At 53.9% G+C, this 57,671-nt stretch carries 47 protein-coding genes, 1 tRNA gene and 1 riboswitch (2 of these 49 cut by a window edge); of the genes, 32 read left to right on the top strand and 16 right to left on the bottom strand.

Annotated features, from left to right (window positions below):
• Positions 1-1,863, top strand: the 3' portion of a protein-coding gene (locus tag MHI42_RS18240) for a methyl-accepting chemotaxis protein (RefSeq protein WP_342420264.1). 30 nt of this gene lie to the left of the window's left edge; the window shows 1,863 of its 1,893 coding nt (coding positions 31-1,893); its start codon lies beyond the left edge, outside the window; its stop codon occupies positions 1,861-1,863.
• A gap of 106 nt (positions 1,864-1,969) precedes the next feature.
• On the opposite strand, the gene MHI42_RS18235 is transcribed toward MHI42_RS18240, so the two are convergent.
• From MHI42_RS18235 to MHI42_RS18225, 3 genes are all read right to left on the bottom strand, one after another.
• A complete protein-coding gene (locus MHI42_RS18235) occupies positions 1,970-2,932 on the bottom strand; it encodes an L-lactate dehydrogenase (RefSeq protein WP_042133078.1) in 963 nt (320 codons plus the stop codon).
• A gap of 409 nt (positions 2,933-3,341) precedes the next feature.
• Entirely contained in the window at positions 3,342-3,848 is a 507-nt protein-coding gene (locus MHI42_RS18230) for a cytochrome c biogenesis protein CcdC (protein ID WP_171720285.1), read from the bottom strand.
• A gap of 198 nt (positions 3,849-4,046) precedes the next feature.
• Complete coding sequence (locus MHI42_RS18225; RefSeq protein WP_036732764.1) at positions 4,047-4,307, bottom strand: GlsB/YeaQ/YmgE family stress response membrane protein; 261 nt, start codon at positions 4,305-4,307, stop codon at positions 4,047-4,049.
• Between the two features lie 254 nt (positions 4,308-4,561).
• Here MHI42_RS18225 and MHI42_RS18220 point away from each other — a divergent pair, with 254 nt between their 5' ends.
• Positions 4,562-5,611, top strand: coding sequence for a lactonase family protein (locus MHI42_RS18220; RefSeq protein WP_342420263.1), 1,050 nt, complete (start codon positions 4,562-4,564; stop codon positions 5,609-5,611).
• 265 nt (positions 5,612-5,876) lie between these two features.
• Here the strand turns inward: MHI42_RS18220 and MHI42_RS18215 are convergent, their stop codons facing one another.
• The gene (locus MHI42_RS18215) at positions 5,877-8,156 is read right to left on the bottom strand and encodes an alpha/beta hydrolase (protein WP_342420262.1); all 2,280 of its coding nucleotides are present in this window, start codon (positions 8,154-8,156) and stop codon (positions 5,877-5,879) included.
• A gap of 530 nt (positions 8,157-8,686) precedes the next feature.
• On the opposite strand from MHI42_RS18215, the gene MHI42_RS18210 reads away from it, so the two are divergent.
• From MHI42_RS18210 to MHI42_RS18195, 4 genes are all read left to right on the top strand, one after another.
• The gene (locus MHI42_RS18210) at positions 8,687-9,808 is read left to right on the top strand and encodes a sulfate ABC transporter substrate-binding protein (protein ID WP_340990323.1); all 1,122 of its coding nucleotides are present in this window, start codon (positions 8,687-8,689) and stop codon (positions 9,806-9,808) included.
• A gap of 114 nt (positions 9,809-9,922) precedes the next feature.
• Positions 9,923-10,774: a sulfate ABC transporter permease subunit CysT gene (gene cysT, locus MHI42_RS18205; protein ID WP_171720282.1), complete on the top strand. Its 852-nt coding sequence runs from the start codon at positions 9,923-9,925 to the stop codon at positions 10,772-10,774.
• 203 nt (positions 10,775-10,977) lie between these two features.
• Positions 10,978-11,841 carry a sulfate ABC transporter permease subunit CysW gene (cysW, locus tag MHI42_RS18200; RefSeq protein ID WP_342420261.1) on the top strand — a complete coding sequence of 288 codons (864 nt, stop codon included), beginning with the start codon at positions 10,978-10,980 and terminating at the stop codon, positions 11,839-11,841.
• 110 nt (positions 11,842-11,951) lie between these two features.
• Positions 11,952-12,173, top strand: coding sequence for a YezD family protein (locus MHI42_RS18195; RefSeq protein WP_039299580.1), 222 nt, complete (start codon positions 11,952-11,954; stop codon positions 12,171-12,173).
• Between the two features lie 128 nt (positions 12,174-12,301).
• On the opposite strand, the gene MHI42_RS18190 is transcribed toward MHI42_RS18195, so the two are convergent.
• A complete protein-coding gene (locus tag MHI42_RS18190; protein WP_042232103.1) occupies positions 12,302-12,610 on the bottom strand; it encodes a hypothetical protein in 309 nt (102 codons plus the stop codon).
• Positions 12,611-12,881: 271 nt separating this feature from the next.
• On the opposite strand from MHI42_RS18190, the gene MHI42_RS18185 reads away from it, so the two are divergent.
• From MHI42_RS18185 to MHI42_RS18175, 3 genes are all read left to right on the top strand, one after another.
• Positions 12,882-13,295: a GNAT family N-acetyltransferase gene (locus MHI42_RS18185; protein WP_171720280.1), complete on the top strand. Its 414-nt coding sequence runs from the start codon at positions 12,882-12,884 to the stop codon at positions 13,293-13,295.
• A gap of 54 nt (positions 13,296-13,349) precedes the next feature.
• Positions 13,350-13,982 (top strand): NAD(P)H-binding protein, encoded by a 633-nt coding sequence (locus MHI42_RS18180; RefSeq protein WP_342420260.1) that lies wholly within the window; start codon positions 13,350-13,352, stop codon positions 13,980-13,982.
• Positions 13,983-14,184: 202 nt separating this feature from the next.
• Complete coding sequence (locus MHI42_RS18175; protein ID WP_342420259.1) at positions 14,185-16,137, top strand: NAD(P)H-hydrate dehydratase; 1,953 nt, start codon at positions 14,185-14,187, stop codon at positions 16,135-16,137.
• Positions 16,138-16,283: 146 nt separating this feature from the next.
• Here the strand turns inward: MHI42_RS18175 and MHI42_RS18170 are convergent, their stop codons facing one another.
• Entirely contained in the window at positions 16,284-16,739 is a 456-nt protein-coding gene (locus tag MHI42_RS18170) for a hypothetical protein (protein WP_039310540.1), read from the bottom strand.
• Positions 16,740-16,806: 67 nt separating this feature from the next.
• On the bottom strand, positions 16,807-17,703 hold the full coding sequence (locus MHI42_RS18165; RefSeq protein ID WP_342420258.1) for an SDR family oxidoreductase: 897 nt from the start codon (positions 17,701-17,703) through the stop codon (positions 16,807-16,809).
• 145 nt (positions 17,704-17,848) lie between these two features.
• Between MHI42_RS18165 and MHI42_RS18160 the strand changes: the two genes are divergently transcribed.
• The 3 genes from MHI42_RS18160 to sdaAA all read left to right on the top strand — a co-directional run bounded on the left by MHI42_RS18160 (position 17,849) and on the right by sdaAA (position 19,974).
• Entirely contained in the window at positions 17,849-18,265 is a 417-nt protein-coding gene (locus MHI42_RS18160) for a GNAT family N-acetyltransferase (protein WP_342420257.1), read from the top strand.
• A 123-nt stretch (positions 18,266-18,388) separates the two neighbouring features.
• Positions 18,389-19,099, top strand: coding sequence for an L-serine ammonia-lyase, iron-sulfur-dependent subunit beta (gene sdaAB, locus MHI42_RS18155; protein ID WP_342420256.1), 711 nt, complete (start codon positions 18,389-18,391; stop codon positions 19,097-19,099).
• Positions 19,096-19,974: an L-serine ammonia-lyase, iron-sulfur-dependent, subunit alpha gene (gene sdaAA / locus MHI42_RS18150; protein ID WP_171720274.1), complete on the top strand. Its 879-nt coding sequence runs from the start codon at positions 19,096-19,098 to the stop codon at positions 19,972-19,974. Before sdaAB ends, sdaAA begins: the two co-directional genes overlap by 4 nt.
• Before the next feature lie 35 nt (positions 19,975-20,009).
• On the opposite strand, the gene MHI42_RS18145 is transcribed toward sdaAA, so the two are convergent.
• Positions 20,010-20,312 (bottom strand): hypothetical protein, encoded by a 303-nt coding sequence (locus MHI42_RS18145; RefSeq protein WP_039310552.1) that lies wholly within the window; start codon positions 20,310-20,312, stop codon positions 20,010-20,012.
• Positions 20,313-20,391: 79 nt separating this feature from the next.
• Between MHI42_RS18145 and MHI42_RS18140 the strand changes: the two genes are divergently transcribed.
• The gene (locus MHI42_RS18140; protein WP_042133109.1) at positions 20,392-20,586 is read left to right on the top strand and encodes a YwbE family protein; all 195 of its coding nucleotides are present in this window, start codon (positions 20,392-20,394) and stop codon (positions 20,584-20,586) included.
• Positions 20,587-20,696: 110 nt separating this feature from the next.
• On the opposite strand, the gene MHI42_RS18135 is transcribed toward MHI42_RS18140, so the two are convergent.
• The gene (locus MHI42_RS18135; RefSeq protein WP_342420255.1) at positions 20,697-21,500 is read right to left on the bottom strand and encodes an HNH endonuclease; all 804 of its coding nucleotides are present in this window, start codon (positions 21,498-21,500) and stop codon (positions 20,697-20,699) included.
• Between the two features lie 291 nt (positions 21,501-21,791).
• Between MHI42_RS18135 and MHI42_RS18130 the strand changes: the two genes are divergently transcribed.
• The 12 genes from MHI42_RS18130 to MHI42_RS18075 all read left to right on the top strand — a co-directional run bounded on the left by MHI42_RS18130 (position 21,792) and on the right by MHI42_RS18075 (position 40,209).
• Positions 21,792-22,274, top strand: coding sequence for a hypothetical protein (locus MHI42_RS18130; RefSeq protein ID WP_342420254.1), 483 nt, complete (start codon positions 21,792-21,794; stop codon positions 22,272-22,274).
• A gap of 53 nt (positions 22,275-22,327) precedes the next feature.
• On the top strand, positions 22,328-23,344 hold the full coding sequence (locus MHI42_RS18125; protein ID WP_342420253.1) for a LacI family DNA-binding transcriptional regulator: 1,017 nt from the start codon (positions 22,328-22,330) through the stop codon (positions 23,342-23,344).
• Between the two features lie 102 nt (positions 23,345-23,446).
• On the top strand, positions 23,447-24,790 hold the full coding sequence (locus MHI42_RS18120; protein ID WP_342420252.1) for a glycoside hydrolase family 30 protein: 1,344 nt from the start codon (positions 23,447-23,449) through the stop codon (positions 24,788-24,790).
• Positions 24,791-25,286: 496 nt separating this feature from the next.
• Entirely contained in the window at positions 25,287-28,514 is a 3,228-nt protein-coding gene (locus MHI42_RS18115) for a cellobiose phosphorylase (RefSeq protein WP_342420251.1), read from the top strand.
• A 1,456-nt stretch (positions 28,515-29,970) separates the two neighbouring features.
• On the top strand, positions 29,971-30,960 hold the full coding sequence (locus MHI42_RS18110) for an ABC transporter permease subunit (protein ID WP_039309713.1): 990 nt from the start codon (positions 29,971-29,973) through the stop codon (positions 30,958-30,960).
• A gap of 18 nt (positions 30,961-30,978) precedes the next feature.
• Positions 30,979-31,869 (top strand): carbohydrate ABC transporter permease, encoded by an 891-nt coding sequence (locus MHI42_RS18105; RefSeq protein WP_039309712.1) that lies wholly within the window; start codon positions 30,979-30,981, stop codon positions 31,867-31,869.
• Positions 31,870-31,969: 100 nt separating this feature from the next.
• Positions 31,970-33,667 carry an extracellular solute-binding protein gene (locus MHI42_RS18100; RefSeq protein WP_342424663.1) on the top strand — a complete coding sequence of 566 codons (1,698 nt, stop codon included), beginning with the start codon at positions 31,970-31,972 and terminating at the stop codon, positions 33,665-33,667.
• Positions 33,668-33,766: 99 nt separating this feature from the next.
• On the top strand, positions 33,767-35,659 hold the full coding sequence (locus MHI42_RS18095; RefSeq protein WP_042133126.1) for a sensor histidine kinase: 1,893 nt from the start codon (positions 33,767-33,769) through the stop codon (positions 35,657-35,659).
• A gap of 2 nt (positions 35,660-35,661) precedes the next feature.
• Positions 35,662-37,245 carry a response regulator gene (locus tag MHI42_RS18090; protein ID WP_342424662.1) on the top strand — a complete coding sequence of 528 codons (1,584 nt, stop codon included), beginning with the start codon at positions 35,662-35,664 and terminating at the stop codon, positions 37,243-37,245.
• A 39-nt stretch (positions 37,246-37,284) separates the two neighbouring features.
• The gene (locus MHI42_RS18085; protein ID WP_342424661.1) at positions 37,285-38,088 is read left to right on the top strand and encodes an AAC(3) family N-acetyltransferase; all 804 of its coding nucleotides are present in this window, start codon (positions 37,285-37,287) and stop codon (positions 38,086-38,088) included.
• 68 nt (positions 38,089-38,156) lie between these two features.
• On the top strand, positions 38,157-38,795 hold the full coding sequence (locus MHI42_RS18080) for a histidine phosphatase family protein (RefSeq protein ID WP_342424660.1): 639 nt from the start codon (positions 38,157-38,159) through the stop codon (positions 38,793-38,795).
• A 271-nt stretch (positions 38,796-39,066) separates the two neighbouring features.
• The gene (locus MHI42_RS18075; RefSeq protein ID WP_342423522.1) at positions 39,067-40,209 is read left to right on the top strand and encodes an IS4 family transposase; all 1,143 of its coding nucleotides are present in this window, start codon (positions 39,067-39,069) and stop codon (positions 40,207-40,209) included.
• Positions 40,210-40,499: 290 nt separating this feature from the next.
• On the opposite strand, the gene MHI42_RS18070 is transcribed toward MHI42_RS18075, so the two are convergent.
• Both MHI42_RS18070 and MHI42_RS18065 read right to left on the bottom strand, forming a co-directional pair.
• Complete coding sequence (locus tag MHI42_RS18070; protein WP_342424659.1) at positions 40,500-41,771, bottom strand: MFS transporter; 1,272 nt, start codon at positions 41,769-41,771, stop codon at positions 40,500-40,502.
• 5 nt (positions 41,772-41,776) lie between these two features.
• Positions 41,777-42,682, bottom strand: a complete 906-nt coding sequence (locus MHI42_RS18065) for a winged helix-turn-helix domain-containing protein (protein ID WP_342424658.1) — start codon at positions 42,680-42,682, stop codon at positions 41,777-41,779.
• 293 nt (positions 42,683-42,975) lie between these two features.
• Here MHI42_RS18065 and MHI42_RS18060 point away from each other — a divergent pair, with 293 nt between their 5' ends.
• Both MHI42_RS18060 and MHI42_RS18055 read left to right on the top strand, forming a co-directional pair.
• On the top strand, positions 42,976-43,512 hold the full coding sequence (locus tag MHI42_RS18060) for a sigma-70 family RNA polymerase sigma factor (RefSeq protein ID WP_171720411.1): 537 nt from the start codon (positions 42,976-42,978) through the stop codon (positions 43,510-43,512).
• Positions 43,499-44,656: a DUF4179 domain-containing protein gene (locus tag MHI42_RS18055; protein ID WP_342424657.1), complete on the top strand. Its 1,158-nt coding sequence runs from the start codon at positions 43,499-43,501 to the stop codon at positions 44,654-44,656. Before MHI42_RS18060 ends, MHI42_RS18055 begins: the two co-directional genes overlap by 14 nt.
• An 83-nt stretch (positions 44,657-44,739) precedes the next feature.
• Here MHI42_RS18055 and MHI42_RS18050 read toward each other — a convergent pair whose 3' ends face one another.
• Together MHI42_RS18050 and serS are read right to left on the bottom strand one after the other, a co-directional pair.
• Positions 44,740-49,839, bottom strand: a complete 5,100-nt coding sequence (locus tag MHI42_RS18050) for an S-layer homology domain-containing protein (RefSeq protein ID WP_342424656.1) — start codon at positions 49,837-49,839, stop codon at positions 44,740-44,742.
• Positions 49,840-50,146: 307 nt separating this feature from the next.
• A complete protein-coding gene (gene serS, locus MHI42_RS18045; RefSeq protein WP_342424655.1) occupies positions 50,147-51,424 on the bottom strand; it encodes a serine--tRNA ligase in 1,278 nt (425 codons plus the stop codon).
• A 407-nt stretch (positions 51,425-51,831) separates the two neighbouring features.
• On the opposite strand from serS, the gene ssuE reads away from it, so the two are divergent.
• A complete protein-coding gene (gene ssuE / locus MHI42_RS18040) occupies positions 51,832-52,386 on the top strand; it encodes an NADPH-dependent FMN reductase (RefSeq protein WP_076248839.1) in 555 nt (184 codons plus the stop codon).
• A gap of 95 nt (positions 52,387-52,481) precedes the next feature.
• Here ssuE and nrdG read toward each other — a convergent pair whose 3' ends face one another.
• Entirely contained in the window at positions 52,482-53,018 is a 537-nt protein-coding gene (nrdG, locus tag MHI42_RS18035; protein ID WP_342424654.1) for an anaerobic ribonucleoside-triphosphate reductase activating protein, read from the bottom strand.
• Complete coding sequence (locus MHI42_RS18030) at positions 53,015-55,000, bottom strand: anaerobic ribonucleoside triphosphate reductase (RefSeq protein ID WP_042133144.1); 1,986 nt, start codon at positions 54,998-55,000, stop codon at positions 53,015-53,017. Before MHI42_RS18030 ends, nrdG begins: the two co-directional genes overlap by 4 nt.
• A gap of 96 nt (positions 55,001-55,096) precedes the next feature.
• On the opposite strand from MHI42_RS18030, the gene MHI42_RS18025 reads away from it, so the two are divergent.
• The 4 genes from MHI42_RS18025 (at position 55,097) to MHI42_RS18010 (ending at position 57,203) form a co-directional block, all read left to right on the top strand.
• A complete protein-coding gene (locus MHI42_RS18025; protein WP_256704072.1) occupies positions 55,097-55,222 on the top strand; it encodes a hypothetical protein in 126 nt (41 codons plus the stop codon).
• A gap of 114 nt (positions 55,223-55,336) precedes the next feature.
• Positions 55,337-55,568, bottom strand: a riboswitch (cobalamin riboswitch).
• 341 nt (positions 55,569-55,909) lie between these two features.
• Positions 55,910-56,218, top strand: coding sequence for an MTH1187 family thiamine-binding protein (locus MHI42_RS18020; protein WP_042133148.1), 309 nt, complete (start codon positions 55,910-55,912; stop codon positions 56,216-56,218).
• A 50-nt stretch (positions 56,219-56,268) separates the two neighbouring features.
• The gene (locus MHI42_RS18015; RefSeq protein ID WP_342424653.1) at positions 56,269-57,048 is read left to right on the top strand and encodes a sugar phosphate isomerase/epimerase; all 780 of its coding nucleotides are present in this window, start codon (positions 56,269-56,271) and stop codon (positions 57,046-57,048) included.
• Positions 57,049-57,131: 83 nt separating this feature from the next.
• Positions 57,132-57,203 (top strand) — tRNA-Thr (locus MHI42_RS18010).
• Positions 57,204-57,363: 160 nt separating this feature from the next.
• Here MHI42_RS18010 and MHI42_RS18005 read toward each other — a convergent pair.
• Positions 57,364-57,671, bottom strand: partial view of an SDR family oxidoreductase gene (locus MHI42_RS18005; protein WP_342424652.1) — the end only. Its footprint extends 430 nt past the window's final position; the window shows 308 of its 738 coding nt (coding positions 431-738); the start codon falls outside the window, past its right edge — the gene reads right to left on this strand; the stop codon is at positions 57,364-57,366.

Genomic DNA, 57,671 nt, shown 5'->3' with positions numbered 1-57,671 from the left:
GACAGTGAGGAGCTGGCAGAGAGTATCCTGGAGATGAATACTACACGGATCGATGAATGGATAAACTCCAAAACGTCTGCGGTACAGGAACTGATGGCCATGCATCCTGAATTCGACACCGCGCAGCCGGGCACTATATTTCCGGTAGTCAAGGTGCTGGAAGACAGCGATAGACAGTCCGAAGGCTACAGTGTCATTAATAAGGAAGGGATATTGTCGAATTCCCTTAATCTTACCGCCGATGTCAGCGGAGAGGCGTATTTCCAGGAAGCCAAGACGAGCCATGCACCGGCTGTAGCCGATATGTCTTTTTTGGAGCAGCTGAATAAAAATATTATTCCGGTCTTCGTTCCGGCAGTGGACAAAAACAATCAATTCGCCGGAGGCATCGCCTTCTCGGTAACACCTGATATTCTGACGGAGATGAGCAAGAACATCCATGTAGCCGAAACCGGTTATGGATATGTGATCTCAGGACAAGGTAATTATTATACCTCTTCGGATCCGGAGCGGATCGGGAAGAACATTGCGGACTATGCCGGAACGCCGGAAATGAAGGAAGCCTACAAGAATATACTGGCAAACGACAAGGGTTCGGAGACCTACAAGGGCGAAGACGGGAAGCAGGTCATCACCTATTTCCGTACGATCCCCAGTACAGACTGGAAGCTGCTGATCAGCGTTCCAAAGAGTGAGATTACAGCCAAAGTAACTTCGGCACAGACCATCTCCCTGATATTCGTTGTTATAGTTATGCTGGTTGTTATCGGAATCTCGCTTTATCTTACCCGCTTGATTGTGAAGCCGATAGTAGCGATCTCCGGTGTAATGAGACGGGTGGCAGAGGGTCATCTGAGTGATCGGGTGGCAGTGCGTTCCGGAGATGAGATTGGCCAGATGAGCCAGAGCATCAATGATATGATTGCAAGCCTGGCCGGAATTGTCGGCAAAATCGATGCCACAGTCGCTCAGGTAGCGGTCTCTGCAGAGGGTGTGCTGAACTATGCCAGTCAGACCTCCAATACTTCGGCGGAGATCGAGACCGTGGTCCAGGAAGTGGCGCGGGGGATGGAAGAGCAGTTCAGAGGTTCGGAGCAGTCGGCCAGAGCCACGGAGGAGATGGCCATCGGGCTGCAAAGAATTGCCGAATCCTCGGTCAGTGTATCAGATCAGGCGGAAACGGTCAGTACCGAGGTAGAGAACGGTTATCTGGAGATCCAGGCTACACTTGAGCAGATGACAGTAATTAGCACTACTGCGGGGAAGACTTCAGAGCTAATCAACAACCTGACCGGTCAATCAGAGCAGATTGGACAGATCGTGGATGTGATCTCGGAAATCTCCAATCAGACGGGGCTGTTATCACTTAATGCTTCTATTGAAGCGGCCAGAGCAGGCGAGCACGGGCGCGGCTTCGGGGTTGTAGCGAACGAAGTGAAGAAGCTGGCTGAGCGCACCAATGGAGCCATCGTGAACATTGTTGAACTGATCCGCCAGATTCAAGAATCCACCAAGAATGCTGCGGTCTCTATGGAGAAGAGCGTAGTTGAAATCGGTGATGGTATGGGAAAAATGAAAAATGTGGGCGAGTCGTTCAACCATATCCGTTCTTCGATCCGCGAGGTTTCCTTGCAGATTCAGGATGTATCTGCCATCAACGAGCAAATGTCGGCCGGGACGGAAGAGATTACGGCTTCCATCTCTGATATGCTGATCATTGCAAGGGATTCTGCGGAAAGTGCCGAGATGGTTGCAGAGGCTTCAACTGAACAGCGGAATCTGATGGGTAAGGTTGTAACCTCGGCTGAATCCCTAAATGGGCTGATGTCCGAATTGCGGAACGAGATTGAGAAGTTCCATTAAGGGCTGGTTGCAATAAAAAAACACCCCTCTGCCGCACGGGTTACCGTGTTTGAAGCAGAGGGGTGTTTGCTGTTTAATGAATCAATCCGCAGATGCAAGGTCAGGCTTACAGCTTTTCTTCCAGCTGCAGACTCTCAATTCCGCCGCGGATAATGCTGCATGAGGCTGCGAATTTCGCCATTTCAGCATCGCTGAGGTTCAGCTCCAGCAGTTCCTGGATACCGCCGCTGCCAATAATGGCCGGTGCACCTGCGCAGACGCCGCTTTGCCCGTACTCGCCGTCCAGAATCGCCGAAACGGCGATGATTTTGTGCTCATCATTCAGAATGGAGCGCGTGATGTAGGCCAGTGCACTGCCGATCCCGAAATGCGTGGAGCCTTTGCGGGTGAAGATCTCCCAGCCGGCATCCTTCGTCTTGCGGGCGATATCCTCAAGGTCCAGGCTGCTGAAACGCTCGCGGTGCTGTTCCATGATCTGCAGAAGCGGCTTGCCGCCGATCGTTACATGGGACCAGGCCACGAACTGGGATTCCCCGTGCTCGCCGAGTGCGTAACCGTTGACGCTACGCGGATCGATGGTGAATACCTCGGACAGCAGCGTCTTCAGGCGGGAAGAATCAATCGAGGTGCCGGTGCCGATGATCCGGTGCCGCGGCAGGCCGGATATTTTCCATACCATATAGGTGACAATATCAACGGGGTTCGCGGCTACGACAAAGATACCGTCGAAACCTCCGGCCATAATTTCGGTAACAATCTCCCTGGTAATGACAGCGGCGGCATCCAGCACATCCAGCCGGGTCTGCCCTGGTTTGGGATTGGCGCCTGCCGTCAGAATGACGACATCCATCCCGGCGCAATCGCTGGAGGTGCCTGCGTACACCTTAGTGCGTGTTCCGGTGAAATCCATGCAGTGCGAGAGGTCAAGCGCTTGTGCCATGGCACGGTCGTAGGTGCGGTCGATCATCATGATCTCATCGCAGATGGCCTGATTAACCATGGAGTAGGCGCAGCTGGAACCTACCATACCAGAGCCGACGATTGCCACTTTTCTCGATTTACTTTTCAATTGCCTTGTCCCCACTCTCTAGAAGTATGCTTTTATTCTAACTGATCTTATCGGAAGTTACCTGACATGAAGTTGAAAAAGCCACGCGTCGCCTGCCCGTTTTTCGACACAATTGACATCAGAGGTTAGAAATATGGCGGTCCAGCCTTATACTGCTTCACTGCTATAATTATTATGTGATCCGGGCTGTTAAGAACCATACAGAAAGCCCGCCGCCTATTAAATATGAAAGGGGATGTCCCAAGCAGTCATGATCATGGCTGTTTGAGACACCCCCTGTTTGTGGATATAAGGATGCATAAGTGTCATTCCGCGAATCATCCTTATACTTCCCGCTGAAACGTGACCGCTCTTTGAACAAGGCGGCAAAGCCGTTTCCACCCTGCTGTCCAGGATGTATGTATCCTGCTTACCCTCTGGTCTGTGGTATTGGGGCCTCGGCAGGCAGCATCCGGGTGTAGTGCTTATACATGAACACTCTCCAGTGGAGAATCATGCCAAAGGCCAGAATAAAGAATAATCCGCCGGATTGCGGGACGGATACATATTGATTGATAAACTCATGGAGAAGGGTGCGGATCAGCAGCAGTCCAAGCAGAATGAAGGCGAAGCTCTTGGAGCGCTGGGCATAAATCTGTCCTTCCCGTTCCTCGAACCGGGTGCTGCGCATTAGCGGATAGGCGAAGATAAACCAGCCGACCAGGAAAGCTGCAACAGCCCACCACCAGGGAAATCTGACTTCCGGGACTACAAACATGGCGAATCCGGTGGACATGCCAAGCGGCGGAATCCATATTTTGCGGACGGTTACCGGACGGGCACTAGCCTTCAGGCGGATAAAAATAACCATCAGCGCCATGAACACGGCTCCCAGCGTGGAGCCCACATGCAGAAGTGAGGGGTTGATATTGCCCATGATTCACTTTCCTCTCTGTGATTTGGGTCACTTATTTCTTCATTATAGCAGAAAAAAGATCCAATTCAGAATGGATCACCGGCCGTGGTGAAGGCGGCCCCTGGATGGTCCACACAGCAAACCCGCCAGGGTTAACCCTGGCGGGTTTGCTTGATAAGTGTATTTCAGCAGCTTCAGCTAGGAATGCTGCCATAGGGCTTAAGAACGGCTACGTCCGCCAACCGAACGCAGGATCAGGCTGACGATGAAGATCAGAACTACGGCACCAATCAATGAAGGGAAGACATAGTAGTCGCTGATCTTAGGTCCCCAGCTTCCCAGCAGCATGCCGCCGAGCCATGAACCCAGAATACCGGCGATAATGTTGCCGATAATGCCACCCGGAATATCTCTGCCCATAATCAGGCCAGCCAGCCAACCAATCACGCCACCAACAATCAACATCCATAATAAACTCATTATTCTTCAGCTCCTTTGTGTTTGTTATCTTCGATGGTTACTATTAACCTTCTGCAAGACGTTTAAACCAAGTGTCAAATATTGCTTGCACACTTAGAATTAGTATTCTATTGTATCCATATTTATGCTGTTTAAGCCTGGTAATGTCTTGGGTACATAAACATGTTATAGTAAATTTTGCGGAGATCAGCTGAGTGAAAACACCGCTGTGCAGGTTATATATTTGTACACTATACAATAAAGGAGCCGTTGCCATGCACCAGCCTAATGAAGTGTTGTTCTATATCGGAACCTATAGTAGTGAGAAGGAAGAAGCCATCCTGTTGGGGGCGCTGGATAAGGAAACGGGCGAAATGAGAGTTATGGGCGGCACCCGCGGAATTGAGAATCCCTCCTATCTGGCTGTAAATGCAGCGGGAACCGTATTATATGCGGTAAGTGAACAGGATGAAGGCCAGGTGCACGCCTACGCCATTGAATCCGGCAGCAAAGCGCTGCGCCCGCTGGGCAGCAGAGCTACCGGAGGCGGTGCGCCGTGTTATGTTTCCGTGGCTCCGCAAGGAGATTACATATTCGTATCTAATTATACGGGAGGGAATGTAAATGTATTCCCGCTGAACAGTGACGGCTCGCTGCAGGACATGTCCTCCCAGGTTAAGCATGACGGTTCAGGAATCCGTGCAGACCGTCAGGATGCGCCTCATCCGCATTCCGTTATTCCCGATAAAACCGGGGATCATGTGCTGGTCTGCGATCTCGGACTGGATCAGATTGTGTTCTACCGCGTGGAGGAGGGCAAGCTGGTCACCCACCGCGAAGTGGATCTGCCGCCGGGCTCCGGGCCGCGCCATCTGGCTGTACATCCTTCACGGCAATGGATCTATCTGGTGAATGAATTGAATAATACGGTTACCGTTTTTGCGGATGACGAGCAGCAGGGCAACCTCAAGATCCTGCAGAATGTCAGCTCGCTTCCTGAGCATTACACGGCCGGAAGTGATGATACAGCGGCGGATATTCACGTCTCCCCATGCGGAAGATACCTGTACGTATCGAACCGGGGACATGACAGCATCGCCCTGTTCCATATTGATAATGCGACAGGTCTGCTGGAAGCGGAAGATTGGGTTATCTCCGGCGGCCGGACACCGCGGAATTTCGCCATTATCAGCGGCATGCTGCTCGCCGCTAACCAGAACAGCGGCAACATCGTATCCTTCAGGATCGACAGCGAGAGCGGCCGGCTGATTCCTACGGGTAATGAACTGGAGGTTCCGTCTCCGGTCTGTGTAGTGGCTGTTTGATAGAGCGGATTACGCCGCCATCTGTGGATCTAAGTTGTAATTCATACAACATTTAAGCCAATGGACTTATCTATAGAAAGTGGGCTTAAGAATAAGCATAAGCATAAGCATAAGCATAAGCATAAGGATTTCCCTTTTCCGGGTTCACGCCAAAAGAACGTCCCTCTGCCCGCTGGCAGTCTGGGACGTTCTTCGTTTGGGCTCATTATATACCCTTGTGGCACAAGGGACACGGAACAGTAATTTTATCGTCTGAGTAGGCTCTTTACTGCATCCCCTGCAGCTGGTCATCCCGCTCATAGAAGCCGATGTCATCCAGCATAATCTTGTCATCTTCCCCTTGCAGGTAGAAGGTGATTTCGGTCAGCTTGTCCGGATCAAGCGCTGGCTCCTCTTCAAGGAACAGCTCAAAGGGCAGCTCGTAGGTCTGGAAGACGGCTTCCGAGCGGTCGCCGAACTTGCCGTCGCTGATCCGCTCCTCCAGCCATGGGCTGATCGTGAATTCGGTCTGGGGCAATGGCAGAATCTCCATTACCTCATCCAGGGGCAGCCGTGCCGTGACCTCATTGCTGTCGGTCAGCTCCACCTCCACATCGGGGGAGAGAGCGGCCGCAGAGGGTGCAGCCGCATCCTCTGCATCATCAGCGTCGGAATTACGGTTAGCCAAGGAGAAGGCTAAGCCCTCTGCGGCGGAAGCGGCAAGATTACGGGTGAATGATTCACTAAGCTTAATCTTGTAGGAGGCATCAACCGCATCCGCATCCGCACCAGCATCCGCATCACCAGCTCCAGCCTGGTTCTGAGCGGTGCTGCCGCGCTCCAGCAGAATACCGTATGAAGGTTTGTTCTTGGACTCGCGGTCCTTGGCCGCTTCTTCGCTCCAGGTGAGGCCTTCAGCTGTGGCAGTGCCGCCCTTCACCGTATTTCTTTTGCGGTCTTCCTCGTAGTTCGCTACCGTAAGGTAAGTCCCGCTCTGGAACCGGTTATAATAGGCGGTATCCGGCAGCCACTGCGCACCGCTGCGGTAATCACGGAACAATTGCTGATATTCCGTCTTCCCGTGCAGCGTAGTCTCCAGAAAGGCGGAGACATAGACCTTGGCAATCTGCCGCTGCTCATCACCATCCATTATATCTGTACGTTTCAGGAACAGCCCCGTCGGCAGCGCCTGGTCAAACAGCCCCCAGTCTGTATTGAACTGGCTGTGATTGGCATCGGCAATGTAGAGCGAGCTTTTGAAAGCCGGAGTGCTGCCGGTGTAGGAAGTACGCATATACTGCCGGTCCCCGTAGAAGTCATGCACATCGCCGTCACGGGCGCCCTGCAGCGTCAGATAGTTCACATCCACCAGACTGGCCTGTTTGCTGTCAATGGCTTTATCCGTAGGAGCCAGCGCAATAACGGAAGTGATGTTGAACTGCTTCGTTGCCGCCAGTGCCGGATCACCGGTGAACCAGCGCGAGGCATCCGCAGCCATGGCTACAGCCTGACCGCCGCGGCTATGGCCCAGCAATGCAGTCTGGTCATAATCGACCTTCTGATAGAAGGGTGTACCGGATTGCTCCGCGAAGCTTGCGATCTGCTGCAGATGCTTCAGAATCATCCAGGTCCGCACCTGGAAGTCATTATCCGGAATGCCGGACCACGCAGAATAATTCAGGAAGTTCTCATCCAGCGAGACGGCGATAAATCCCCGGCTGGCCAGCAGTTCCCCGAGATAAGCGTATCCGCCCTCGGAATAATCCTCCATCATATGGTTGCCATGCACCATAAGCACGAGCGGATAAGGCCCGTCCCCGTCAGGCATCCAGACCCGGGCATTTAGAGGAAGCGCTCCGGGATCGAATCCCCAGAATAAGGTACGCAGCGCAGGCCATGATTTGATGTATTCCGTAGCATCCACAGAAGCAGAGAGGAGCGCGGCATCCGCGCCATACTCTGTACGGTGCAGGTCCTGGCCGCTCCCATAGGTGAAGCTGTGGAACGTATAGTCCCCCGGCTGTCCGGGATCAGCCGCCGCCGCAGGAAGAACCTCTCCATCCGCAGCCAATGTCTTAACCGATGGGGAGGGGGCAGGGCTGCTTCCCGTCCCATAGGCCAGTGCCAAGGGGGTCAGGACAAGAACCGCTGCCAGAAGCCCGCCGGTGAGGGTTCTCCGCGTCCGCAGCAGACCGGCTGCAAGACCTCCCAGTCCCCCGGCCAAAGCTGTGATACCAGCGATGGCTGCTGCAGCCTCAAGCTCCAGATCGGCGTAATACAGAATAAGCAGCACGGCGCTCAGTGCACTGAGCCAAGAGCCCGTGAACAGCCGCGGAATGCGCAGTCCGGTTAAGGAGAGCAGTACAGCCAGCAGGTTGCCGGCCAGCGCCATTACAAGGGTTCCCGCGCCGGCAGCCAGTATAATATCCGCTGCGCTCCCAAGCCCTGTAGGGATGCCCATAACGGCTATAGTAAAAGCCAGAATACATAGAATCCAAGGACCGCAGAGCGCAATCCTCCATAATGCTGTATCGTACCGGTACGTTTCTAAGATGCGTCTTCCCATTTCTCTGAGTATGCGCCTATGCAGGCGTGGTCCCTGCGGTGCGGGTACATACTCCAAATCCATTCCCATGATAGTTTCCCCCGACAATTTGTGGCAAATAGAGGCTGCAGAAATCCGGCAGAACTCATCTCTAGTAATTCAACTTATATCTAGTAATTTGACCTATAAGATGTAGCAATAATATTACTTTAAGACATCAATAACAAGTGGGTCTTACAGGAACGGCCGCCACTTGCTGCCGCCGGGCGGAATAGAGCTATCTTTCATCCAAATTGAAAAAAAGGTTTGACAGCGCGCAGGGCTTTCAGTATTATGTCTGTATAACCTACTAAATGGGTAGGAATAATCAAATAAGTTCTTACCGTACAGACGGAGGAACGCCTGCTTCAGGCTCGCAGATACGCGTCCATAGGACCGGTTTGACCAGCCACAAGTGGGCTTTCCTGCGTCTTTTTTTGACGGAAATCCGACCAACAAGAAATTCACAATGATAATGCAATTACAAGAACATTATGGGGGAGTGGTTTGTGATGAAGAAAGGGATCAAGAAGGGGCTTATCGCCGGGTTCACACTATTATTGACGGCAGGGCTTACTGCTTGCGGCAACAACAATGGAGGGAACAGTGCAGGCGCGGCAACAGAAGCTCCGGCAGCAACAGAGGCGGCTGCGAATACGGCGGCTACACCGGAGGCAACAAAGGCTCCAGCCAAAGATCCGGTCGAGCTGCTGAATGTGTCCTACGACCCTACACGTGAACTATATGAGAATTATAACAAGGCATTCGCCGCTTACTGGGAGCAGGAGACAGGCCAGAAGGTTACGATCAAGCAATCGCATGGCGGATCAGGCAAGCAGAGCCGGGCTGTACTCGACGGTCTGGAAGCAGATGTAGTTACGCTGGCGCTCGGATATGACATTGATGCACTGCAGGAAACAGGTCTTATCGGCGCGGACTGGCAGAGTAAATATGAGCATAACAGCTCCCCGTATACTTCCACCATCGTATTCCTTGTGCGTAAAGGCAACCCGAAAGGCATCAAGGACTGGCCGGATCTGCTCAAGGACGATGTAGAAGTGATCACTCCGAACCCTAAGACTTCCGGCGGTGCACGCTGGAACTACCTGGCAGCCTGGGGATATGCGCTTGACCAGAATAATAACGATGAAGCCAAGGCTCAGGAGTTCGTACAGAAGCTGTTCAAAAATGTACCCGTACTGGACACCGGGGCGCGCGGCTCCACAACTACCTTCGTTGAACGCGGAATCGGTGACGTGCTGATCGCCTGGGAGAATGAAGCCTACCTGTCGATCAAGGAGCTGGGTCCGGATAAATTCGAGATTGTAAATCCGTCGGAGAGCATTCTGGCCGAGCCGCCGGTAGCCGTGGTGGATAAAGTTGTCGACAAGAGAGGCACCCGCGAGGTCGCAGATGCTTATCTGAAATACCTGTACACCGAGGAAGGCCAGAAAATCGCCGCCGAGAACTATTACCGCCCGACTCTGGAAAGTGTGAAGGAACAGTACAAGGACCAATTCCCTGAGATCAAGCTGTTCACACTGGCGGACAAATTCGGAACCTGGAAGGAAACCCAGGAGAAGCACTTTAATGATGGAGGAATCTTCGACAAAATCTACGTGCCGGGCAGCTGATAGCAAGTTCCGGGATGGAGCTGAGCAGAACAGGTAAGGCGAATTTTGCAGGCGGGGTCCCGCCCGGTTGCTGATCGGCCAACGAGCCGAAGGCAGGAAAGGATGAATGGGCAAATGAATGTCACCACTAAAGCTGCTGCGGGGGCTGTGTCACGGCGCAGGCTTCTGCCGGGTTTCGGAATTACGATGGGGTTCAGCGTATTGTATCTGAGTCTTGTCGTTCTGCTGCCGCTGTCAGCGCTGCTCTTCAATTCGACGGGACTCAGCTGGGCTAAGTTCTGGGATGTGGCTACGGATGCCCGTGTCCTGGCCTCCTATCGGGTCAGTCTGAGTACAGCGGCAGCAGCAGCCCTGATCGATGCTGTTCTGGGGCTGCTGCTGGCCTGGGTGCTGGTACGCTATGAATTTCCGGGCAAAAGGCTATTCGACGCCCTGATCGATCTGCCGTTCGCACTCCCTACAGCTGTGGCGGGTGTGTCACTGACCGCACTTTATTCCCAGAACGGCTGGATCGGCTCCCTGCTGGAGCCGCTGGGCCTCCGGGTAGCCTTCACGCCGCTTGGCATTACGCTGGCGCTGATGTTTATCGGCATTCCCTTTGTGGTCCGCACGGTTCAGCCCGTGCTGGAGGATCTGGACAGGGATATGGAAGAGGCAGCGGCCACGCTGGGAGCGGGACGCTGGCGGACCTTCGTGCGGATTGTTATGCCGGAGCTGTTCCCGCCGCTGCTTACGGGCTTTGCATTGGCCTTTGCCCGGGGCATCGGCGAATACGGCTCCGTTGTGTTTATCTCCGGCAATATGCCGATGCGTACGGAGATTGCTCCGCTGCTCATCATGTCCAAGCTGGAGCAGTTCGATTATGCCGGAGCAACGGCGGTGGCGCTGCTGTTGCTGCTGATCTCCTTCCTGATGCTGCTGGTCATCAACAGCCTCCAGCACTGGGCGCGGAAGAGCTCGCGTTAAGGATTCAGGAGATCCGGACAACGGCGGCCATTCAAGATGGCCTATGATCCATAAAACTTAAGTGAGTGCTTCCGAAGCGAGTTTTATTGCGATGTTAATCGAGGAGCGGAGCTTCATAAAACCTAAGCGAATGCTTCCGAAGTTAGTTTTGTACGAAGCAGATTCAGGATGCCTAAGCTAACAAAACTTTAGGAGGAATAAAAATGGCCGGTACAGTTCCCTTACATGTCCCCGCGCCGCGAAAAAGCGTGTCGTCCCCCCGGACGACTGAATCCAAAGCGGTGAAATGGGGGCTCATTTCCCTTGCCGGACTTGTATTGCTCTGGCTGATTGCCCTGCCGCTGATTATTGTGCTGGTGGAGTCACTGAAGCGGGGGCTGGATGTCTACTGGGCCGCGCTGACCGATCCGGATGCGGCCTCGGCGCTGAAGCTGACCTTGCTGGTCGCTGCGATTACCGTCCCGCTGAATACGATCTTCGGCGTAACGGCGGCGTGGGCAGTGACCAAGTTCCGTTTTCGCGGCAAGGGCTTTCTGATTACACTGATCGATCTGCCATTTGCCGTATCGCCGGTAATTGGCGGGTTGATCTTTATTCTGGTATTCGGCTCGCATGGCTGGTTCGGTCCTTGGCTGAGCAATCACGATATCAAGATTGTTTTCGCTTTGCCGGGTATTGTGCTGGCTACGCTGTTTATCACCTTCCCTTTTGTGGCGCGCGAGCTGATTCCGCTGATGGAGGAGCAGGGCACACAGGAGGAGGAAGCGGCCATTACGCTCGGTGCGCACGGCTGGCAGATCTTCTGGCGCGTGACGCTGCCCAATATCAAGTGGGGTCTGCTGTACGGCATTATTCTCTGTAATGCACGGGCGATGGGGGAGTTCGGCGCGGTATCCGTGGTATCCGGGCATATCCGGGGAGAGACGAATACCCTGCCGCTTCATGTCGAGATTCTGTATAACGAATATCAATTTTCGGCATCCTTCGCCGTTGCTTCCCTGTTGCTCCTGCTGGCCCTGGTGACGATGATCGTCAAGAGCCTGCTTTTACGTAAAAATGCTCATTGACAGTCCTTGGGGTCCGTGCTAAGTTAATTCATAGTATACAAGGTGGTAATTACGGAATAACGGGATTTAGGCGGAGATACTCCCCTGTCCGGGGAAAGGGAGGCTGGAGAATGGCTAAACCACTGAAAGTGGATGAGGTATGGCTTGCGCGGATAACGGAACTTCTCGACGATATGGAGTTCGGCTCATTGCATATTGTGGTGCATGAAGGTCAAATCGTACAGATGGAGCGCACAGAGCGCAAACGTTTCGAGAACAGCACAGCAAATGCACGTTATAGTGGAGAAACCGGAAGCCGGCGGACCGATTCCCGTTCTGCGGGACGAGGATAGCAATCTGTAGTGCACTGATAAATGATCATACATCTCCGTGAACAGAAAAAAGGGGGATCTCACAAGCCTGGAAAAGGCTGAATGAGGTACCCCTTTTGTATGCCGGGACAATTAGTGTAATCCTTACTTTAGTAGCGTGTGTTGCGCCGTGATCCGCTGATTCCCTCCACCAGGAGTATGAGGGCAGTGATGGCATGCATAATCCAGCCGACAAAAGGTATTAAACCGACCACTGAAGTGACGATACCAACTGCGTTACCGATGATAGAACCGCGTTCTCTCAGCAGAATAATTACAGCTACGGCATGGAGCAGAAAAGCAACCCCCAGCGGTACCCAGGCATTGGCTACGACAAATGCTCCGCCGATGAACGGCAGTGCCAGAAAAGCCTCATAAGCGAAAGTTCCCCATTTGAATAATTTCCCTATCGGAGACATAATAACTCCACCAGCCTTCCAAGTAGTCTTATAAAGATCCTATTCCACAGTTTACCCAAGGATACGGGCTAAGAATAACCCTGTGCCGGCAACAGATGCAGAACCGTTTGTATTTCTGAGTAATTGTACGCCGGGGGGAGGCAGGACGTTTCATTTTTTCGGATAAGATAGGCGCTGCCTTGCCTCGAAACCTTGCAGTCATATATATTGGTAACAGGTTAACAGGAGTGTCCGCGTGCAGGCGGATAATCATGACAAGAGGGGATAATGTATGGACAAGACATTGCAGCCGGATATCCGGCATGAGCTGCCCACAGTGGAGCAATACCTGGCCCTGCGGCTGGAAGCCGGGCTTAGTCCCATGAGTGTGGAGGGAGCCGGAATCGGGCTGCCCCGCTCCGCGTTTGCTGTAACCTTGTATGAAGGAGATATATTGGTTGGAATGGGACGGGTTATCGGGGACGGGGGCTGTTTTTTTCAGGTGACCGATATTGCCGTGAAGCCTTCCTTTCAGGGGCAGGGTCTGGGGAAAATCATTATGCGGGAAATCCGCAGGTTTCTGGATACCGTGCCGGACAAGGCGTATATTAGTCTCATTGCTGACGGGGAAGCCTCCAGGCTGTATGCCCAATATGGATTCGCACCGGTCCTGCCGGATTCTCAGGGGATGTTCCTGCGGCGTTAATGATGAATAGAGGATCAGAGCTGCAAACAAATACGAAAGTGAGGCAACAAGAGAATGGATATCGTAGTATTTGGTGCATCGGGTAAGATCGGAAGTGCGATTGTAGAAGAAGCGTTAAAAAGAAAACATGAGGTTACCGCTGCCGTCCGCAAACCGGAAGCCTTCAGTATTCAGCATGACCGGCTTAAGGTTGTTGCAGCCGACCTGCTGGACCCGGCCACGGTAACGGCAGCTCTGCACGGACATGAAGAGGTTATCAGCGCATTCAGACCGGCGCCGGGGCATGAGAATGATCTGCTGCAGGCGGCGGATTCCCTGCTGACAGGGATGCGTGTTGCCGGGCTGCAGCGCCTGATCGTTATTGGCGGGGCAGGCAGCCTGAAGACAGAATCCGGAGAGTGGCTTATGGACACTGCTGACTTCCCGGAGGACTACCGTCCACTTGCAACGGCACACGCTAATGCCTATGAAATTTACAGAGGTTCAGAGCTGGATTACACGTATCTGAGCCCGCCTGCCGCTATTATTGCCGGACGCCGGACCGGACAGTTCCGGATTGGTCTGGACCGGCTGATTGTGGACGAGAACGGGCGGAGCAGCATCAGTATCCAGGATTTCGCAGTAGCGGTGATCGATGAGCTGGAGGAAGGGAATTTCAGCAAGACCCGTTTTACTGTGGGGTATTAATAGCTACAGTTTAAGCTTGTCAGGAAATAAAGCGGCCTAGAATACAGGCTTCGTAAGCTTAAAGCCCGTCCTCTTGAACGCTCAGGAGGGCTTTTTGCTGTCATTCCGGGCACCTTAGCCGGATGGGGATGCGTCAAAGCCTGCAATTTGCCTGATTCTATAGTACTGGGTACAATCGAAGCAACTAAAGGAGGGCTTGGCTATGGATGTGGTAACTGCGGAGGAGATGCGGGCATTCGACCGCGAGACGATTGAGCGGCTGGGAATTCCGGCAATTGCGCTGATGGAGAACGCCGGGCGGGCGATTGCCGAGGAGGTCATCGCATTGTGCCGGCGGCGCGGGGCAGGCGCGGGCGGAGGAACGCAGAGCTTTGGAGCGGGCGCGGTGGGCGGCATAGGGAGCACGGATGCAGAGGGGCGAGGCTTCGGGGCAGGAGCCGTGGGCGGCGTGGGCGGAGGAACGCAGAGCTATGGGGCGGGCGCGGTGGGCGGCATAGGGAGCACGGATGCAGAGGAGCGAAGCTTCGGGGCAGGAGCCATGGGCGGCGCGGGCGGAGGAACTCAGAGCTATGGGGCGGGCGCGGTGGGCGGCATAGGGAGCACGGATGCAGAGGAGCGAAGCTTCGGGGCAGGAGCCATGGGCGGAGGAATGCAGAGCTACGGGGCAGGAGCCATGGGCGGAGGAATGCAGAGCTATGCGGCCGGCGGGCCGGCGATCCAGCCGCCGGGCTTCTCGGTCAGCGCCGACCCGGCGCTGACGCTTACCGCTGCCGGCGGCGAGCACTGGCTCGTCCTCGCCGGCAAAGGCAACAACGGCGGCGACGGGCTCGCCGCCGCCAGGCACCTGCGTGAGGCCGGCATCGCCGTCACGCTGGTGTACGCGGCCGCGCCGGAGTCGCTGGCCGGCGAAGCCGCGCTGCAGCGGGATTCCGCTGCAGCCATGGGCATCCCTGCCGTAGTCTACGGCAGGGATGCTGTGGACCTTGCCGCATGCAGCGGCATCATAGATGCGCTGCTCGGCACAGGCAGCGCGGGAGCCCCGCGCGGTGCCTATGCCGAGCTGATTGCCGCTGCGAACGCCAGCGGCAGGCTTATTGTGTCCGCGGACATCCCCAGCGGGCTGGACGCGGACACGGGCGAGACGCATGAGCCCTGCATTCATGCGGCGGTGACCGTCTGCCTCGCGTTCCTCAAACGCGGGCTGCTGCAGTATCCCGGCGCTGGAGCAGCCGGGCAGGTGGTGGTCCGCTCCATCGGCATCCCCGCTGCCCTGGCGCGTGAGAGCGGCGTCCGGGTCAGCCTGCTGACGCCGGAAGTGCTGCGGACACGTCTGCAGGTCGACGTGTCGCGCCGCCGTTCGCCCGAAGGCCACAAGGGCACTTACGGGCATGTCCTGCTGGCAGCAGGAAGCCTGCGCATGAGCGGCGCCGGCCTGCTGTGCGCCCGCGCTGCGCTGCGCGCCGGCTGCGGGCTGGTGACGTGGGCGCTGCCGGATAAGCTGCTGCCCTATGTGATCGGCTGCGCACCTGAGCTGATGCTGGCCCCGGTATCCGGCGGCGAAGGGGAATGGAATGCCGGTACGGCGGCTGAAGTGCTGCAGCTAAGCGGAAGCCGCGATTGTATAGCTGTCGGACCCGGTCTTGGCCGGTTCGATGGAGATACGGACTGGCTCCGCAGACTTTGGGAGGAGACGGATTCTCCCCTGATTCTCGATGCGGATGCGCTGAATATACTGGCGGATGCCGATTACGGGTCCTGGACCCGCCGCCATCCGGTAATTCTGACCCCGCATCCCGGGGAGATGGCCCGGCTGGCAGGGACGTCTACAGCCCAGGTGCAGCGTGACCGGATCGGACTGGCGCTGTCTTATGCCGCAGCGCACGGCGTGATCCTGGTGCTTAAGGGAGCCCATACAGTCATAGCAACGCCCGAAGGACAGGCTTATGTTAACATCACGGGTCATCCGGGTATGGGAACCGGCGGCGCGGGGGATGTGCTGACAGGAATCATCTCCGGCCTGCTGGCCCAGGGCCTGGATGCTGCACAAGCGGCAGCCTTTGGGGTCTATCTCCACGGGCTGGCGGGAGAACGTGCCGCCCGGAAACGGGATAACCCGGCGGCTTTGATCGCCGGGGATATTATTGAGGCGCTGTGAATCGTAACTCCGGAGCTGCTGGGGCTCATTATCTATACACCATACCCGTGATCCTGCCGCTTCTGCTGCACCCGTGCGAGTCTAACGGTAGCACTGCTCTGCCCTGAATGGATTAATATTACGGCTCTGCCAGCGGCGGCACTGTATCAGAACAAGACCAGGCAGAGCAGCGGAATAAACAAGGCGAAGAAGGGAAGCAGGAGCGGGTAGCGTTCACCGGCAATCTGGGCGAACCGGAACAACAGTAGCACTACAAGTCCGGCAAGACCGCTGGTCATTGCGTCGCCGCCCTGCTCAGAGGCCAGCCACAGGCCGGCTCCAAAGCCGGCTACGGCGTATAACACCAGGGCCGGACTGAGCGAAGTGGACCGGAACATGCGCAGCAGGGCATCGGCAAGTATCGCTGCCGGTAAGCCGTAAGCGTAAATGGCATACGGCACCGATACCGGCCAGCCATCCGGCACTCCGCCTTCGTATCCATGGCCAAGCATAAACAGGGAAACGAGAATAAAGGTCAGTCCGGCGGCCGACAGCTTGGTCAGTGCGTACATGCCCGCAGTCAGGCGGACAGAAGGCAGATCATAATCCTTATGTGTGGTCATCGCTTAACATCCTTTCGGGGTGGGTGAAGAGCACGGCCGGAATGACCGGACGAATCCGGCGCATGAATCAGCTTGTAACCATGTCCCCTCCGTTAACATGAATACAGGTGCCTGTTACATAGGAAGCATCAGGGCTGGCAAGATAGACATAGGCTCCTGCCAGCTCATAGGGCTGTGCCGCCCGCTTGAATGGGGTGTCTGTGCCGAATACACTGACCTCTTCAGCGGAATAGCTGGAAGGAATCAGCGGTGTCCATACCGGACCGGGAGCCACACTGTTGACCCGGATGCCGCTGTCCGCCAGTGAAAGAGCCAGGGAGCGGGTGAAGGAGACAACGGCGCCTTTGGTGGATGAGTAGTCAATGAGCTCCTTGTTGCCCTGGTAAGCGGTAATGGAGGCGGTGTTAATAATGCAGCTTCCTTTGTGCAGATGCGGGAGTGCGGCCTGGGTCAGGAAGAAGAAAGGGAAGATATTGGTGCGGTAGGTCTGGTATAGCTGCTCCTCCGTGATATCCAGAATGCTCTTCTGCGGATATTGGACGCCGTGGTTATTCACCAGAATGTCCAGCTTGCCGAAGGTCCGCACGGTGTGCTCCACCGCTTCGAAGCAGCACTCTTTATAGCGCAGATCCGTCTCAATCCGCAGGCAGCGGCGTCCAAGCTCTTCTATCCGGTGCTGCGTGGCTGCGGCATCAGAAGCTTCGTCCAAGTAAGCGATGGCAATATCTGCTCCTTCTTTGGCAAAAGCGATGGCGGTTGCTCTTCCAATGCCGCTGTCTCCGCCGGTAATCAGGGCAACCTTTCCTCTGAGCCTGCCGCTGCTGCTCTCGGGGTTCTCGCTGATCGGACGCGGATTCATCAGACTCTCCAGACCCGGCTGGCGGTCCTGATGCTGTGGGGGGAAGGCGATAGGCTGCACGCGGCATACCGTCTTTTCTCCGTAATAGGGGTAAACGGGAATCATCGGGTGATACTCCTCCTTGCCTGTTGGCTCTCCGTATATTGGTATGCATGCGCCCAGAAAAGCGTGCGCCGCAGTCCTCTACTGGGCGATCTTTAAGCGGTCTTATCTTTACATACTAAAAACTTAGAAATGGAGAGAATAACTAATGCAATACAGACCAATGACAGCCGATGATTACGAGGCAGCTTATCAATTATGGAAGAATACGGACGGGATGGGTCTTAGTGAAGCGGACTCGCGCGGGGAAATTATCCGTTATCTGGAGCGTAATCCGGGAATCAGCCAGGTGTGTGTGGATGCGGACGGTACACTTGCGGGTACAGCGGTGTGCGGACATGACGGGCGCAGAGGATATATGTATCATGTGGCTGTCAGCAGCAGCAGCCGGGGTAAGGGTGCCGGGCGTGAGATGGTCACACGCTGCCTGGAGAGACTGCGGGAGGAAGGCATCAGTAAATGCCATCTGATGGTCATCGGGCATAACGCTCTGGGCCGCAGCTTCTGGTCAGGCACCGGCTGGCAGGAGCGGGATGGCCTTGTACTGTTCTCGCGGAACAGCTGATAGGTCACAAACAATGTAATAGTGTAGCTTTTGTCCGGACGCAGTATAATATATAGGAGCTTTACAAATGACTTGCACTATTCTATGTGCAATGTCGAATTTTGATAGCGGGAGACCTGAGCGATGCGGTTTAAAGATGTATTCTCAATTATCGGTCCGGCGATGGTCGGACCTTCCAGTTCGCATACAGCGGGGGCGGCGCGGATCGGCAGAGCGGCACGCCAGGTGCTCGGTGAATTGCCGCGTACGGCAGAAGTCACGTTCTTCGGTTCCTTTGCGGCCACGTATCAGGGACATGGAACAGACCGGGCTATTGCCGGAGGTCTGCTGGACTTTACCACCGATGACCACCGGCTGCCGGATTCCATAGAGCTTGCTGCCGAAGCCGGAATGGAGATCTCCTTCGGTCAGGGGACGGGCTTGTTCCCCCATCCCAATACGGTCCGCCTGCGGCTTACCGGCAGCGAGAGCGGCACAGAGCTGGTGCTTACCGGGATCTCGATCGGCGGCGGCAATATCGAAATTGTTGATATTGACGGGTTCGGCGTGAAGCTTACCGGCATGTATCCAACCGTGCTGATTAATCATATGGACTATCTGGGCGTACTGGCCAGCGTTACGGATGTAATGCGGCAGGGCCAGTGCAATATTGGACATATGTCGCTGGACCGCAAGAACCGCAGCGGAGCAGCCTTGACGGTGCTGGAGCTGGATGAAGCCGCTACACCGGAGCTGCTGCGGAATCTGCGGGCGCTGCCGGCTGTGAAGTCCGTGAAAGTCGTCGATTTGAATGAACAGGCACATGAGCAGAAAGGAAAGGACATTACATCATGAATTTTCAAACACTCAGCCAGCTGGCTGTATTATGTGAAGAGCGGGGTCTGGGAATCGGCGCTCTGATGCTTGAGGAGCAGAGCGCGGAGTCGGGGCGTTCCAAGGAGCAGGAGTTCGCTACCATGAGCCAGTATTACGGCGTTATGAAGGAAGCGGTGCACCGCGGCATGCATGAAGACACCACCTCACGCAGCGGTCTGACAGGACTTGACGCCCAGCGTGTGGCTGCTTACAATGCAGCGGATGAACCTTGCCTTGGCGGTCCTGCCGGCCAGGCCATGGCGTATGCTCTTGCGGTTTCGGAAGTGAATGCTTCCATGGGACGGATTATCGCTACGCCGACCGCAGGCTCCTGCGGAATCATTCCCGGGGTGTTCCTGAGCTGTCAGGAGCGCTTCGGCTGGGATGATGACTATATGGTTACCGGCCTGTTCGCGGCTGGAGCCATCGGCTATGTTATTGCCAACAATTCCTTTGTATCGGGAGCGGAAGGCGGCTGTCAGGCCGAGGTCGGCTCAGCCATCGGGATGGCGGCAGGGGCCTTGACTGAAATGCGCGGCGGCACACCGGCGCAAGCCGTGCATGCCGTAGGACTGGCACTCAAGAATACGCTGGGGCTGATCTGTGATCCCGTAGGCGGACTTGTGGAGATTCCATGTATTGTCCGTAACGGCTTCGGTGCCGTAACGGCGCTTGCTGCGGCAGACATGGCGCTGGCCGGTGTCCGCAGTGTGATTCCGTCCGATGAAGTAATTAAGGTCATGCTGGAGGTAGGCTCCGCTATGCCCGAGAAGCACCGCGAGACGGCAGGGGGCGGACTGGCCCAGACACCAACCGGCCGTAAGATTATGAAAGATTTACGGAACAAGAAATAATCTGCGGGTGCTTTCGGGCGGGGCCATTTGCGGGGCTATAGCATACGGAACCGTTCAAGCTGATCCCACAGCCCCTCACGCCGGAGGATTTCCTCCTGCTTCGGTCCCATCAGGTCGAAGTGGGGAAACGGCTGGCGGTTATGAATATATTGCGGCGGAAGACCGTTCTTCCTGCACCACTCCCTCAGGCGGGGGAGATCACTGCACCCGACCTTGGTCACTGTGGTGATGTCAGGAAACCGCTTGTCCAGCCAGTAATGCGTAAGGAACGCGATTTCACCAGCGGAGACCGCTTGTTTCCAGCGGGCTAGTTCTGCTCTGTTAATGCCAAAGGCCATAGCTGTCATCATCCTTATTGATCATAGTAAATTGATTATATACAAGAATATAAGATATTTCCGGAAAGGGGAGAAGAACATGAACGGGCAAGTTAGAGCGGATATCCGCCCCGGACTTCAGGTTGATATTGTACTGAAGCAGGATCAGGCGACCGGCAAACTCACACATGGCGCGGTTAAAGACATCCTGACCAATTCGCCCCGCCATCCGCACGGAATCAAAGTGCGGCTGACTGACGGACAGGTAGGACGGGTCAAGAACATTACAGGCTAAGCAATATACAGAAGAATGAAGAAGCGCCGCGAGCCGGGGCGGCTGTGTCCCTTGGGCAGCCGCCGGGGTAAGAGGCGCTTTTTGATTTGCATACAGGATCATGAGCCTGCTTAACGGCCCATGAATTCCTCTACATACTGGTCGGCCTTGGTCTGATTACATAAATTGCAGGCGCAGACACAGTTGTCCGGCGTAGTGTGCCCGCCCTTGGCACGGGGCAGCAGATGGTCAATGGTATCCCCGTATAAGCCGCAGAAATAGCAGATATACTGGTCCCGGGTCAGAATATAGGCGCGGAAATCCTTATTGCTGTATAAGCGGCGGATTGTACGGCGGTTCACGACAACTGCGGCATGCTCCCGGACAAGCGTTACCGCAAGCGCAAGATCGATCTCCTGATGCCAGCGCCGGCCTTTGTCGCTGTGGCCGCGCATCAGAATCATACCCTTGCCTGAAGGGATGAGCGCAGAGGCATCCTGGGGATCGGGCTTCGGTCCGCGCTGCTGGGGGATCGTGCGTCCCGTTTCAGCACTGCGCGGACGGGCCTTGCCCTTGAGGCCGGAGGTACCCGCGCTGCCGCGGCCTTCCTTGGCACGTTCGGGCAAGGAAGGCTGACGGCCCAAGGCAGCAGGCGGTTTGGCAGCTCCGGAGCCCGCTGCAGAGATCGAGACCAGTGTCTTATCCCGCTTGGCAGTCCCCGTGCCGGGCGGACGCTCCGGCAGTGCGGGTGCCGCGCTTGCACGCGGCGGCGCAGCCGCAGCCCCTGCTTCGCGTAGCTTGCGGCATTCCCGGCAGGCTCCGCGCCGGGAGATTCCCTTGGAGCGCTTGCCTGTCCGTCTGCGGAATTCGGAGAGCGGCTTAAGCTGATGGCAATAGGCACATTGTTTGGATGGAGGAAGAATAGTTTCAGTCATAAGTATACTTGGCAGGACGGCCCTCAGCCGCAACTGTCCAATCCCTTCTGTATTTTGAAATAGAAACTTATTTACGGTATACCGCCATGTGATTTCATTGATTTGATATTAGTATAGCGTAAAGCACAGGTATTCACACAGCATGCGCCAAAAGCCGCAAATCTCCAGGGCTGAGACATCCTTCTTCGCAGTCTTGAGGAAAAACCCGTAAACTCGCAAAGTAAGGCCGTAAAGCGATGATGAGGCTTGTATAGGAATACAATAATTATGAACCAGAGAGGGGGAAGCTGAATGACCGTTAGTGAAAAAAAGCCCGGGGCCGTAAGGCTGCTGTTTGTGCTTCAGGCATTCTTAGGCCTTGGAGCTGTCGCCGGAGGGCTGGTCCTGCTCGCCGATCCCAGTGGTGAAATGATTGGAATGCCGGCGTCCATACTGGAGAGATCGCCGTTTGACAGTTATGCAATTCCCGGCATTCTGCTGCTGGTCATTTTTGGGCTGTTGCCGCTAATGGTGCTCTATGGTCTTTTTAATCAGCCTCAGTGGTCTTGGGCCTATGCGCTGACCCCGTTTAAGGCGCTGCATGCAGCATGGAGCTTCTCGCTTTATATCGGCTTTGGGCAGATTATCTGGATTATGGTGCAGACGTATATGATGGATACAGTCAGTATTGTTCATGTTTTCTACATGTCTCTGGGCATGCTGGTTCAGATCGTTACGCTGCTGCCTGCGGTACAGAGATATTTTATGCTGGACGGCCGTTCTGAAAGAAGTTAGAATGACAGTGAACATAAAAGGGCTTTCATTTGGGCCGCGGGAGTGAACCGGAAGTGACTACCATATACGATATTGCCAAAAGAACCGGCTATTCACCAACCACGGTATCCAAGGCGTTCAATAACTACTCTGACGTGCGGGAGAAGACGCGGCAGGAAATACTGCGTACCGCCCAGGAAATGGGATATCTTCCTAATGCGCATGCGCGTACACTGACGACCAAGAAATCCTGGACGATCGGTGTGCTGTTTGTGGAGAATACGGGAGCGGGTATCCGCCATCCTTTCTTCAGTGCGGTTATTGAGAGCTTCAAGCAGGTTGCCGTAGCCAAGGGTTACGCCCTCATGTTTATCTCGAAGGATGTCGGTGGCAAGCAGAGCGGATATCTGGAGAACTGCCGGATTCGCGGAGTCGACGGGGTTGTGGTGTTCCTTTCCGATTATGAGGATCCTTATTTCCGGGAGCTTCTGGAGAGTGATATCCCTACAGTGGTTCTCGATTTCGAAACGGCGTTGTCACATACGGTCTGCTCGGATAATATGACCGGTGCGCTGCAGGCAGTGGAATATCTGGTATCGCTCGGACACAGCAGAATTGCCCATATTTCCGGCGGAGAGAACACCTATCCGGGGAAACAGCGGGAGCTGGGGTACAGAGCGGCGATGGAGCAGCAGGGTCTTGAGGTGCCGGACGAATATGTTGCCGAGGGAGCATTCTACTCTCTGGAGAACGGTTACGGCGCAATGAAGTCTTTGCTGGAGCTGCCGGAACGGCCAACTGCCGTGTTTGCTTCAGGTGACTTGCTTGCACTGGGTGCCGTGATGGCTGCCAAGGATCAGGGCCTGTCTGTACCGGAGGATATTTCAGTCATGGGTTATGATGATATTGAGCTTGCGGGATATGTTACCCCTGCGCTGACCACCGTACGCCAGAACACGGAGCTGCTGGGTACCCGGGCGGCGGAGCTTTTGCTGGCTTCGATGAACGGCCCGCGTACAAATCAGGAGGCGCTGGTTCTGCCTGTAGAGATCATCGTCAGGGATTCCTGTGCACCGCCGGGCAAGAGATAAAAGTGCGTTCAACCGGAATGCATTTTTTTTCAGCAAAATCGAAACCGGTTTCGATTTCTTTCGTTTTTATTTCGAGTTCAAATGATGAAGGAGTGAATCAACATGACAACCGTTCAAACCGTAGTAACCGCCAAAGATACAGAGGATCGTCTGAGTTCCAAAGAAGGCATTCAATTCAAAGCAGCAACCCCTGGTACAACAGCAGATATACAGCTGCATCCGGAGCAGGAGTTTCAAACAATCATTGGTTTTGGCGGCGCTTTCACTGAAGCGGCTGCCTATACGCTGTCACGGATGAGCCCCGGGAAACGGGCAGAGGTCATCCGGCGTTATTTTCACCCGGTGGACGGGCTGAATTACAGTATGGGCCGCGTGCATATCCACAGCTGCGACTTCGCGCTCGGGAACTATACCTATGTGCAGGATAATGATACAGAGCTGGCAACCTTCGATATATCACATGATCACCAGTGGGTCCTGCCGCTCATTAAGGATGCTATGGAGGTCAAAGGCGGGCCCTTTACGATGCTGGCTTCGCCATGGAGCCCGCCGGCCTGGATGAAAACGAACGGGGAGATGAATAACGGCGGTTCGCTCAAGCCGGAATATGCTGCAGTCTGGGCGCGCTATTATACCAAATTCATCGAGGCTTACCGCAAGGAGGGAATTCCGGTCTGGGCAGTATCCGTGCAGAACGAGCCGGCAGCAGTGCAAGTATGGGACTCTTGTGTATATAGTGCCGAGGAAGAGCGCGATTTCGTCAAAAACCACCTCGGCCCGGTAATGCGCGAAGCCGGAATGGACGATGTGAATATCGTCATCTGGGACCATAACCGCGATATTATGATCGAGCGTGTGACTCCGATTCTGTCCGATCCGGAAGCAGCGCAGTACGTATGGGGAACCGGAATCCACTGGTACGGCGGCGAGGAGTTCGACAAGGTGGAGAAGGTGCATGAGCTTTTCCCGGATAAGCATGTGCTCTTCACCGAAGGCTGCCAGGAAGGCGGCGTGCGTCTGGGGGAATGGTTCACGGGTGAGCGCTACGGCCGGAATATGATCGGCGATCTGAATGCCTGGACAGAGGGGTATCTGGACTGGAATCTGGTGCTGGATGAGACGGGCGGACCGAACCACGTGGGGAATCTCTGCGATGCTCCGGTAATTGCGGATACGACTACGGACGAGGTTCACTATAACAGCTCGTATTATTACATCGGGCATTTCAGCAAATTCATTGCACCGGGTGCTGTACGGATCGGGCTGCAGTCGGCTGCCGAAGGCGTGCTGTCAGCGGCGTTCCGCAATCCGGACGGCAGCATCGCTGTTGTATTGATGAACGAAGGCGAAGCAGAACGCTCCCTGACGCTTGGCCTCGGCGGTGAAATCGCTGAGTGCACATTGCCTGCACATTCCATTGCCACACATCTGATTTCGCAAGGTTAAGCTTGCGACGGGGAAGAAAGGAAGCGCAGAGCGGGCAGAGTTGACTCCTGCGGGAAGCTTGGAGTATGGAGGTGGAGGGTGGGGTTTTGCAGGTAAGTAGGCTAGATGCGTGGAAGCTGGGAGTTAAGTAGTTAGAAATAGGCGTTAGAAGCTGTAAGCTAAAGTTTGATTCGGAGTGAGTTCAAGCCCCTCCCTAGCCGTCTGTTGCACTTTGTACACTAGATTGCTCCTATCTCCGCCGAAACTAGCGATCATTTGCACTATGTGCATTAGAATCCTGCGGAAGAGGCATTTTTAGGCGAAAATCCTGAAATCTAATGTATGAAATACAACAGAAGGCTGCTCGGGGGTGCAATAACACAAATTCTAATGCATAAGGTACAATCACCCAGGATTTGCAATCATACAGAGAGTTCAGCCTAATGCCGAAGCTTACAGCTCAATAGCTGAAGCGAAGCCGCGTAAGCGTATACTGATATTTTTAGGAGGAGTAACTATGAGTAATTATTATTTCGATTCAGGTAAATTTGTCATAGAGCAGTTCCACGAAGGCAAACCGTTCGCCAGCTTCCTGCCCGGACTGGCAGGATTGAAGGGGATCCCGATGTGGACGTTCTACGTGAACCGGGGGCAAGGAATCAGCAGCTTCGGAATACGGGACAAAAATTCGCCGATTATGGAGTTCTCTCCGGCCAATATTTCGTATAAGAATGTAGCTTCCACCGGATTCCGCACCTTCATCAAGCTGAAGGGTACAGCAGAAGTCTATGAGCCGTTCCAGTCGGCACGCCCTGATCCTGCGGCCAAGCGGATCATGACGATCCTGCCGAACGGACTGACCATTGAGGAGTCACATGCAGGACATGGGCTGAAGACGACAGTCCACTACTTCAACCTGCCGGGTGACGATTATGCAGCGCTGATCCGGCAGGTGGAGATCGAGAATATCAGCGGGACAGAGCTGGAGCTGGAGCTGCTGGACGGTCTTCCGGAGGTTCTTCCCTTCGGCGTAGCGAACGGGGGCTACAAAGAGATGGGGAACCTGCTGCGCAGCTGGATGGATGTGTATAACCTGGAGAACGGAATTCCGTTCTACAAGCTGCGCTCCAGCACGAATGACGATGCGGAAATGAGCCTGATTGAGAGCGGGCACTTCTATCTCTCCTCCACAACGGAAGGAGAACAGCTGTATCCGGTCGTAGATTATGAAGTAATCTTCGGCGGCAATACTTCGCTGACGTATCCGGACCGCTTCGCGGAGCTTCCGCTGGCGGAGCTGCTTGCACAGGCCCAATATCCGGCCAACAAGGTGCCGTGCGGCTTCAGCGGCGTATCCAGAACACTTGCACCGGGAGCTTCGCTGAAGCTGAATACGATCATTGGACATGTAAATGATATTGCCAGAATCAATCATCGGGCGGCTGAGCTCTGCCGGGAAGATTATTTTGCTGCCAAGGCACAGGAAGCGGCCAGTTTGACCGAGGATTTAACGGCTGATATTGCTACGCATACCTCCTCGCCGCTGTTCGATGCTTATTGCCGCCAGTCTTATCTCGATAACTTCCTGCGCGGGGGCTATCCGTTTATTTTTGATAACGGCGGTGAAGGCTTCGTTGTACATCTATACTCGCGCAAGCATGGCGATATGGAACGGGATTACAACTTCTTCTCGCTGGCGCCTGAATACTATTCGCAGGGCAACGGGAACTTCCGTGATATGAACCAGAACCGGCGCAGCGATGTGTTCTTCCACCCGCAGGTGGGCAGCTTCAACATCAAGATGTTCTACAGTCTGATTCAGGCAGACGGCTACAATCCGCTTAGCGTGCAGGGGACCAGCTTTGAAATTCTGCCGGGTGAGGGAGAGAAGCTTAAAGCATGGGTTGCCGGGGCGCTTGCGGAGCATCATGCCGGATTTGAGCGGCTGCTGGCCGGACGCTTCACACCAGGAAGCCTGATTAACTACATTGCGGATCACAATATTGCTTTGAACATCAGTGAGCAGGAATTCCTCAGCGGTGTGCTTGCCCTGTCGCAGCAGAACATTGAAGCCGCCTTCGGAGAAGGCTTCTGGTCCGATCACTGGACCTACAATCTTGATCTGGTGGAAGGTTATCTGGATATTTATCCGGAACGGCAGGAGGCGCTGCTGTTCGGGGACGAGACTTATACGTTCTATGACAGCCCGGCTTATGTGCTGCCGCGCAGCGAGAAATATGTAATCAGCGGCGGGCAGGTGCGGCAATTCGGGGCGCTGCTGGAGGATGAAGAGAAGCTGCACAAGCTGAAGCGCAAGGCCAGCGATACCCAGTGGCTGCGCACACAAGGCGGGCACGGGGAGATTTACCGGACCAGCCTGTTTGTAAAGATGCTGTCGCTTGCCATGAACAAATTTGCCACGCTTGATCCTTATGGGATGGGTGTAGAGATGGAAGGCAACAAGCCGGGCTGGAATGATGCTATGAACGGGCTGCCGGGACTGGTCGGCTCTGGAATGAGCGAGACCTTTGAACTTAAGCGGATGCTTGTGTTCATGCTGGAAGCGCTGGAGAGCGGCGCGAATATTCCTTCAACAGTAGCGCTTCCGTTAGAGATGGCTTCGCTGCTTGAGCAGGTGAACCGTGCTGTAACTGAAGTGCTTGACGGTTCACTGGCCCAATTCCCGTATTGGGACCGCGTGGCTTCAGCGCGCGAGGCTTACCGGGCAGAGATCCGCTTCGGAATTACAGGCGAGACCGCCGGAATTTCCCTTGCGGTCATCCGCGAGGCACTGGGCAAATGGCTGCGTAAAGTGGATCAGGGGATTGAGCGTGCGGTAGGGATTGGCGGCGGACTGGTTCCGACTTATTTCCGCTTCGAGGCAACACGGTTCCAGCCTGTAACGGATGAAGCCGGAGAGCCGGTCATCAGCGGCTACGGGCTGCCGAAGGCTCTGGTCGAAGAGTTCGAAGCTACTGCTCTGCCGTATTTCCTGGAAGGTCCTGCCCGCTGGCTCAAAACGCTGGACAGCAAGGAAACCGCCAAGGGAATCTACAGCAAAGTGAAACAGAGTGGGCTCTTTGATCCGGTTACATCGATGTACCGGACTTCAGTGTCGCTGGAAGAAGAATCGCATGAGATCGGCCGCATCCGGGCCTTCACACCGGGCTGGCAGGAGCGGGAGTCCAACTTCCTGCACATGTCGTACAAATATTTGCTTGAGCTGCTGAAGGCGGGGCTGTACGACGAATTCTACAGCGAGCTGAAAACCTCGCTGATTCCGTTCCTTGACCCTGAGGTCTACGGTCGCAGTACACTGGAGAATTCCTCGTTCATCTCAACAGGCGGCAATCCCGATCCTGCAACGCATGGCAGGGGGTTTGTTGCCCGGCTGAGCGGCTCTACGGCGGAGTTCCTGAGCATGTGGAGAACGATGATGGCCGGCAGCCGGCTGTTCTCTGTGGAAGACGGCGAGTTAACGCTGTCGCTTGAGCCGGCACTTCCCGGCTGGCTGTTCGATGAGCAGGGGCATGTATCCTTCACGTTGCTGGGCAGTACGGAAGTAACGTATTATAATCCGCGTCATGCCGATACCTTCGGCGGCAGCAAGGCGGTCATTCAGAATCTGACGCTGCAATTCCGCAGCGGCGAGGAGCGCCTGATTGCCGGCGGTCTGCTGCGCGGCGGGGATGCCGAGGCATTGCGGCGCGGAGAGATTGCCGCCATCCGTGCGGTAATGGAATAATTAGAGTCTATATAGATTGAACTTAAAAAATATACGGATAGGGAAAAGTGCCGGAGGAGAATTTTGGAACTGAAGGAGCGACAGCGTCCGCCTTTGTCTGCGGATTTCCACCGCGAAACAGCGGGTTGAATTCAAGAAATTTGTAGACAACAGCGGCCGGAGGACCAAATATTCTTTGGAGTCACGGCAATCCCATATTAGCAAAAATACAAGTTCAATCTATATATTCATTCAAGTTAATAAAGGTACAGGAAGGAGGCCCGGTTGGGCCTCCTTTTGATTGCCCGGGGTTAGGTGGATTGAAGGAGAATACTCTTGAATCCGCCAGTTGTCGGCGATACGGGGAATGAGAATCAGAAGTGCTCCTGAATCCGCCGGAAGTAGGCGGAGCGAGCAAATCAGAGGGATAAATCCCTCTAATTCCGCCGGAAGTGGGCGGAATGAGCAAATTAGAGGGATAAATCCCTCTGAATCCGCCGGAAGTGGGCGGAACGAGCAAATTAGAGGGATAAATCCCTCTAATTCCGCCGGAAATGGGCGGAACGAGCAAATCAGAGGGATAAATCCCTCTAAATCCGCCGGAAGTAGGCGGAATGAGCAAATTAGAGGGATAAATCCCTCTAAATCCGTCGGAAGTAGGCTTAAGAGATAGGGTGAAATGAGGGGCAGAAGTGCCCCTGAATCCGCCAGAAGTGGGCGAAATACTGGAATGAGGAGCAGAAGTGCCCCTGAATCCGCCAGAAGTAGGCGATAGGGTGAAATGAGGAGCAGAAGTGCCCCTGAATCCGCCGGAAGTGGGCGATATGGAGGAATGAGGAGCAGAAGTGCCCTGAATCCGCCAGAAGTCGGCGATAGGGTAGAATGAGGGGCAGAAGTGCCCCTGAATCCGCCAGAAGTGGGCGAAATACTGGAATGAGGAGCAGAAGTGCCCCTGAATCCGCCGGAAGTAGGCGATATGGAGGAATGAGGAGCAGAAGTGCCCCTGAATCCGCCAGAAGTAGGCGATATGGAGGAATGAGGGGCAGAAGTGCCCCTGAATCCGCCAGAAGCAGGCAATAGGGTGAAATGAGGAGCAGAAGTGCCTCTAAATCCGCCAGAAGTGGGCGAAATGTTGAAATGAGGAGCAAAAGGAAGTGCCCCTGAATCCGCCGAACGTGGGCGGCATGAGCAGCCCCGAGGGATATGCAGCTTTGAATTTGTCCCAAACGGGCAGAGTAGCACTTACCCATGCAAGCGCGGAAGGGGATTGGAGCGGGAGGAGACAATAGGCTTCCGGAAGTTCTGCGCTTCCGGCAGCCTATCTCCGATGGCGGTTGAGTTTTTGAGCCAAGCCGAAAAATGAGCCCCCAAATACGAAATCTGGGACCTTACGCCCAAATACTAAAACGCATACAATAAATACATAGAGATGAAAACGCTTCACACATTAAAGTTGGGGATTTTGGAGGTCCATACGATGGAGAACAAACAAAGCACCAAACCAAATCCGGTAATGGGGCCGCTCATTCCGGCGTCAATCGAAACCGGTTCAGTTCGCAAAAATACGCTCTGGAGGAAATTTGTAGCCCAGCGTCATCTGCAGACCATGGCACTGCTTGGTGTAGTGTGGATGATCATATTCAACTACATCCCGATCTACGGCTTGATTATTTCCTTTAAGGAATATAATATCGTCAAGTCGATCGCCGAAGCCCCTTGGGTGGGCCTGGAGCATTTCAGGGAACTGTTTGCAGATGAGGATCTGCCGAATGTTATCCGCAACACGCTGGGGATCAGCTTGATCAAGCTGCTTATCGGGTTCCCGCTGCCGATCATATTCGCCCTGTTCCTCAATGAGGTCCGTTCCATCAGATTCAAGAAGACGATTCAGACGATCTCCTATCTGCCGCATTTCCTCTCCTGGGTTGTGCTTGGCGGCATTCTGGCCACCTGGCTCGCGGATATAGGGATTATCAATAATATTCTGCTTGCCCTCAATCTGATTGACAAGCCGATCACTTACCTGGCTGAACCAAGTTACTTCTGGACGATAATCATCACCTCCGACATTTGGAAGGAGCTTGGCTGGTCAGCGATTATCTACCTCGCGGCGATTGCCGGCGTGTCTCCGGAAATGTATGAGGCAGCAACGATTGACGGCGCAGGACGTTTCCAGAAAATGTGGTTTGTTACTCTGCCGGCCATCCGGGCCACGATCAGCATCCTGTTCGTTCTGGCAGTCAGCGGTGTACTGAACTCGAACTTCGACCAGATTCTGGTGCTGCGGAATTCGCTTAACGACAGCACTTCCAATGTAATTGATTACTATATCTATCAGACAGGTATTGTCTCCAACCGCTTCTCCTATTCTGCGGCGGTCACCCTGGTCAAAGCGGTCATTGCACTGATTCTGCTGCTGATTGCCAATCAGGTATCCAAAAAAATCAACGACACGTCGCTGTTCTAGGACAAGGAGGACCTATATATGTTTGCTCTTAAACGTAAAACCAAAGGCGAAGCGATTTTCGATATCGTCAATAATCTGGTTATGCTCTGCGTCTGCTTCCTGACGCTGTATCCGATCTGGTATGTGCTCGTCAACGCTTTCAATGACGGCAATGACGCCATGCTGGGCGGAATCTACTGGTGGCCGCGGATGTTCACACTGAAGAACTTCGATGCAGTATTTGCAAGTCCGGGGATTATGCTGGCGATGGGGGTTACCGTACTCAAGACAGTCCTTGGTGTGGCTCTGCATGTATTCTTTACAGCGATGGTAGCTTATGCCTTGTCCCGCAAGGATCTGGTTGGCGGCAAGCTCTACATTCTGATCGGCACCATTACATTGTTCTTTAACGGCGGCCTGATCCCAACCTTCCTGCTGATGCGTGATCTGCATTTACTGGATAACTTTATGGTCTTTATCATTCCTGTCATGTTCAGCTTCTTCGATCTTATTATCTTCATGACCTTCTTCCGGGAGATCCCAGATGGTCTGGAAGAAGCGGCGCGGATTGACGGAGCCAATGACTGGTCCATCTTACTGCGGATCGTGCTTCCGGTCTCCATGCCGGTTATTGCCACCATCGCGCTGTTCCACGGCGTGTATCAATGGAATGATTATTTTGCCGGCATCATCTATGTGAACAATGTGGACCTGCAGCCGATTCAGACCTATCTGTTCCGGGTCGTGGCCCAGTCCAGCTCCAATACGATGATGGTTGCTGTCCAGGGCAGCGCGGCCACAAGGTCGGTAACCTCACAGTCCATCAAGCTGGCAACCATGGTTGTCACAACGCTGCCAATCGTGTTCGTCTATCCGTTCCTGCAGCGCTATTTCGTTAAAGGCATGATGATCGGCTCCATCAAAGGCTGAGCATCTGCGAACCACAGGGTAACTCCTCCGGAGCCCATTGTCTTGCGGGCAGCGGGGTTGAGCTTATAATTACTATTTTCTAGAAAAGGGGTAAACAAGCATGGGCATGAAACATAAGCCAAAGAAAATGGTCCTGCTGCTCTTGGGACTAATGCTGACATTCTCTGCAGCGGGTTGTTCAAGCAATAATAATGCCGCAAACGGAAATACAGCAACGGAGAAGCCGGCTGAAGCTACAGAGGCACCGGCAACCAATGCAACAGAAACGACAGCTCCGGCAGCAACAGGCGATGAGCCAGGCTGGATGAGCGACACTTCACCAATCACCTTCGACTGGTATCTGAACTTTGCCTGGTTTGCCAATAAATGGGGCGTAGATCCAACTTCGCAATATGTTTCGAAGAAGACCGGCGTTAACGTTAACTTTATCGTGCCTGCAGGGAATGAGAATGAGAAGCTGAACACGCTGATTGCTTCCGGCAAGCTGCCTGACTTCATCACCCTCGGCTACTGGGAAGATGCCATCAAAAAAATGGTAGAAGGCGAATTGGTGCTTCCGCTGAACAAGCTGGCTGATGAATACGACCCGTACTTCTACAAAGTTTCCGATAAAGATAAGCTTGGCTGGTACACTCAGCCGGACGGCAATGTATACGGCTATCCTAACTCTTCCTCTTCTCCTGCCGACTATGAAAAATATGGCGATACCTATGTATCGAACCAGACGTTCGCAGTCCGCAAGGATATTTATGAAGCCATCGGCAGTCCGGATATGCGTACCCCTGAAGGCTTCCTCGCTGCGCTGAAGACTGCACAGGAAAAATTCCCTGAAGTGAACGGCCAGCCGCTGATTCCGCTGGGTCTGCATGAGTTCACTGAGAACGGCAACGACTCGCTGGAAGGCTACATTCAGAACTTCCTGGCGATTCCTTGGGAAAAAGACGGCAAGGTATATGACCGTGAAACCGATCCTGAATATGTACGCTGGATGAAAACACTCCGCCAGGCTAACCAGGACGGATTGCTGGCAAAAGATATCTTCATTGACAAACGGGCACAAATGGAAGAAAAGATCGTACAGGGACGCTACTTCGCAATGCTGTATCAACGTACAGACTTTGCTTCCCAGCAAGGAACTATTTTCCAGAAGAATCCTGATATGGTCTACATTGCTGTAGATGGACCAGCCAACGCCAAACTGGATCAGCCTACACTGAATGGCCCTGGGATCTCCGGCTGGACCGTTACCCTGATCTCCAAGGATGTTAAGGATAAAGCACGCGCCATTAAATTCCTCAGCTACCTGAACAGTGAAGAAGGCCAAAAGGATCTTTTCCTGGGCGAAAAAGGGGTCAGCTATGATACAATTGAGGGCAAGGATCAATTCCTCCCTGAAGCCCTTAAGCTGATGAACTCGGACCGTGCAGCCTTTGATAAGCAATACGGCTCTTCGTTCACCTTCTGGATGATGCAAAATACGAATATTACTGACCAATGGGCACCAAAATCCGTTGAGCCGTTCAAACAACTGGAAGACTGGACCCGCGGGAAATCTATTAATACTTCGGAATTCCAGCTGATTGATCCTAGCGGTAACTCGCCGGAAGGCATCATCGCGACTAAGCTGAAACAGCTGCGCGGCAAAACCATGCCGAAGCTGCTGATGGCTGAATCCGATGCGGAATTCGATAAGATCTGGTCTGAATATCTCACTAAAAAAGAGAAGGAAGGTCAAGCGACCTTCGATGCATACCGCCAGACTAAATATGATGAGAACAAGAAAAAACTCGGAATGTAGTCTCCAATATAAGACCCAATTGCCCGCTAACCGCGGGCTTTTGGGTTATTTTCTAGTAATGGGATCTACAAGGCTCCAGCCATTAACGGAGAGGTGAATATGCGCAAACGAACAGGAGCATTATGGAATTCCTTCCGTTATTGGCTCGGACGGAGATCACTGCAAAGCCGGCTGGTTGTGGCTTATATCTTTATTATTCTGGGACCCAGTCTGCTGGTGTCCTTCTATTCGTACAAGGCCATTAACAATACGTATATGCAGGATGCGATCGAGAAAAACGACTATCTGCTGCAGATGGAGAAGCTGCATGTACTCAATCAGATTGAGGCGATGGAGCGGGCGCTCCAGATGGCGTATAGTGATAAAATCACCCGGGAGTATCTGATCAGCGAAAGTGATCCTACACTCGGAGAGCTGATTGATTACAACACAACCAGCTTCATGAACCTCAGCCAGATCCAGTTCAATAATCCGAATATTGAGCATTTGTACCTGTATTCCAGCAGTAAAAATGTATATGAGATGTGGCCGGTTATTTTCCGTGAGTCCCGGGTCTCCATGGAGCCCTGGTTTCAGAAGGCATTGGAGCTGGAAGGATTGCGGAATCTGTGGTCCTTTCAGAACTCGGATATCGACCTGATGAAGCGCTTCTCGGGGGAAACAGAGCAGGGGCAACCGAAGGTATCGGTGCTGCGGGAGATCAGCATTCCGGCAGGCAATCACATCGGGATGGTTCAGGTAGATATGCTGCTGAGTAAATTCACACCCAAGACGTATACCTCGGTGCAGGATAATGAATCCCAGATGATTCTTGCGGATGATGAGCTGAACCTGTTCACCAGGACAGACAACTCTTTTCTGGAGAATAATAAGGGGCTGACTGCGGCAATTAAAGACCGGCTGGCAGAGTTCGGGAAGACCGGTAAATGGGTGATGGATTATAAGGAGAACGGGAATTCCTTCATGCTGATTCAGGCGCCGCTGGAGCAGATCAATGCTTCTCTGGTTACTGTGGTCTCGATGAAAGGTGTGATGATGGATATTTCGCGTACCCGTAATCTGATTATCGGGGTTAATATCGGCTTCATCTTCCTGGTCACTGCCATTGCTTACGTGCTGAATGCATTCATCCTGAAGAATCTCCGCCGGCTGACCGAAACGATGAAAAGAGTCCGCCGGGGAGAGCCATATGGAAGTATCCGCGTCAGCGGAGGCGGCGAGGTCGGCGAGCTTGCCCATCATTTCTCCAAGCTGATGAACACAATTAATACGCTGGTGGCTCAGGCTGTCCATAAACAGGCGCTGTCGAAGGAAGCTGAGCTGCGGACGCTGCATAATCAGATTGATGCCCACTTCCTCTACAATACACTGGAGAATATCAAAATGCTGGCGGAGATTGAGAATCAGCGGACGATCTCGGATGCGCTTACCCGGCTTGGCGGCATGATGCGCTATAATTTCAAATGGACGGGTGAATACGTGAAGCTGAAAGACGAGATCCGCCATATCCAGAACTATATAGAGGTTATGAATATAAGATTCGAGCATACCATTAGGCTGGAGCTTAATATTGACAGCGCTTATCTGGAAGTGGAGGTGCTCAAAATGTCGCTGCAGCCGATTGTTGAGAACAGTGTGAAGCATGCCTGGAATGCGGACGGGATAGAGCTCACGGACCGTGTTGTGCGGATCGATATTACGGAGGCCGAGGGGGATATCTTCATCTCGCTGCGCGATAATGGCCTCGGGCTGACACCGCAGCAGCTGACCCAGCTGCATGAGGCGATTTATGCCAAGGAGGAACCGGGGGCTGACCCTTCGGGAACCAGCAGCGGCGGGTATAAGTCGGGAGGCGTCGGACTGCGCAATGTGCATCAGCGTCTGCAGCTGTTCTACGGTGAAGCCTACGGGCTGGAAGTGCAGAGTGAAGCAGGGAAATGGACAACTGTGTTCATGTCACTGCCCAAAGTTCTATTGACGGGGGATAACTAGCTATGACCAATCTGCTGATCGTGGATGATGAAAAAATGATCCGTCAAGGTCTGAAGGCGATGATCGAACGGGAATATCCGTCTGTCTACAGCATCACTATGGCGGGCAACGGTGCGGAAGCGCTGGAGCTGTACAAGCAGGAGCGGAAGGATGTCATTATTACGGATATCCGGATGCCGATTATGGACGGGATCACGCTGCTGGAACGGTTGTCGGTGGAAGCAGGCAAGGAGGAGCCGCCTGCTGTCATTATCTTAAGCGGCCATGATGATTTCGAATATGCCAAAAGCGCGATCCGCTACCGCGTGAAGGATTATCTGCTGAAGCCGATCCGCCGCGAGGAGCTGTTCGAGATTCTCGAACGGATCGGCAAGGAGGGAATGGACCGCCAGTCGAGCAGCCTGCGGCAGAAGCAGGAGGCGGAAGGCTACCGCCGCGAGCTGCGGGTTGCCCGCCTGCGGGGGCTTTTGATGCAGCGGGAGACAGAAGCATCGGCGGCACAGCTGGAGGAGCTGTCAACGCTGCTGATTCCTTTTACAGTAGGCGTGGTCAATTATTATCACCGGGACGGCGCGCGGATGAATCACGGAGAGGTCCAGGGCGTGCTGGAGCGGCTGATCGGACCGCTGGAGCATAAATTCACGGAGATTCTGACCGATTGGGACGGGAAGCTTGTACTTGTGGGGAATGTGGAGAGCTTCCTGGAGCTGGCCGGTAAGGCTGATGCCAAAGAACTTAAGAGGCTGCTCATCGGTATCAGCAGTGAGAGCCGGAGTCCGGAGCAGTTCCGTGCCTGTTACATGGAGGCGTACCGGGCGCTGCAGTATACTTTTTTGTCCCCGCAGGCCAGCTTTGTCGACTATAAGGATATCCGCGCCGGCCGCCTGAGCTTCCCTTCCCCGGAGGAGGAGCTGCGCAAGCTGCTTAATATGCTGGGAACCGAGCGGGAGAAGGAGATTAAGACGCTGCTTGGTGTTATTTTTCAGACGGACCATTTGCTGCATCTGGATTTGGATTACCTGGAGAATGTAGGGCGGAGTATTAATGAACGGGTGCTGGATGAAGTGTTCCGTGTGCATGGAGAGGCTTCGGTGGAAGTGCTGAAGCTGTACCGCGCGGTCGGCAACTTGTATAATTTCAGCAATTTCCATGACTATTACCGGGCACTGGAGCATTTGCTCCTTAGCGTGAACGATTATATTATAGGTATAAGATCTGCGCATACCGAGCATGCGGATATGGAAGAAGCGCTTGCGTATATCGAAGCGAATTATGCCCGTCCGCTGAATATGGCGATGGTCAGCAATTATGTCTCGCTCAATTATTCATATTTCAGTGAAGCCTTCAAGGCGTACACCGGGGAGAGCTTTGTGCTATATCTCAAAAAAGTCCGCATCCGCCACGCCAAGGAGCTGCTGGCTGATCATTCCGTCAAGCTGGCCGGGGTCTCTGAGGCTGTAGGTTTTGAGAACAGCAAGCAATTCGCGCGTGTCTTTAAGGAGCTGGAGGGTATCTCTCCCGGTGAATACCGGGCGAAGCAGCTGATGGAGCGTTATTCGGGGCAGACGGAGGATAAGGAATTTTAAGATATGAACAACGGACGGCTAGAGGCTGGAGGCAATGGAATGGAAGAAGTACAAGGAACACTGATTACCGTAGATACACTTGCTGCCGACTTCCGTAAGCTGGGCGTGCATGAAGGAATGACCCTGCTGCTGCATTCTTCCTTTAAATCACTGGGACAGTGGGTGGCCGGTGGTCCGGTTGCCGTTATCCTGGCGCTGGAGAAGGTGCTGAGTGAAGAAGGGACGCTCGTTATGCCTACGCAATCCTCGGATCTGACCGATCCGTCAGGCTGGAGCAAACCGCCGGTGCCGGAGGCCTGGTGGCCCGGCATCCGGGAGCATATGCCTGCATATGACCCGGATTTGACCCCGCTTAGAGGGATGGGCGTGATTCCCGACTGCTTCCGCAGGCAGCAGGGCGTGCGGCGCAGCAGCCATCCGATCGACTCTTTTGCCGCTTGGGGGAAGCACCGGGATGTCATTATCGACGGGCATAGCCTGGAGTACGCCTTCGGTGAGCAGTCTCCGCTAGCCCGGATCTATGAGCTGGGAGGAAGCGTGCTGCTGCTTGGCGTAGACAATCTTAATAATACCTCACTGCATCTGGCGGAATACCGGGCAGACTATGCCGGGAAACAGGAAGTCATGGCTGCAGCGCCGATGATGGTGGACGGAGTCAGACGATGGATGGAATTCAGTGATTACAACTGGAACTCGGATGATTTCACGGAGCTGGGCGTGGACTTTGGCCGGGAGACCGGGCTTATTGCCAGCGGCCTGGTGGCCGCATCGGCGGCAAAGCTGATTCCCCAGCGGGAGATTGTAGATTATGCGGTGAAGTGGCTGGAACGCAAGCGTACGTAAGAGGTGCAGAGGCGTAATTGATTATGGATAGAGCAAGAGAGCTATCGTCTTGAGGGGAGCAGAGTTTCATGACTACAACAACGGTGTACATTACCCGGCACGGGCAGACCGAATGGAATGTGCAGAAGCGGATGCAGGGCCATCAGGATTCAGAGCTTACGCCGCTGGGCGTCCAGCAGGCAGAATGGCTAAGCAGGAGCATGGAGCAGGTGGAGCTGGACGCGGTGTACGCGAGCTCTAGTCCCCGGGCGCTGCGGACGGCGGAGATTATCATGGGAGAGCGGGACTTGCCGCTTACGGCCTGCGATGAATTCAAGGAGATCGGCATGGGAGTCTGGGAAGGCCGTGATACCGCAGAGCTGCAGCTTCAGTATCCGGAGCAGCATCAGTTCTTCTGGGGCGACCCGGAGCAGTTCAGTGTAGAGGGCAGTGAGACCTTTGCAGCGGTGCAGGAGCGTGCGCTGGGCAAGCTGCGGGAGATCGCAGATCTCCACGCAGGCGGTGCGGTGCTCATTGTGACGCATACGGTTGTGATTAAGGTGCTTATGGCTTATTTCGAGAGCAGAGCCATGAACAAGCTCTGGGATCTGCCCTACATCTATCCTACCTGTCTGTGCAGAATTGATATCACGGACGGTGTGCCTGAGATTGTGCTTCACGGCGATACCAGTCATTATGAGACCAGTGAGGGCGGGATGGAATCCTGATTCTGCAGCACGAACTTCTTAAGAGAAACAGGGCGATGTGCATGACGGCATCGCCCTGTTTGACGTGTTGTGCCGGCCGCTTCCTGCGGTTTCGCAGGTGAAGCAGCAGCTGCTTGCGCTGCGCTGCGCTGCGCTGCCTGTGGCTCCGTCCAGACCGATGAATTGCTGTACAAATTACAGGCGTGTTGATTTCCCAAAAAAAGGGACGAAAAAGGCCGCCATTTCGGGTAATGGTAAGTACGACCAAACCAAACCGAAATGAGGCGACCTCATGAACAAGAATAACCCATTCTTAGCTGTATTTAAACAAGTTTTAACCCAAGAAGAAGTAGCCGAACTAACCGGGCAAGAGAAAGACTATACGGACACTGCAACTAAATTCACGGTGTATACCATGCTGCACTATCTCGCCCAAGCCAGTTATCTGAAATGGGACGGTTTTCGTGAGTGTGCAAGGCTAGCTCCAACCCATGATTTAGTTCCTGTTCACTACTCAACCCTCTCGAAAAAAGCCGGCGAGGTTCCCTATGAGATCTTTAAACGAGTCTTTCGACTCCTGGTGAAAAAATGTAATCGCGAAACCCGGCGTCACCTGAATCTTCCCAAAGATTTATTACTAATCGACTCTACGACGATCACGGCATCCAACCATCAACTGTCCTTTGCGAAATACAAAAAGCACAGAGGGGGCCTCAAAATGCACACGGCCTTCTCCTATGCTCAGCAGTCTCCCCTTCAGGTGGAAGAAACGATCGCCAGACGCCACGACGCTCCGTTAGGCGAAGTATTGGCAAATCCAGACTATATTATAGTACAGGACCGGGCCTATGGGAAAATCGGGAGATTGGATCATTATGTGTCCATAGGCCAGTCCTTTGTGATTCGGCTTAAAGACAATCTACACTTAGTCGAACCGGAAATACACACCTGCCAACTCCAAGGAGATCCCAAGATTGTACGAGATATCATCTGCAATATCGGCCAAGGAAAGTGCCGTTCTGCGGAGCGTCAACGTGTGGTTGAATTCAAAAATGACCGTAACCAAGTGGTCCGAGTGGTCACCGATTTAAGAGAAGAGTCCCCGGAAGTCATTGCCGAAATCTACAAAGCCCGTTGGCAAATTGAAGTCTTTTTCCGCTGGATCAAGCAGCATCTCAATGTACCTAAATTGTTTGGAAAAACAAAGAATTCGGTCTACAATCAGTTGTTTGCGGCGTTCATGGTCTATGTTCTTTTAAAGTGGTTGTTTGACGTAATGAAAGACAAAGTCCCTTGCTTCGTAAAGCTTACTTTCTTGGAATTTATGCAGTTCCTGCAGAACCAGAATCTTCCGGTCGAGTGGCAGGTTCAGTTTGATTTGCTCCGGAGAAATACTGGAGATTTCTGTGAATTAATCAATCCAGTATCTGGGTAATCAACACGCCTGTACAAATTACAACAATTTGTTTCTGGTGGGCAGAGAATCTGCAATAATCTTGCAGAAAGTGCAACAATCTAGCTCTGACCAGCACGAAATCGGCAAAAATCCTGCAAAAAGTACAACAATGCGCCCCGGAAGGCTCCTTCTGTGCGAAAATTCTGCAGAAAGTACAACATTTTACTTCTAGTCCACACGAAATTAAAGTGCCCGCCCGCCGGGAGTCCAAATATCTCACGCAGTTTCGACCGCAGCCTAGCGCATAATAATAAAAAGCAGAGTTCAGTCTATACAGTTATATTACCCGTTAGAGTGACTTCACTCTTCGGACGCGTGCTCTGTTCCAGCACGGATAAGTCCCCGTCCAGCGCCTTCAGTCCCGGCAAGCGCAGCGCCACTCCTGCATACAGGGCAGGAAGAATTCCTGCGGCCAGCAAAAGAGCAGGCACCCCATAGAGCTCAGCGACCGCTCCTCCTGCCAGGGCACCGAGCGGTGACAGGCTCCCGCCAATCAGGAACCGGACCGAGTTCACCCGCCCCTGCAAATGGCCGGGAACCAGCCGTCCATGCAGGGAGGAGCTTAAGGAACCGAAGAAAGGTCCCAGCAGTCCGGAGGCGAATACCGCAAATAGGGCAAAGAAATAGCTGGGGATGAACCCCCACACCATAGTGACGATACCCGATAAGCCCAGGCTGCCGAGCATCACGATGCGCCGCTTCGTGATCTCGCCCATCAGGGAGATCACGCCCAGCCCGGCTAAGTATCCGAGCGCAGAGGCCGTGGACAGCGAGCCCACCGCTGCTGCATCCCGGTGCAGCACCTCGCGGACATAAGGGACCATCATGGTCCATACGGCAATGGAGCTCAGATTGCTGACGGCGGCCATCATCATAATCGTCAGCATGGCGGGGAACTGCCGGTAGAATGAGAAGCCTTCGGCTACCTCCCGCAGATAGAGGGCTGTCGAGAAGCTGCCGGCGGGGGCTGCTGCCGGCTTACCCATGCGGGGCAAGAGCAGCAGAGTGGCTATCGCTGCCGTATAACAAACGGCATTGATGCCGAGTGCCGGCAAGGCCCCGCTGGCTGCGGTCAACACGCCGGCGAGGGCCGGGCCGAGAAGTGCGGCGGCACCCTTGCAGCCGTCGATGATGGCGAAGGCGCGCATCAGCTTGCTGGTGCTTGCGATGCCGGGAATCACGGCCATTGCGGTTGGCATGAACAAGGCGGAGCAGGCTCCACTGAGACTGGCGGCAGCGAACAAATGCCACAGCTGCAGGTGGCCGGTGAGCCCCATGCCCAGCGGCAGCAGGAGGGCCAGCAGACGCAGCGACGCGAGGCAGGCCATGAACCGGACGCGGGGCAGCCGGTCGGATAAGGGTGAGCCGAGCAGGCGGAGCGCCTGCTCAGGAATCATAGAGCTGAGGGCAAGTGCACCCATAGCCAGCTTGGAGCCAGTCAGCTCATAGACAAGCCATTCCATTGCCAGCAGTCCAAAGGCATCGCCGAAGGCACTCAAGGAAATCGTGGATAATAACCCGTAATAGCTGCGTTTCTGCATAGAACTCACCCCTCCAGGTATTCCCCGATTCGTCCGGGCAGGCCGTTCAGCGCCTCAAGGCGCAGGCTGTAGGACGTGTTTTTGCTGGTAGTATGAACAATGACCAGACCCGCCGCCCGCAGTGCGATGAGATGGTAGTGGATCGTGCTTTTGGACAGGCCGACCTCCTTCACAATCTCAGTGAAATTCAGCTGCCTGCCGGTCAGCAGGCGGAGAATGTAGAGCCGCGTCTCATCCGACAGCGCCCGGGTAAGCCGCAGCAGAGCCGGTGCGGGCCGCCCATCTTCCGGAGGAAGAATATCACAAGAGTAGCTGGTGAACATAAATTCATCAAAGAGTGTGGAGGTTACGAGAGGCCGGGCATGATATTGCGGTGTAATAATGACCTGCTTCAGGGTTTCTGAAGGGTATAGCCGCATGCCTGCTGTGGCCGTCTCGTACACCTCCATATCATTCGTTCCGTTCAGCAGCGCCGCCCTTGCCGCAGCCTCCTGCTGCAGCCCTTCCATAATGGCCGGATCAATGCTGCTGAAATACCCCGTATCCCAAGCTCTGATGACTTCAGCGGCAGAGCTTCGCAGCTCGGCCAGGTTGGAGGGGACAGTCTGCCCGAAGCGGCCGGCAATCTCATACAGCTCACCCGGGGAGAGGGCTTCGAACCAGCCCAGGAACTTCTTGACCGTGCGCTCTTCCGGGCAGCTCCATATGTAAGGAGACAGACTGAAGTTATCGGTGAGCTTCATTACTTCTTTCATTTTCTGGAGCATAACGGGGGCGAACCGGGTCTGCACCTCGCGAATCCAGGAGATTCCAGCGTCCATAGCATTGTGGTTCTGCTTCCCGATAAAAGCATTTAAGCTGGAGATGCACTCATAGATTGGCGCGAAATCGACTGTTACCTTGTAATCCATAGGGGGTACCTGCTTTCTGGAGAAGTGATATTACGGCAGCGCTATAATGAACAAATGATAACTATTTTCGATTTAGTTCTATAAATATAGAACATAATATTAGTTTTATAATAAACGAACATATTTGCGTTTGCAAGGGCTGACTTCACGAGTCTCCAGGATTTTTTAGAGCGCGTGTCACAAAATCAGGATTTTGACAGTTATACAGGCATAGAGGAGGGGGAGCTGTGGATGAAACGGAAATCTGCCGGACGAATAGAGATGCAGAACAGGAGCAGGCGGCAGATCTGACCATGGAGCAAAGGGTTGAGAAGGTTCAGCTGGGAGATATACAGGCCTTCACTTGGATCATCAGACATTTTCAGCGGCCGATCTACCTGTACTGCTATTACCTGCTGGGTAACCGGGAAGAGGCGGAGGATGCGGCTCAGGAGATTTTTATCAGAGCCTTGGAGCGGGTGGGGCAGTACTCGGCAAAGGTCTCTTTCTCGGCCTGGCTGTACACCATTGCACGCAACCATTGCCTGGACCGGATTAAACAGAGGAATAAAGGCTTCAGGCTGCTCTCCATCTACAGGAGCCATCAGCAGCAGGCGGAGTGCGCTGAAGGTTCACGATATACGGAGGTTGTTCATGAACTGCTGGAGAAGCTGAGTATGGAGGAACGGCAAATTCTGCTGCTGAGGGCACTGGAGGAGCATAGCTTTGAGGAAATCGGAACGATTATGGACTTGAAGCCCGGGGCGGTCCGCAAAAAATATGAGCGGCTGCGCAAAAAACTCGGACGCCGTCAAAACAGTGGAGGGATGATCGCTCATGAACCACGCTAACTGGGAGGAAGAAGAATTGGAGCGGATCGGACGGATGGTCCGTGATACACCGGTCCAGATAGATCTGGAAGAACGCATAATGAACCGGTACAAGGACGGGCAGCAGCGGGGAACGAGGACAGAACCAGTCGGACTAAGCAGAAGACGAGGCAGTGTACTTCGAAGGGGTACAGGCATAGTGGCTGCGGTGCTGCTGCTGTTTCTGCTGATCACGGGGACAGAGTTTATCTCTCCGACGCTGGCCGCGTCCATTAAGCAGATTCCGGGGATGGAGTCGATCTTCAGGCTGGCCGGGGATCTGGGGCTGCGGAATGCGGATCAGCAGGGGCTGGCGGCAGTACAGAAACCTGAGCTGAGCGATACCCATGACGGACTAACGCTTATTGTACCTGAAGTGCTGTACGATGGAATTCGCGTATCACTGGGGATCGGGCGCCAAACGGATGTATTGGAGTTCCGGCAGGGGGATGTTAGTGATCTCATGACAGATATTAAGCTGTCGATCAACGGTGAGGATATTAATACCTATGGTCCGCTTGGCAGCAGCGGCGGCGGTTCGTTTGGCCCGTTCTTGCTTCGCGGGAAGGATGCGGATTCAAGGATCATTCAATTCACGGATTTGCAGAATCAGGGGGGGCGGGCGTTCCCGGATGATTTTGAGCTTACGCTTACCATAGATGTACAGGGGATCCAGGAGCCTTTTGTAATTAAGCTGCCGGTGCAAAAGAAGACCTATCACAGCATCATTGCGGAGCCGTTAATCCGCCAGAGCTCCGGTATGATTTTCACACTCGATACTGTTGAGCTTACTCCGATTACAACGAGGATCACCACCCGGCTTGAGCGGCCTGCAGGTCAGCCTGTCGATCATAAGGATTTCTTGGGCTATGACCTTGTGGATGATCAGGGCCATGTATTGCGGGAGATCAACGGGTCTACCGGCTGGAATGCCACAGGAGGCAATGTGCTGATCGCTGCTGCTCTATTCGAACCGCTCCAGTATAAGACGGATCATATTACGGTAAAGCCCTTCCGGATATTGTCCATAGACACAGAGGGGAACCAGGAGAAGGAGTATATCCCTGAATTTGAGGTGGAGGTGCAGGTACCGGTATCAGTGCCGGTGCCATCGCTTGTGAAGTAATCATACCCGTATAGAAAAAGGCGGCACCTGCAGCGCATTATGCGCCGCGGGTACCGCCTTTCAATGTATAACTTTGAGCCTGGTCAGTTAATGAATTGAAGTGACTTCAAGGTCTTCTCCAGCATCGTAGCGGCTTCCGCACGGGTAGCCAGCTTCGCCGGAGCGAACGCGCCGTCAGGTGTCCCCTGAATGATGCCTTCGGCAGCTATTTCTGCTACTGCTGCTCTGGACCAGTCCGGGATGCCTGCAGCATCACTGAATTTAGCCAGCACTGCCGGATCGGCAGTCAGGGTTTTGCCGGTGTACTTGATGGCTTTGGACAGGACCGCAGCCATTTCCTGGCGGCTAATCGGATTGCCCGGCTTGAAGCTGCCATCTGTATATCCGGTAATCAGACCTGCTGCGGCTGCTGTCTGTACGGCATCAGCATACCATGCGCCTGTGCTGACATCACTGAAGGTGGTTCCTCCGCTTGCGGATGCGAGTCCGAGAGAGCGGGTAATCAGTGCCGCGAATTCTGCCCGCGTGATAGACAGCGAAGGCGAGAAGGCGGTACTGCTGGTGCCGGTAATAATCAGCTTGGAAGCCAGCAGCTCAATGGATGATTGCGCCCAGTGCCCTGTAGTATCACCGAAGGTCTTGGTGGACTTCACAACCGTATAGTAGCTGTTGCTGTTGCGTTTGATCGTCACTTCAGTATTTCCGCCTGAGATGCCGGCGAAGATTGAAGGTACGAAGGACAGCTTGCCGGTAGCCGGGTCATAGGATACGGCTGTTGCCCCTTGAGAACTCAACGTTCCCGTCGCAGTAATAGTCCGCTTCACGTAGGTGCTGCCGAAGCTGTTCAGCGGCACGCTTGTATTGCCGGCCTCAGCGGTAACCGAGAATTCAATGACCGGTGCGGCCAGAGTGACGGAGCCAGCCTGTGCTGCGATAGCCTTATTCAGACTGTCGAGTGTGGCGGTAGCCGCCTGGAGCAGAGAGACTGTAACCGTAAAGTCACTGGTACCGAGCTGGGCAGCCAGTGCCGTTCCGTTAATAAGGCTCAGCGGCAGCGAATAGGATGCTCCGCCGGTAGAGGTGAAAGTCAGCACTGTATTTGGTTTCGCAGCAGCCTGCTGAACCAGCACACTGCCCGGCAGTACAACTTGAGCACCGCCTGCTGAAGCCGTAAGCGGGATGATCAGCTCACTGGTGCCGGCAGGCAGGGCTGCTAGCTGCGCAGTCAGGTCAGCTGCGGTAATCGTTGTTACCTGCGGCGGCACTGCTGCTGTGGCAGTAGCTGTTGGACTAGGTGATGGTGTTGCAGTTGGTACCGTTGTTCCCGGACCTCCACCTGAACCTGAAGTCGGTGCCGGTGTTGGTGTAGGAGTCGGTGCCGCACCTTTCAGGTCTGTGATGCGTCCTTCAATGCTGGAAGTCACCGGATTATGGCTCTTCAGGTAGGATAACAGGACTTCAAAGTCTGGTAGACCCAGCTCATAATACCGTCCGTCTGCTTTGGCTGAAGCCAGCGCACGGTAGAAGTCGCCCCCTCCTGCCATGAAGGAGTTCGTGGACAGGATGTAGTAGGCTGCCGGATCAACAGGCAAGTAGGAACCGTCCGCCTGCTTGATATCAACGGAAACAATTCTTTCGCCAGCCTGAGTTACTTTGTTGGTTAATGAATCTACAATCTCCGGCTTTTTGGTCGAATCATAGGTGTATCGCATACCGGAGACGTGTGCGAACCGGCCCTGGTCGGAGCTGATTCCGCTGACCGCATTCTCCAGTGAGGAGATGATTTCAGCACCGGTTACTTTAAGTGCGGCAAGGCCGTTACCGAAAGGCAGGGTGGTCAGCACTTCGCCCATTGTAATGTCACCAACATTGATGGCCTCACGTATGCCGCCGCCGTTCTGGATAGCAACAACACCCTTGATGGAGGCGCGATCGCTGGCCGAAACGAAGCTCGGCAGGAGTTCTGTGACTTTCTCCGCGATGCTGTCGGCAATCATATTCCCGATGGGTGTTTCTTCACTGCGTACAACACGTGTCGATTTGCCATTGATCATGCGGTAAGTGTAGAGATCGACATTGGTGTAGCCTACAACCGTACTCCGGACAGTTGCCAATTCGGCATCGATTGGAGCAAGAAGTGCGCTGGCCGCAGCATCTGGGCCAAATAGGTTGACGTCCAGCAATTTGCCTTTGTAGGCCTTGATTTCACCATCCTTGTCAAAGGTTACGTCGAGCTCACCGAGGAACTGGCTGTACTCACCGGTCTGCACAATCAGTACATTCTTGCCGGTGCCTACATTGACGATTGGTGTTGGAGGATTATCCACCTTCGTATGCGAGTGTCCGCCGACGATGATATCAATACCCGGAACGGCCTTGGCCAGTTCCTGATCAACGGTGTAACCCAGATGGGTAACCGCGATAATCTTGTTGATCCCTTGCGCCTCCAGGGCCTCAACTGTCTTCTTTGCACTTTCTATATGATTCTTGAAAATGATCTTATCACCTGGCGAAGATAATCCGACCGTGTCCTCGGTAGTCAGGCCGAAGATACCAATCTTTTCGCCGTAGACATCCTTGATGACCGATGGATAGATGTTTCCGTCCTTGGCTGTACTCTTGGCCTCATCGGTTTCAAGTATTCCGGTCATCTCATGATAGAGATCCGCAAGCTCACTGTTATTCGTGGTGAAGTCGATATTGGAGCTGGCAAACGGGAACTGGGCGGCCGTTACGAAATTCTTCAGCACTTCCGGTTGTTCCTTGTTCATATCGAATTCATGGTTACCGAAGGTCATTACATCATAGCCGATGTTATTCATGAACTTGATATCTGCCTGGCCCTTGAACTGATTGAAATATAAGGTTCCGGAGAAGACGTCACCTGCATCCAGCAGTACAGTATTGCCTGTCCGTTCGCTGCTGGTAGCTGAAGTGCGTTTCGCCACATTCTCTAAATGACCGTGAGTATCATTGGTATGCAGTACCCGCAGATTGAAATCCTCCGTAGCGAAGTCAATTTGTGCGAGCAGCGGATCATGGTCACTGATCCGGATATCGGCCGGGAAGTCAGTGCCTGGAGGATAATCTCCCGGATCAGCAAAGTCCGAGTTGATATGCACGATGTCGAGTGTGGTGTCCGACGCCAGTCTATTGTTGACGAGGATATGATCCAGCGTCTGAGAATTGCCTTGGAATACGTAAGAGTAACGTTCGTTCAGCGGCAGGGTATTTACGAGATTCGTAAGCGCGCTGCCTTTGAGAATATTCAGCGTATTGGAGAACTGGAAGTCATTCAAATCGCCGAGTACGACGACATTGGCATCCGCATTCTCTTGGAGCACATCCTCAACAAAACCGTTGACGACCTTGGCAATCTTGGCCCGCTGGACTTCCGTTGTGAAGACCGGAGGCTGAACGGAGCCGAAGAGGTAATTGTCGCTGCTCTTGGAATTGAAATGGTTGGCGATCACGATCACATCGTTGCCTTCGAAAGTAAACTCGGCAGCCAGCGGCTTACGTGAGTCAATGAAGGCTTCGTTCGTCGGATCGATGCGTCCGGGATTCACACTAAGACCAGAGGCTGAACTGTAGGTGACGGATTCAGTGGCAGTTCCTTTTGATTTTTCGCTATCCTTCAGTGCAACACGGTTCGTATTGTACAGGAAGCCTGAACGGATATTGCCTTCCGGAACGCCGCCGTCCTGATTGTTAACCGGAGCGATGTCGGTGTAGGCATAAGCGGATGTACCGCCATCGATCGCTTCAATGGCAGAGATCAGTGCTTCGAAGCTCTCATTAGCCTCGGTAACACCAGTGCCCGTGCCGTTATTATCCTGGACCTCGGTCAGGCCGATAATGTCCGGCGTTTTGAGATTGTTCACGATATCTTTGGCTACATTTTCGATCTTCTTGGGATCGTTAAGTTTAGAGAAGTTCTCAATATTAAAGGAAGCGATGTTCAGCTTGCCTTCTGCATTTGAAGAGAGAGAAGTCACTTCTCTTTGCAGTTTGCTGGGTGAGACATCCGGCAATGTGCCCGTTTCTGTGGAAATCAGGAATTTGCCGAAATCATAGTTCAAAATACCGGTAATGTTGCTTGTGAACTGCTGGCCTGTGGTCAGCACCGGTGCAGATTTCACGGAGAGGATCAGGCGCTGGGGATTGAAGTCAGCACCAGTCAGCACCAAGCCGCCCGCAGCAGAAGTGACTTCAGTCGTGTTGGCTGTTCCGTTAACTGTAACCACAGGGATTTCGAACGTGCTGCTGGAAGCATAATAGACAGCAGGGCCCACAGTGGTTGGTTTGGTAAGCTCCAGACGCATACCTTCCAGACTTTCGTAGAAGTCGATGGCATCCGTGTCAGGTTCAAATTTGACAAACTTATCATCATCGATAACCGTAGTCGGTACCACACGTCCGCCAGTACCCAGAAGGGTTGCTGCCGGAAGCGGATTGCCGATGCTGAGAACCGTAGTTTTGCTGGCGGCGATTTCCGTAGTCGTCAATTGTCCAGGGAAGCCGTCCTCCTTGACAGTTCCGTCTACGGTTATAGCATCACCAACTTTAACGGCACTGCTACCGCCTTTTTGGTAGATGAGAATGGCTTCAGAAGTTTTGATATCAGTATCTATATCAGCGGTTGCGGATTGGATATAGAAATTGTTCGCATCCTTGATGTAAGTGACAATACCTTTGACGTTGGTAACCAGGCTGTCAAGGTATGGAGATGTATGCGAAGCACCTTGAATCTGGCTGATCTTCAGATTGTCCAGTACAGCTGAAACCGTGTATTTAAAAGTAGCTGTTGGACCTTTCTCCAAATCGGGTAATAAAGAATAAGCTTTTATGGTAAGGGTGGTATAGTTTGAACCGACAACAATAGGGGATTCATACCATACGTTTTCTGCTTCTGCAGTAGGGCTGTCATTAGTGTACACGCTGTAATACACGCTTGCTGTTACCGAAGTGCTTAAGGTAATGGTGGAACCTATGCCTACTTTGGAACTTGAGGCGGGGGATGCCGTGACTGAGGGGGCTTGGGTGATGCCGACATCAAACGGTACTGCTTCTGCTGAAGCCGTGCTGACCCCGGATGAGAATCCCGGGAATATCCCGGTCAAGAGCAATGCAACCGCAAGGAATAGACTAAGCGGCCTCCTGCATTGTGAAGAAATTTTCATGTAAGTATACCTCCCCATAAAATATCATTTCCACTTAAATATAATAGAGATAATAGGTTTCCAAAGCAATTTTTCGTCAAAATTTGTTAATAGTGCATAAATTAATAGGAAGAATTCCTAAAATATTTTAATATTTAAGGAAAATTATGAGGAATACAGCTGAATTTCCTGAAAACTATGTAAACTCAATGTTAATGCAATGTAAAGTATGAAAGATAATAGAAACGGCCCCGCTGCCCATTGAAGGACGGCGAGGCCGTAAATGATACCGTCCTTATGAGGACGGCAAAGCCGTTTCTACTTGTTTCTATAACATCAGCTTATCTGCACCGCCCATATAAGGCCGCAGTGCCAGCGGAATATAGACCGATCCATCTTCCTGCTGATGATTCTCCAGCAACGGAATCAGAATGCGCGGCGTAGCTATCGCCGTGTTGTTCAGGGTATGGCAGTACTGCAGCCGCCCGTCTTCATCGCGGTAGCGGATACCTGAGCGGCGGGCCTGGAAGTCGAGCAGATTCGAGGCCGAATGGGTCTCGCCGAAGGCTTCCCTGCTGGGCATCCAGGTCTCGATGTCATATTGCTTATGTGTCTTCATCGCCATGTCGCCGCTGCACACGGCCACTACCCGGTAAGGCAGCTCCAGCAGCTGGAGAATATGCTCGGCATTGCCGAGAATCTCCTGCAGCATCTGCTCCGACTCTCCGGGATCGTTCCGGCACATCACCACCTGTTCGATCTTCGAGAACTGGTGCACACGGTACAGCCCGCGTACATCGCGGCCTGCTGAACCTACCTCGCGGCGGAAGCAGGCCGACATTCCGGCGAGCCGCAGCGGCGTTTCAAGATCGAGAATCTCATCGCTGTACAGCGAGACCAGCGACACCTCCGAGGTGCCGGCCAGCCAGCGCTTTTCTCCCGTCAGCTCATAGGTCTGATCCATGCCGCCGGGGAAGAACCCGGTCCGCTCCAGCGCTTCCGGCCGGACGATTACCGGCACATCCATCACGGTGAAGCCGCGCTGCATCAGCACATCCAGCGCCAGCCGCTGTACGGCCAGATGCAGGAGCAGTCCGGCCCCCTTCAGCACATAGCTGCGGGGTCCGCCGGCTTTGACCCCGCGTGGGATGTCGAGGATGTCGTGCAGCTCTCCGAGCTCGACATGGTCCCGCGCGCTGAAGCCGAACACCGGCGGCGCGCCATGCCACCGCAGCTCCACATTCGCGCTGTCATCCGGCCCGATCGGCGTATCGGCCGATATGGGGTTCGGCGCGAGCAGCAACAGCTCGCCGCAGCGGCGCTCCGCCTCCAACAACTCCGCCTCCAGCGTGGTCAGCTGGGCGTTGATCTCCCGCACCTGCTCCTTCGCCTGTTCGCCGCCTGCAGCGTCGCCCTGGCGCAGCAGCCGCTCAACCTCTTTGGTCAGCGCGTTCCGGTCCGCCCGGTGCTGCTCTGTTTCCCGGCGGGCTACCCGCCGCCGGTCATCCCATTCCAGCAGTTCCGCAAGCGGGAACGCTATCTTTTTCCACTCCGCCGTCTTCCGTACAATGTCCTCATTCTCCCTGATCCAGTTCATGTCCAGCATGCCGCATCCGCTCCTTTTGTGTTAAAAAAATGCAAAAAACGCCCTCATCCATGGGACGAGGAGCGTCAGCTCGCGGTGCCACCCAGGTTGACCTAATTCCGTTTAAATAGCTGTAAAGCGCGGAATAAGGCCCTCTTTGGTCTTCGCGGTAACGGGCGAAACCCGGTAAACTTAGGGAACAGGAGAACTGCTCCGGTCGCAGACGCCTCGCGGTTGGATGCCGGTCATTGGCCTGGTCGGGATATAGGTTTGCCGTTTATTATAACCAGAGAAGGGCCGGGTTGCAAGCACATTTGAGGTTTGACAATATTCCCTGTACTCTGCTAGGATTATTACTAATTTAAAGTATTTGTGTCCGGCACAGCAGCCCGGCATATCTTATAAAAGCGGACGGAAGAGGTGCGGAAGTGGCCAAAATAGTGGTAATTAACGGTACGCCATCCCTAGTATCCCGAATCAATGCGGTGATCGAATATGCGGAGGGGGATCTGCGGGAACGCGGGTTTGAAGTGGAACGGATTAATGTAGCGGAGCTTCCAGCGGAGGATCTGATTCATACCAGGTTTGAGAGCGAAGCCATCGTCAAAGCGAATGGCCTGGTGGCTGAAGCGGATGCGGTGATCGTCGTCAGTCCGGTGTACAAAGCTTCCTATACGGGAGTGCTGAAGACCTTCCTGGACCTGGTTCCGCAAAAAGGGCTGGCCGGCAAAATTGTGCTGCCGCTCTTCATGGGCGGTAGTCTGGCCCATCTGCTCGCGATCGACTATGCGCTGAAGCCGGTGCTGTCTGTGCTGGGCGCCCGGCATATTCTTGGCGGAGTCTACGCGGTAGACTCACAGGCTGTGCGCAACGACCAGGGTGTCGTTGAGCTGGCCGAGGAGCTGAAGCTGCGGCTGAACAGCGTGCTGGAGGAGCTGGCGGATGAGACAGCGCATAAGGCGGCACGTAAGTCGGGAGAGTAGGCGTAAGATATCACCCTGCTGAGGAACATAAAAGGGCACTAAACCACCGGAATGCGGTAGTTTAGTGCCCTTTTTGCTGGGTGTAAGCCCGGCTTTTACCGTGATTTATGCCCTTTGAAGCTTAGCGCAGGCTCCCAAAGTATAACCTTATCTCTGGCAAGGCTTGCCGGGATATCTATAATCCGCTGGTTGCTGCTTCCCCGGTAGGGGAGAGTGGTGTCTTTGAGTTCCTCTACAAATCGTCCGTCGATGACCACCTGGCACAAGGCCAGCAGATTCCATTCCGGCGAACCGGGGGAAGCCGTCAGCTCCTCGTACGTATAACCGGTATAGATCCAGACCGGGAAGCCCGGCAGCTCGGCGCGGAGCTCATGGATGAAGTCAGCCGCTCCCTCTGCCGAGAAAAAAGGGTCCCCGCCTGCCAGCGTCAAGCCGTCCAGCAGCGGATTGTCTGCTATCTCGGTGATAATCTCGCGCCTGCGCTCCGGAGTGAAGACCTCTCCATAGTTGAAGTTCCAGGTCTTCGGGTTGAAGCATCCGGGGCAGCGGTGGCGGCATCCGCTGAAGAAGAGGACCGCCCGCAATCCCTCTCCTTCATTGATCGACTCCGGATAATATCCGCAGATGTTCATAGATGCTTAACGCGGTCCCGTACTTCGGCTTGCTTGGCGGCATTGAAGCGGGTCTGATAGTCGCCGGTCAGATATCCGGTTACCCGGCGCAGCCGGCGGATATGCGTTGTGTCTTCATGAGCGCCGCAGGATGGGCAATTCGTGCCGATTACACCTTCGTGGCCGCAGCCGGAGCAGCGGTCGATCGGGTGGTTGATGCTGAAATAGCTGATGTCCTGCTCCAGCGCGTATTTGATGATTTTGACGAATGCTGCAGGGTTGCTGCGGGCGTTGCCGTTCAGCTCTACATAAGAGATCGCTCCGGCGTTGCAATATTCATGGAATGGAGCTTCCAGGCTGATCTTCTTGGCTGCGCTCAGGTCGTAATAGACCGGAATGTGGAATGAATTCGTATAGTATTCACGGTCCGTTACACCCGGAATGGAACCGAGAACCTTGCGGTCTATCTTGGTGAATTTGCCGGAGAGACCTTCGGCAGGCGTAGCGAATAGAGTAATGTTCAGATCCAGCTCCTCGCTCTTGCGGTCGCAGTATTCACGCATGTGGCGGACAATGGCCACTGCCTTGGCATGGACCTCCATATCTTCGCCATGGTGTTTGCCGTACATAGCCTTCATGCACTCGGCCATACCGATGAAACCAAGGGACAGGCTGCCGTGCTTCAGCAGTTCACCTACGCTGTCTTCCGGTGCAAGCTGTTCGCCGCCTTCCCAGACGCCTTCACGCATCATGAAATCGGAGGCTTTGGCTTTCTGGGAAGCCTGAATGCGGAACCGGTGCAGCAGGCCGTCCAGCGCAACGTCCATATAATGATTAAGATCTTCGAAGAAGCCTTCCTCGTCAGCGGCAAGGCGGCGGCCGGTTACTGTGCCGTAAGCCAGACCAAGACGTACAAGGTTAAGCGTATTGAATGAAAGGTTGCCTTTGCCCGAGCAGTGATTGCGTCCGAAGCGGTCGCCCAGAACACGTGTCCGGCAGCCCATCGTAGCAAATTCAGTATCCGGATCGGTTGGATCGTAGTACTGCATATTCAGCGGAGCATCCAGATTGGCGAAGTTCGGATACAGCCGGCGTGCAGAGCACTCTGCCGCTTTCAGGAACAGCTCATAGTTAGGATCACCAGGCTGCTGGTTGACACCCTGTTTGCATTTGAAGATCTGAATCGGGAACACCGGTGTTTCTCCGCTGCCAAGTCCGTTCATAGTAGCAGTTAAGAGGGAGCTAATCACCAGCTGGCCCTCCGGAGAGGTGCAGGTTCCGTAGTTGATGCTGGTAAAAGGAATCTGGCCGCCTGAGCGGCTGGACATGGTATTCAGGTTATGTACCATGCTCTCCGCAGCCTGAAGGGTTTCAATTTCTGTCTCTTTCAGGGCGAAACGGAAGGCACGCGGATACTTCTCTTCCAGATCGCTGCGGGTCATAGTGACCTCGCCGAGTGCTTCGCCGGCTGCACCTTCCTCGAAATATTCCATTCCTTTGCGGAACAGCTTAGCGAAGGATTTAGTGACATAAGGCGCCAGATCGTAATCCAGCTTGTTGGCGGATACACCGCCGTACTGGGCATTCTGCTGGGACTGGAAAATAATCGCCACCAGCGACATAGCCGTCATAATCGAATTCGGAGGGCGGACGCTGCCGTTGCCGGTATTGAAGCCTTCGCGGAGAAGCCGTTCAAACGGGATGAAGATGCAGTTGGTTGTTCCAATGGCATATTGATCCAGGTCGTGTACATATACAACATTATCTTCAATAGCCTGCACGAGCTGTGGCGGCATCGTGAAATTGCGGGCGTACCACTTGGAATATTCACTGCCGAATTTGCTCATCTTGCCGGAGAAGCTCTCCCCGTTCAAGTTGGCGTTCTCGCGCAGCAGATCCAAATCCCGGCTGTCGATAATATCCCGTCCCAAATGAATAACTTCTTCCAAAAGAACTTCCTGTGCAGCTTGTCCTTCGTTATATCGTTTCTCCAGCAGCGTCATTGTATAGCTCTCTCCTCTCGGTATCGTAAGCGTGAAGCGTGTGCTCCATGACATCAGTAAAAAGGCATCTCCAGCCGGGAGGCGGGAAATGCCCGAATGCGTATTGCAAATATCCGAAACAGCGGACATTTGCCGGTGGTCTATGTGGAAAATACGAACGGGCACAGGGCTTGTCCTGTTCTGGAACCTGTTCTTGTACCTTCCGCAGAAGCCGATACCTGAGGACGATATTCTATCGTCCTCAGGTATCGGCAGCCTCTTGCCCGATTAACGGAAAGGCTAACTCTGCTCGTGCAGGCCGCATGCGGGCACCTCGCCTGTTCCTCGAGGAGTCTAACCGGTGCCACAGAAACAGGCAGGTCTCCTGGCTTCCGGCATGCCCTCCGGCGCCTTCCCGAGGGGCCTCGCAGCCCCTTAGTGGCTTGTTGCCTTAGGATGCTGCTCCAGCGGCGTCTGGCAGCTGGAACATCCGGTTACAGTGGCGGGACCGCAGCGGATTTGCACCGTGTTTCCCTATTAAGCTTCAACCCTAGCAAGAGGGCGAAACACCTGTTTCTACTATATTTTGTTGTTGTTAAATAAAAGTAACTCAATATATTGTGTTTGTAAACATTTTTTTGCGAATCCGCGCGGGGAGCGGGTTCCGCAGGTTTACTCACAGATGATCCACAGTTAGTCCACAGGTAATCCACAACTTTCCTGTGGATATGGCCTTAAATGAGTCATGAATTGTCCCAAAAGATGCCACAAAGACTCCATAAATAGAGTGCGTCTAATCCTGGTAATTTTACAGGGGAGATAGTAATAGAGAGGGGGTGTCTATGGGTATTTGTGGGAGGGGTGCTGAAGGGTTACAATTAAGGAGTAAGGATAGAACAGACTCATCAAACTTGCAGGAGGGATTTCATAATGGCGATTGGCGAAGTGACCGTTATTCCGATTGGCACTGGCAGTACCAGTCTCAGCAGCTATGTGGCCGATATGCAGCGTGTGCTGCAGACCGTGGAGGGGATTACCTATGAGCTTACTTCGATGGGGACTATTATTGAAGGACCGGTTGCACGGATTCTTGCTGCGGTAGAAGCGCTGCATGAGTCACCGTTTACGTCAGGAGCACAGCGGGTTTCCACCTCGCTTAAGATTGATGACCGTCGTGACAAGCCTTCTACGAGCCGCAGCAAGCTGGAATCCGTGGAACGCAAGCTGCAAGGAGAGTAAAGAGTATCTGTAGTTGTAATCAGATTCAACCTATAAGGAGCGGATCTTTCATGGCAAAAGCCTCACAACAAATCGGGATTCAAATGTACACACTGCGTGACCAGACGGAGCGCGATTTCCTGGGTACACTGGGCAAAGTTGCGGAGATGGGATATCAGGCGGTAGAATTCGCCGGTTATTTCGGCGTGTCTGCAGGAGAACTGCGCCGTACATTGGACCGGTTGGGTCTTGCTGCACCTTCGGCGCATGTAGGCCTGGATTTCAGCAGTCTGGATAATATGGAACGGGCGTTAGCCAAAGAAATTGAATATGCGAAGGAGCTTGGGTTACAATATATGATCACCCCTTCGGCACCGCTTCCGCAGAACCCCTCAATGGAGGATGTGACGGCGGTGATTCCATTCCTGGAGAAGGCCTCCGCGATGGTCCGTACAGCAGGCCTGCAGTACGGGTATCACAACCATGATTATGAGTTTGCGGAGGTAGACGGCAAAGCAGTCATCGATATATGGCTGGAACAGATTCCTGCGGAGCATATGTTTGCAGAGTTCGATCTGGGTTGGGTACACAGGGGCGGAGCACGTCCTATTGACTATGTCTCCCGTTATGCCGGCCGTGTTCCGCTGGTCCACATTAAGGATTTCGGGGCAAATAATGAAGAGACTGACCTCGGGAAAGGGCAGGTTGATTTCCGGAGCGTCTTCGAGGCGGCAGAGGAGAACGGGATTCTGTACTATATAGTAGAGCAAGAGGCTTATGCCGTGTCCTCGCTGGAGAGTGCGAAGGAGGCACTTGGTTATTTCCGCGGGCTGGGGCTTATGCAGGGGTAGGCAGAGGTAATAGTCAAAAAGGGTTGCGTTTTCTGCTGAAAGAGTTATAATATTTTTTGTTTGGCAGGCAGACTATCCTTTAAGCTGGTGTAGCTCAGGGGTAGAGCAACGCACTCGTAATGCGTAGGCCGGGGGTTCAATTCCCTTCACCAGCATCTTTTGAATTAATATGCAGCGCGGCCTCCGGGGATTTCGGAGGCCGCGCTTTTTTCTGTACCACCATAAACCTCTACCATTCTTCTACCATATTCGAGTGAAGTAACGGAATTCACTTTTGGTAGCCGTCAAGTCTTATTTCCTAATCTGCTTAGCGGTTTAAGCCGGATGCCCCATTGGGCGCACGATCAATTCATTTACATCCACTTCCGCAGGCTGCTCAAGGGCATAGGCAATGGCGCGGGCAATACCGGAAGAGGGCAAAGCATTGGCCCGGAAGGATTTCATCATCTCGAGGGCTGACTCATCAGTGATGGTATCAGCCAGTTCGGATTCGGTTACGCCTGGAGAAATAACCGTCGTACGGATTGTTGCTCCCAACTCCTGACGCAGGCCCTCTGTAATCGCCCGGACCGCGAACTTGGTGGCACAATAAACCGATGATTTCGGAAAGACAGTATAGGCGC

The sequence above is a fragment of the Paenibacillus sp. FSL E2-0178 genome, assembly GCF_038593005.1.
Lineage (GTDB): Bacteria > Bacillota > Bacilli > Paenibacillales > Paenibacillaceae > Paenibacillus_AQ > Paenibacillus_AQ phytohabitans.
Note: the sequence above shows the minus strand (reverse complement) of the source record. Positions and strands in the feature narration are given on the sequence as shown.

Coding starts and splice junctions, on each gene's coding strand:
- MHI42_RS18230 (WP_171720285.1), bottom strand. CDS start 3,848: ATGGGCAATATCAACCCCTCACTTCTGCATGTGGGCTCCACGCTGGGA.
- MHI42_RS18225 (WP_036732764.1), bottom strand. CDS start 4,307: ATGAGTTTATTATGGATGTTGATTGTTGGTGGCGTGATTGGTTGGCTG.
- MHI42_RS18220 (WP_342420263.1), top strand. CDS start 4,562: ATGCACCAGCCTAATGAAGTGTTGTTCTATATCGGAACCTATAGTAGT.
- MHI42_RS18215 (WP_342420262.1), bottom strand. CDS start 8,156: ATGGGAAGACGCATCTTAGAAACGTACCGGTACGATACAGCATTATGG.
- MHI42_RS18210 (WP_340990323.1), top strand. CDS start 8,687: ATGAAGAAAGGGATCAAGAAGGGGCTTATCGCCGGGTTCACACTATTA.
- cysT (WP_171720282.1), top strand. CDS start 9,923: ATGAATGTCACCACTAAAGCTGCTGCGGGGGCTGTGTCACGGCGCAGG.
- cysW (WP_342420261.1), top strand. CDS start 10,978: ATGGCCGGTACAGTTCCCTTACATGTCCCCGCGCCGCGAAAAAGCGTG.
- MHI42_RS18195 (WP_039299580.1), top strand. CDS start 11,952: ATGGCTAAACCACTGAAAGTGGATGAGGTATGGCTTGCGCGGATAACG.
- MHI42_RS18190 (WP_042232103.1), bottom strand. CDS start 12,610: ATGTCTCCGATAGGGAAATTATTCAAATGGGGAACTTTCGCTTATGAG.
- MHI42_RS18185 (WP_171720280.1), top strand. CDS start 12,882: ATGGACAAGACATTGCAGCCGGATATCCGGCATGAGCTGCCCACAGTG.
- MHI42_RS18180 (WP_342420260.1), top strand. CDS start 13,350: ATGGATATCGTAGTATTTGGTGCATCGGGTAAGATCGGAAGTGCGATT.
- MHI42_RS18175 (WP_342420259.1), top strand. CDS start 14,185: ATGGATGTGGTAACTGCGGAGGAGATGCGGGCATTCGACCGCGAGACG.
- MHI42_RS18170 (WP_039310540.1), bottom strand. CDS start 16,739: ATGACCACACATAAGGATTATGATCTGCCTTCTGTCCGCCTGACTGCG.
- MHI42_RS18165 (WP_342420258.1), bottom strand. CDS start 17,703: ATGATTCCCGTTTACCCCTATTACGGAGAAAAGACGGTATGCCGCGTG.
- MHI42_RS18160 (WP_342420257.1), top strand. CDS start 17,849: ATGCAATACAGACCAATGACAGCCGATGATTACGAGGCAGCTTATCAA.
- sdaAB (WP_342420256.1), top strand. CDS start 18,389: ATGCGGTTTAAAGATGTATTCTCAATTATCGGTCCGGCGATGGTCGGA.
- sdaAA (WP_171720274.1), top strand. CDS start 19,096: ATGAATTTTCAAACACTCAGCCAGCTGGCTGTATTATGTGAAGAGCGG.
- MHI42_RS18145 (WP_039310552.1), bottom strand. CDS start 20,312: ATGGCCTTTGGCATTAACAGAGCAGAACTAGCCCGCTGGAAACAAGCG.
- MHI42_RS18140 (WP_042133109.1), top strand. CDS start 20,392: ATGAACGGGCAAGTTAGAGCGGATATCCGCCCCGGACTTCAGGTTGAT.
- MHI42_RS18135 (WP_342420255.1), bottom strand. CDS start 21,500: ATGACTGAAACTATTCTTCCTCCATCCAAACAATGTGCCTATTGCCAT.
- MHI42_RS18130 (WP_342420254.1), top strand. CDS start 21,792: ATGACCGTTAGTGAAAAAAAGCCCGGGGCCGTAAGGCTGCTGTTTGTG.
- MHI42_RS18120 (WP_342420252.1), top strand. CDS start 23,447: ATGACAACCGTTCAAACCGTAGTAACCGCCAAAGATACAGAGGATCGT.
- MHI42_RS18115 (WP_342420251.1), top strand. CDS start 25,287: ATGAGTAATTATTATTTCGATTCAGGTAAATTTGTCATAGAGCAGTTC.
- MHI42_RS18110 (WP_039309713.1), top strand. CDS start 29,971: ATGGAGAACAAACAAAGCACCAAACCAAATCCGGTAATGGGGCCGCTC.
- MHI42_RS18105 (WP_039309712.1), top strand. CDS start 30,979: ATGTTTGCTCTTAAACGTAAAACCAAAGGCGAAGCGATTTTCGATATC.
- MHI42_RS18100 (WP_342424663.1), top strand. CDS start 31,970: ATGGGCATGAAACATAAGCCAAAGAAAATGGTCCTGCTGCTCTTGGGA.
- MHI42_RS18095 (WP_042133126.1), top strand. CDS start 33,767: ATGCGCAAACGAACAGGAGCATTATGGAATTCCTTCCGTTATTGGCTC.
- MHI42_RS18090 (WP_342424662.1), top strand. CDS start 35,662: ATGACCAATCTGCTGATCGTGGATGATGAAAAAATGATCCGTCAAGGT.
- MHI42_RS18085 (WP_342424661.1), top strand. CDS start 37,285: ATGGAAGAAGTACAAGGAACACTGATTACCGTAGATACACTTGCTGCC.
- MHI42_RS18080 (WP_342424660.1), top strand. CDS start 38,157: ATGACTACAACAACGGTGTACATTACCCGGCACGGGCAGACCGAATGG.
- MHI42_RS18075 (WP_342423522.1), top strand. CDS start 39,067: ATGAACAAGAATAACCCATTCTTAGCTGTATTTAAACAAGTTTTAACC.
- MHI42_RS18070 (WP_342424659.1), bottom strand. CDS start 41,771: ATGCAGAAACGCAGCTATTACGGGTTATTATCCACGATTTCCTTGAGT.
- MHI42_RS18065 (WP_342424658.1), bottom strand. CDS start 42,682: ATGGATTACAAGGTAACAGTCGATTTCGCGCCAATCTATGAGTGCATC.
- MHI42_RS18060 (WP_171720411.1), top strand. CDS start 42,976: ATGGAGCAAAGGGTTGAGAAGGTTCAGCTGGGAGATATACAGGCCTTC.
- MHI42_RS18055 (WP_342424657.1), top strand. CDS start 43,499: ATGAACCACGCTAACTGGGAGGAAGAAGAATTGGAGCGGATCGGACGG.
- MHI42_RS18050 (WP_342424656.1), bottom strand. CDS start 49,839: ATGAAAATTTCTTCACAATGCAGGAGGCCGCTTAGTCTATTCCTTGCG.
- serS (WP_342424655.1), bottom strand. CDS start 51,424: ATGCTGGACATGAACTGGATCAGGGAGAATGAGGACATTGTACGGAAG.
- nrdG (WP_342424654.1), bottom strand. CDS start 53,018: ATGAACATCTGCGGATATTATCCGGAGTCGATCAATGAAGGAGAGGGA.
- MHI42_RS18030 (WP_042133144.1), bottom strand. CDS start 55,000: ATGACGCTGCTGGAGAAACGATATAACGAAGGACAAGCTGCACAGGAA.
- MHI42_RS18025 (WP_256704072.1), top strand. CDS start 55,097: ATGCGTATTGCAAATATCCGAAACAGCGGACATTTGCCGGTGGTCTAT.
- MHI42_RS18020 (WP_042133148.1), top strand. CDS start 55,910: ATGGCGATTGGCGAAGTGACCGTTATTCCGATTGGCACTGGCAGTACC.
- MHI42_RS18015 (WP_342424653.1), top strand. CDS start 56,269: ATGGCAAAAGCCTCACAACAAATCGGGATTCAAATGTACACACTGCGT.